Source organism: Micromonospora sp. CA-240977, from assembly GCF_050942285.1.
Classification (GTDB): Bacteria; Actinomycetota; Actinomycetes; order Mycobacteriales; family Micromonosporaceae; genus Micromonospora.
The window spans coordinates 6824294-6880416 of record NZ_CP192055.1 but is presented as its reverse complement, the minus strand read 5'-3'; the positions used below and the strand labels follow the sequence as shown (position 1 = coordinate 6880416).

Sequence of the window (56123 nt, the reverse complement as noted above, 5' to 3'; positions counted from 1 at the left end):
CAGCAGCAGCCCGGTACCCAGCAGGATCGGCACCAGGAACGCGAACGGCACCAGCCGCACGGGGTTGCGGAAGAACCGGCGCACCAGACAATCTTCCTTTTCCGCCCGGCTTCCGGAGGGGGAACGCGCATTCCGGAGATTCACCTCCCGGCCAGCCATCGACCAACTGCTGGTCAACCCGGGGCGGTCTGCTGAACCGGCTCTTCCCCGACGACAGGAGACGGCGATGCGACGCACCCTTCCGACCCTCGGCCTGGCCGGCGTGCTGCTCGCCGCCGCCGTGGCCGTGCCGACCATGGCCGAAGCCGGCCCGGCGACCGAGGCGGACCGCTCCCGGGCGACCGACCGGCCGATCGTGATCGGTCACCGGGGCGCCAGCGGCTACCGGCCGGAGCACACGTTGGAGGCGTACCGGCTGGCGGTCCGGATGGGTGCCGACTACATCGAGCCGGACCTGGTGTCCACCTCCGACGGCGTCCTTGTCGCCCGGCACGAGAACGAGATCTCCGGTACCACCGACGTGTCGACGCACCCGGAGTTCGCGGCCCGCAAGGCGACGAAGACCATCGACGGCGTCGCCGTGACCGGCTGGTTCACCGAGGACTTCACCCTCGCCGAGCTGAAGACGCTGCGGGCCAAGGAGCGACTGCCGCAGGTCCGGGTGGCGAACACCGCCTTCGACGGACGCTTCGAGGTGCCCACCCTCCAGGAGGTCATCGACCTGGCCCGAGCCGAAGGGCGGGCACGGGGCCGGACCATCGGCATCTACCCGGAGACCAAGCACCCGAGCTACTTCGCGTCGATCGGCAAGCCGTTGGAGGAGCCGCTGCTGCGGGTGCTGCGGCAGAACAAGCTGGACCGGAAGAACTCGCCGGTCTTCATCCAGTCGTTCGAGACGGCCAACCTGCGCCGGCTGAGCGGGCTGACCGAGGTCAAGCTGGTCCAACTGCTCGACGCCACCGGCCGCCCGTACGACTTCACCGCCGCCGGCGACACCCGCAGCTACCAGGACCTCGTCACGCCGGCCGGGTTGAGGTGGATCGCCGGGTACGCCGACGGCATCGGCGTGAACAAGAACCTGCTCGTGCCCCGGGACGCTGCCGGCGCGCTGCTCGCCCCCACCAACGTGGTGCGCGACGCGCACCGGGAGCGGCTGCTCGTGCACTCCTGGACGTTCCGCGCGGAGAACCAGTTCCTCCCCGTGGACTTCCGGATCGGCGCCGACCCGAACGCGCGTGGCGACATCACCGCCGAGTACGAACTCTTCCTCGGCCTGGGCCTGGACGGCGTCTTCAGCGACCACCCGGACACCGCCGTCGCCGCCCTCGCCGGCCTCTGACCCGGTCCCGCCGGGTTGATCTCGGCCCGGAGCCGACCCGCTCCGAGCTGACCGCCGGGCCGATCACGCCCGGCCCACCCGCTGGCCCGCCGTCCGCCACCCGGACGGCGGGCCACGGCACATCCGGAGCGAGCCGCGCCCACTCCACAGGGCCTGACTCGATGAAGATCGCGCTGGATCCAGGTTGTAGGCGCATCACCGCGAGTCCGAGGCCACTACATCCACGATCGAGCACGATCTTGAAGGACCAGACTCGGACGAGGCAGCAACATCAGGGATGTTGAGGCGATCTTCGCCTGGATGGCCCGCGGCGACACATGGGTCGACCCCTCCGTGGGGGTTTGGGCCATCGGGCGCGGAGGGCTCCCGGGTGGCGGTGCGGCCCGTTGTAACCCCCGGCCACCTCATTCCCGTTACTTGTGTGTTTCCGCCACATAGCTCGTGGGTGACGTCACTTCTAGCGTGAGCCGACAACACAGCATCCTGTCCTCACCCTGGAGTCGCGATGACGGTCCGGCACACGCGGCGGGCGTTCCTCTCCGCCGCCACGATGATGGCTGCGGCACTGGCCGCCACGGCCTGTGGTAGCCCGCAGGACACCGCCACCGGCGGCGGCGACAACGCCGCACCGGTCAAGGTCGGCCTGGTGTACTCCCAGTCGGGAGCCCTGGCCAGCTACGGAAAGCAGTACGTCGAGGGGTTCAAGGCGGGGTTGGACTTCGCCACCCAGGGCACCGGCAAGGTCGGTGACCGGAAGATCGAGCTGACCGAGGTCGACGACGCGGGTGACCCGGCCAAGGCGGTTTCCGCCGCGAAGGACCTGATCGGCAAGGGCACGAAGATCATTGCCGGTTCCACCGCCTCCGGGGTGGCGCTTCAGGTCGCGCCGATCGCGGCGCAGAACAAGGTCCTGTTCATCTCCGGACCGGCCGCCACCGACGCGGTGACCGGCGCGAACAAGTACACGTTCCGGTCCGGCCGGCAGTCCTACCAGGACGTGGTGACCGCCAAGTCGTTCATCGGCGACCCGGCCGGCAAGAAGGTAGTGGTCTTCGCCCAGGACGGTGCGTTCGGCGACGCCAACGAGGGGGCCGTCAAGGCCGTCATCGGTGGCGCGGGCGCGAGCGTGAGCAGCGTCCGGGCCCCGGCCAGCGCCACCGAGTTCACCCCGTTCGCCAGCCAGATCAAGGCGGCCAAGCCGGACCTGCTCTTCGTGGCCTGGGCCGGCACCACCGCCCCGGCCATGTGGCAGAGCCTCGACCAGCAGGGCGTGCTCTCGTCCACAACCGTCGTCACCGGCCTGGACATCCGCTCGTCCTGGCCCACGTTCGGCGCGGCCGGCACGAAGATCTCCTTCCTGTCGCACTACTTCGACGGCGCCAGCGACACCGAGGCCAGCAAGGCGCTGAAGGCCAAGGTCAGCACCATCGACCTGTTCCACCCGGACGGCTTCGCCGCCGCCCAGATGGTGGTCCGTGCGGTGCAGGAGGGTGGGGACGACGTCGACAAGATGGTCACCGCCCTGGAGGGCTGGAGCTTCGACGGGGTCAAGGGCAAGATGACCATCCGGGCCGCCGACCACGCGCTGCTCCAGCCGATGTTCCAGGCCAAGCTGACGGGCAGCGGCACCACGTTCACGGCCACCGCGCAGAAGAGCCTCACCGGTGACGAGACCGCGCCGCCGGCCGTGGCCATGAAGGGCTGAGCCATGCTCGCCACCCGCGGTCTGACCTGGCGGATCGGTGAGGTCGCCATCGTCGACAGCGTCTACCTCGACCTCGCGCCCGGGGAGTTCCTGGGCGTGATCGGGCCGAACGGCGCCGGCAAGACCTCACTGTTCAACCTGATCACCGGCCTGCGCCGGGCCACGGAGGGCCGGATCACCCTGGACGGGCAGGACATCGGGGCGCTTCCGCCGCACCGGCGTGCCCGCCTCGGGTTGGGCCGTACCTTCCAGGCGTCCTCGGTCTTCGGCTCGCTCAGCGTGCGGGAGAACGTCCGGCTCGCCGTGCAGGCGCACCGCGGGGGCTCGATGGCACTGTGGCGGCGGGCGGCGGCCGACCGGGAGGTCGCCGCCGCCGCCGACGCGGCGCTCGACCGGGTCGGCCTCGCCCACCGGGGTACGGCACTCGCCGGCACCCTGGCCCACGGCGAGAAGCGCAAGTTGGAGATCGCTCTGCTGCTCGCCGGTGAACCGCGGGTGATGCTGCTCGACGAGCCGATGGCCGGGGTCAGCGCCGAGGACGTCCCCGAGCTGGTGGCCGTCATCAAGTCGTTGACCGGCGACAGCGGCCGGGCGGTGCTGATGGTCGAGCACCACATGGACGTCATCCTGGAACTGGCCGACCGGATCGCCGTCATGCACCACGGCGCGCTGCTGGCCTGCGACACCCCGGAGACGGTGATGGCCAACCCCACGGTGCAAGAGGCCTACCTGGGGGAGTCGCTCTGATGGAACCAGTTCTCACCGTTGAGGACCTGTCGGTCCGGATCTCCGGGCTGCACATCCTCCAGGGGGTGTCCTTCACTGTCGCGCCGACCGGCGTGACCGTCCTGCTCGGGCGCAACGGCGTCGGCAAGACCACCACGCTGCGCGCGATCGTCGGCCTCACCCCGCCCGCCGGAGAGGTCCGCGGCAGCATCCGGATGGGCGCGCAGAGCCTGCTGGCCCGGCCCACCCACCGGCTGGTCCGCGGAGGGCTCGGCTACGTGCCCGAGGACCGCTGCGTCTTCGCCGGCCTCACCGTCGCCGAGAACCTGCGGCTCGCCGAACGGCGCGGCACCAGCCCGGCGTACGACAAGGTTTTCGCGCTCTTCCCGGAGCTGGACCGGCGCGGACGGCAACGGGCCGGCTCGCTCTCCGGCGGGCAGCAGCAGATGCTCGCGATCGGCCGGGTGCTGCTCAACGACAACCGGCTGCTGCTGGTCGACGAGCCGACCAAGGGGTTGGCGCCGAAGGTGGTGACCGAGGTGGCCGAGGTGCTGGAACGGGTCGCGGAGTCGGTGCCGGTGCTGCTCGTCGAGCAGAACCTGGCGGTGGTACGCCGGCTGGCCCGCGATGCGGTGGTGCTGGCCGCCGGCCAGGTGGCCTGGACCGGCGACGCCCGGGAGTTGCTGCTGGAGACGGCGCTGACCAAGTCGCTGCTGGGTGTCGGCTCGGCGGAGGTGAACCACTGATGGGCACTGTGATCCTGTTGACGTTGACCGGGCTCGGCCTGGCGGCGCTGTACTTCCTCGTCGCGTCCGGCCTGTCCCTGGTCTTCGGCCTGGCCGACGTGCTCAACTTCGCGCACGGGCTGTTCCTCGGCGTCGGCGCGTACGGCACCTGGTGGGCGGCGGGCAACCTGCCGGGCGCGGGCTCCGACGGGTTCGGCTTCGTGCTCGCTGTCGCCTTCGGGGTGGCCGCCGGCACGCTTGTGGCGATCCTGGTCGAGCTGGTGCTGATCCGTCCGCTCTACTCCCGCACCATCGAGCAGGTGCTTGTCACAGTCGGCCTGTCCCTGGCCGGGGTGGCGTTGTTGCAGGCCACCTGGGGTGCGGACGCCCGGCCGTTCCCGCGTCCGGACTGGACCCGGCAGGTGACCGGCATCCTGGGCGCGCAGGTGCCCAACGGAGGTCTGCTGCTGATCGTCGCGGCGGTGCTGGTGCTCGGCGCGATCCTGGCGTTCCTGCGCTGGACCCGGTACGGCCTGGTGATCCGGGCCGGGGTGGAGAACCGGGAGATGGTGACCGCGCTCGGCATCGACGTGCGCAAGGCGTTCACGCTGGTCTTCGCCATCGGTGGGGCGGCTGCCGCGCTCGCCGGTGCGCTCGGCGGGGTCTACTTCGGCACCGTCTCGCCCGGCCAGGGCAGCTCGCTGCTGATCTTCGCGTTCATCGTGGTGGTGATCGGTGGGATGGGCTCGGTGGTCGGCTCCGCGTACGCGGCGGTCGTCGTCGGGCTGGTGCAGCAGTTCGTCAACTACTACGGCACGTCCGGGCTGGGCGACATCTGCGTGGTCGGGCTGCTGGCCGTGGTGCTGCTGCTGCGCCCGCAGGGCATCGCCGGAAAGGTGGCAACGGCATGACGGTGATCGACGCGCCTCCCGCGCAGGTGCCCGACGAGTTGACCCCGCAGCGGGGGCGGTGGCACCGGGTGCGCCCGTTCCTGCCGCTTGTCGCGGTGGTCGTGCTGGCGATCCTGCCGTACTCGACGATCTCCCTGCCGGGGATCTTCGAGGGGCCGGTCAACTCGCCCGGTACCCTGCAACTGCTCGCCATCTGCCTGATCTTCGGCGGCCTGGCGGCCGGGTACGACCTGCTCTTCGGTCGGACCGGCATGCTCTCCTTCGGGCACGCGCTGTACTTCGCCGCCGGCGTGTACGGCACCGACATCCTCATCACCCGGGCCGGGCTGCCGCTGTGGCAGGCGGCGCTGCTGACGATCACCGGCGGTACGATCCTCGCCGCGCTGCTCGGCGCGGTGGCGCTGCGGACCGTGGGCATCGCGTTCGCCATGGTCACGCTGGCGTTCGCGCAGGTCGGGGCGATCCTTGTGGCGCGGGACTTCGGCGGGCTCACCGGTGGCGAGGAGGGTCTGCCGCTGGACGTGTCCGGGCTGCCCGCCGGCCTGGTCGGGGTGACGAACACCGTCAACCTGTACTGGCTGGCGCTCGCGTACCTGACGCTCGTGGTCTTCGTGGTGCACCGGGTGAGCGGTTCGCCGACCGGCCGGGTGCTCGCCGGGCTGCGCGACGACGAGCGGCGGATCGGCGTGCTCGGGCTTGACCCGTACCGCTACAAGCTGGTGGCGTTCACCCTGGCCGGCGGGCTGGCGGCGGCGGGCGGCGTGGTCTACGTCCTGATCGTCGGCGGCGCCTCACCGCACATCACCTCGTCCGAGTTGACCCTGTCGCTGCTGGTCATGGTGGTGCTCGGTGGGCCGGGCACCCGGTGGGGGCCGGTGCTCGGCGGCGTCCTCTACATGTACCTGGACCACCGGCTCACCGCGTTCGGCACGAGTGACGCGGTGGACGACCTGCCGGCGGTGCTGAGCCACCCGCTGAGCCAGCCCCTGTTCGTCCTGGGCACGGTCTTCATCCTGGCCGTCTACTTCTTCCCCGGTGGCCTGACCAGCCTCGCTCCCCGGCTCGTGCACCTGACGCGAACCCTCCGCCGCCCACGCTGACCCCCCGGGCCCCGTCGATCATGGAGTTGCCGCGTGGCGACAGCTCCCTGATCGACGGGGTTCCGCGGCCGGACGCGGAAGGGGTGGCAGCCCCCCGGATCGACTCGGTTTTCATGAGGACGCGGTGTCCGGGTCGGTTCGACGCACCGGTCTTCAGGAATCCGAGTGGATCAGCACCGTCGGTCAGCCGTTCAAGATCTCGTACGCCATCTTCGGCGCGTTCGTCACGGCGGCGCCGGTCGGCACGCTGATCTTCGGCGTGGTGCCGTAGTCGGCGTAGTTGACGACGTAGTCGTACGCCTTCGCCTTGCCGGCCGGCGGCATCTTCAGCGTCAGCGAGGACAGGTGCTTGTCCGCGCCGACGACCGCCGTGAACGGCACCGCCTTGCCCGCTTCGCCAAGCGCCGCCGCCTCCCCCTCCTCCAGCGCCTTGGCCGCGTTACCGGCGCTGACGTCGATGACCCCGGCGTACCGCCCGGGGCTCTGCTCCTGCACCGAGGTGGCCGCCTGGAGGAGCGGACCCGCGTTGCCCTGGTCCGCGCCGTCGTAGGTCGGGATGCCGGCGCTGTCGGAAAGCTTGGTGCGGTCCAGCTTCATCCACTTGTCCGGGAACTTCGGCAGACCCGCCTGGCCGGTCAACTTCGCCTTCATCCACAACTCGTCGCCGATGATCAGCATCGACATCCTGACGGTGATGCCGTCCGAGCCGGGCGCGATCGTGGTGTTCAGCTCGACGCCCTTGCCGTCGGGGTCGACCCGCCCGTTGAGCGTGCTGGACGAGTCCTTGCCGGTGAACCGGAACGGCCCCTCGGTGCCGTCCGGAACGGCGTCCAGGAGCACCTGCTTCGGGTCGGTGGTCGGGCTGGCGCTCGGGCTGCTCTGCGGTGCCGAGGTCGGTTCGCTCGTGGACCCGCACCCCCCGAGCAGGGTGGTGGTGGCCAGCATGGCGGCGAGCACGCCGACCGTGCGTCGGGTGGTGCTCGCGCTGCCCGTTGCCTGTGTCATCACATTTCTCTTTCTCGCTGCGTGGCTTGTGCCGATGACCATGTTGTCGGCGCGCGCGGCGGTTCGGCTGCCGATATGCTGCCGTCCGGCTGCCGGGCACTGCCGTCTGGCGCTGCCGCAGGTGTCAGGAGCGGGAATCCCCATGTCAGCAACGCTGCGTTTCGAGATCCTCGGGCCTCAGCGGGCCTGGTACGGCGACCGCGAGATCGACCTCGGTCCCGGCAAACAGCGTGCGGTGCTGACAGTGCTGCTGCTCTCGGCGGGCCGTCCGGTGTCCACCGGGCAGATCGTCGAGGCGGTCTGGCCGGAGGATCCGCCCGCGAACGGCCCCAACGTGGTGCAGAAGTACGTCGCCGGGCTGCGCCGGGTGCTGGAGCCGGACCGGTCACCGCGTACGCCGGGGCAGGTGTTGAGCCTCACCGATGCCGGATATCTGCTCCGCGTCGATCCGGACGCGCTCGACGCGGTCCGTTTTCAACGAGGCGTCCACCGCGCCCGGCAGCGACGGGCCGAGGGTCGGCCCGCCGAGGCGCTGACCGAGCTGGCCACCGCCCTGGCGCTCTGGCAGGGAGAACCGTTCACCGGCTTCACCGGGCCGTTCCTCGAGGCGGCCCGGCAACGGTTGGTCGAGCTGCGGGCCGTGGCGTTGGAGACCCGGGCCGATCTGATGCTGGACCTCGGCCGGCACCGGGAGATGGTCGGGGAGCTTGTGGAGTTGGTGGCCGAGTTCCCGGTCCGGGAACGACTGCGGCACCAGCTGATGCTGGCGCTCTATCGCAGCGGACGGCAGGCCGAGGCGCTCGCGGCCTACCGGGAGTTCGGCGACCTGCTCCGGGAGGAGTACGGCATCGGGCCGGGCGAGGCGCTTCAGGAACTGCACCGGCGCATCCTCTGCTCCGATCCGACGCTCGCGGCGGCGAAACCGTCGAGCGAGCCGGAACCGCCCGGCCCCACGCCGGCTCCCAGCCCCCGCGTACCGCCCAGCCCACCTGCGCCGCCACCGCCGGCCAGCCCACCACCGCAGCCTGTGCCGACCAGCTCGCCTGGGCCGTTCAGTCCGCCACCGCCGGCAGCGCCAGCCGGCCCGCCACCGCAGCCTGTGCCGACCGGGCCGATCGGCGTGCCGGGCACCCCCACGCCCGTCCCGTTCCCGGCCTGGGCGCCCCCGGACGGGCGTTCGTCCCGGGACGGCCAGACGCACTCGGCGCCGCGCTGGCTGAGTGTCAGCGCGACAGTCGTCGGCACGCTGACTGCCGTGTTCTCCTTCGGTCTCCTCACCTGGCTGGTGGTGCTGGTCTACGCCAGTTGGCGACGGAGTTGGCGCAACGGGCTCACCGGTGTGGGCTATCTGTCGCTGACCGCCACGATCATCGCGATATTCGGCAACAGCGACTCGGAGGAGATGAGCGACACCGAAGGTCTCCTGGTCGTGGTCTGGTTGCTCGTCTGGCTATTCGGGGTCGTGCACACGATCCTGCTCAACGGCGCGCTCTGGTCGGCCCTCACCAACCGGATCGGGGGGTCGCCTCCGCCGGTGGTGGACGACCGTCGGGTTCGCCGTGAGCAGGCCCGCTACCTGCTGTATCACTACCCGGCAGCACGGCAGGAGCTGCACATCGGCCGGCCCGACCTGCCGCGTACCTTCGACGACGGTGGCCTGGTGGACGTCAACGCGGTCCAGGAGCGGACGATCGCCGAGCTGCCCGGGATGACCGCCGGGCAGGCGCGGCAGGTGGTGATGGACCGGTGGCTCCGTGGCCCGTTCGGTTCGATGGAGGAGCTGGCCGGCCGGTGTCTCCTCCCGCCGGTGCTCACCGATTCCCTGCGTGAGCTGCTCCTCTTCCTTCCTCCGCCGGCCGTGCCCGCCCCACCCACCGCAGTACCCGGCCGGGTCGAGTGAGGTAAACGGCACCGGGCGCGACGGGGAGGGACGTCTCCCGTTGCTGGTAGAAATGCCGGATGGGCGACGAGCGGGCAGCGGTACGGGAGCGGGCCGAGGCGGTGCTGCGTCGGTTGGCCGGCGACCACGCCCGGCTACGTGAGGATCAGTGGCGGGCGATCGAAGCCCTTGTCGTCGATCGGCGGCGGGTGCTCTGTGTGCAACGCACCGGTTGGGGCAAGTCGGCTGTCTACTTCGTGGCCACGGCCCTGCTGCGGGAGAGCGGCGAGCACGGCCCGACAGTCATCGTGTCTCCGCTGCTGGCGTTGATGCGCAACCAGGTCGAGGCGGCGGCCCGCGCCGGCATCCGGGCTCGCACGATCAACTCGGCGAACCTCGACGAGTGGGACGAGATCACCGCCGAGATCCAGACCGGCGCTGTGGACGTGCTGCTGATCAGTCCGGAGCGGCTCAACAACCCCGACTTCCGGGACGGTGTGCTGCCGAAGCTGGCCGCGACGACCGGGCTGCTGGTGGTCGACGAGGCGCACTGCGTCTCCGACTGGGGGCACGACTTCCGGCCCGACTACCGGCGGCTGCGCACGTTCCTCGCCGAGCTGCCCGAGCGCACGCCCGTGCTGGCCACCACCGCCACCGCCAACACCCGGGTCACCCAGGACGTGGCGGAGCAGTTGGGTGACGCCCTCGTGCTGCGCGGCACCCTGGACCGCGAGTCGCTGCGCCTCGGCGTGCTCGACCTGCCCAGCCCGGCGCACCGGCTGGCCTGGCTCGCCGACCACCTGGACCAGCTGCCCGGCTCGGGCATCGTCTACACGCTGACCGTGGCGGCGGCGGGGGAGACCGCCGAGTTCCTGCGCTCCCGCGGCTACCCGGTGTCCTCGTACACGGGGCAGGTCGAGGACGCCGACCGGCGGGCCGCCGAACAGGACCTGCTCGACAACAAGATCAAGGCGCTGGTTGCCACCAGCGCGCTCGGCATGGGCTTCGACAAACCCGACCTGGGCTTCGTCGTCCACCTCGGCGCTCCGCCCTCGCCGATCGCGTACTACCAGCAGGTCGGCCGCGCCGGTCGTGCCGTGGAGCACGCGGAGGTGCTGCTGCTGCCCGGTGTCGAGGATGCCGCGATCTGGCGCTACTTCGCCTCGCTGGCGTTCCCGCCGGAGCAGCAGGTGCGTGCCGTGCTGGCCGCGCTGCACACCGACCGCCCGCTCAGCACCCAGGCCCTCGAACCCCTCGTCGACCTGCGCCGGGCCCGGTTGGAGCTGATGCTCAAGGTGCTCGACGTGGACGGCGCGGTCCGCCGGGTGCGCGGTGGTTGGCTCGCCACCGGCGAGCCCTGGGTCTACGACGAGGCCCGGTTGCGGCGCGTCGCCGAGGCCCGCACCGTCGAGCAACAGGCCATGCGGGAGTACGCGACAACGCCCGACTGCCGGATGCGGTATCTGCGGGAGTGCCTGGACGACACCGGGGCGGCCGACTGCGGGCGGTGCGACAGGTGCGCCGACCCGCTCTTCGCCGCCGACGTGTCGACGGCCGCGCTCGCCGCCGCGCAGACGTTCCTGGGCCGACCCGGCGTGGAGATCGCCCCCAAGAAGCTCTGGCCGACCGGCCTGGACGCGGTGGGCGTACCCCTGAAGGGCCGGATCGCCCCCGCGGAGCAGGCGCTGGCGGGCCGGGCCGTCGGTCGCCTCTCCGACCTGGGCTGGGGTGGTCGGCTGCGTGATCTCGTCGGCCCGGAGGCGCCGGACGCGCCGGTGCCCGACGACGTCGCGGGCGCGGTGGTGGAGGTGTTGAAGGCGTGGGCGCACGGCGACGACCCGTGGCCGCGCCGGCCGGCGGGGGTGGTCGCTGTCGGTTCCCGGCGACGGCCCCGGCTGGTCGGCTCGTTGGCCGAGCGGATCGCCGCCGTGGGCCGGCTGCCGCTGCTCGGCGAGGTCACCCCGACCGGTCCCGGCGGCCCGGCCGGGCCGCGCGGCAACAGCGCCCAACGGGTACGCGCGCTGCACGACGCGTTCACCGTGCCGGCCGACCTGGCCGACGCCGTGGCCGGCCTGGACGGCCCGGTGCTGCTCGTCGACGACCTTGTCGACTCGGGCTGGACGATGACGCTTGTGGCTCGGGCCCTGCGCCGGGCGGGCGCGCCCGACGTGCTCCCGCTCGCCCTCGCCGTGGCCGGCTGACCCGCTGGCACCCGGGTGGCCCGGTCCGCGCACGTCGGCGCGGGAAAGTTCCCGGGCGGCGGCGAATGCGACAGTCGCCACGCCGTCCGGGCGTCGGCCGGGGGTGGTCCGCCGCGGCGGTACGGTGGGCGACATGACCGACCAGCACCCCGCCGCCGTGCCGGTGGTGTCTGACCAGGTCCCCGACGCGGCGGTGCTGCCCGGCCCGGTCTCCGCCGCGCCGGACCGGAGCACCCTCCGGCTGGCGTTGGTGGTCGGCGGGCTGGTGCTGGCGGTGCTGCTCGGCTTCGGCCTCGGCCGGGTGAACGCCACCGGGGCCACCACCGGCAACCCCTCCCTCGCGGCCGAGCACACCGACCCCCCGGGCGTCGGGCCGCACAGCCACGGCACCACCACGAGCACCGAGCAGGGCGCGGCCACCGAGCCGGGCGGGCTGGCGGTCAGCTCGGCCGGGTTCACCCTGGCCCCCCTGGACGCCGAGTTCGCCGCCGGTCGCCCCGGTCAGCTCCGCTTCCAGGTGCGCGACGCGCAGCGCCGGCCGGTGACCCGCTTCGCGGTCGTCCACGACAAGCCGATGCACCTCATCGTCGTCCGCCGAGACCTGACCGGTTACCAGCACCTGCACCCGACGATGGCGGCGGACGGCACCTGGTCGGTGCCGTTGACCCTCGCGCAGGCCGGCGTCTGGCGCGCGTACGCCGATTTCACAGTTGTCGCCGACAACGGCGCGCAGACCGCAGTGACCCTCGGCGCGGACCTGGTCGCGCCCGGCGACTACCAGCCCCGGTCGCTGCCCGCTCCGGCCACCTCGACGACGGTGGACGGGTTCACCGTCGGCTACCAGGGCACTCCGCAGGCCGGGGCGACACTGCCGTTGACCTTCCGGATCGACGGCGTCGGCGGCGCCGCTTCGCTGGAGCGTTACCTCGGCGCGTACGGGCACCTTGTGGCGTTGCGCGAGGGCGACCTCGGCTACCTGCACGTGCATCCGGAGCCGGAGCTGGTGGACGGCCAGGTCAGGTTCTGGTTGACCACCCCCGGCCCCGGCCGTTACCGCCTCTACCTCGACTTCCAGGTGGGAGCCGACGTCCACACCGCCGAATTCACTGTCGCCGTCGGTTAGGCCGAGCGCCCGTCGGGGCTAGCCGGCGCGGCGAATGGGGCGGCGGGCCAGGTAGCGGAGCAGGTCGCGGATGTGGTGCTTCTCCTCGGCGGGGACCGTCGGGTCGGACAGCCGGTCGAGGATGGCCCGGACGTCGGCCTCGACGGGGCCGTCGTCGTGGCGTCGGCGGGGCGTGGGACCGGCGTCCGGCAGGCCGAGCGCGCGGAACGCGGCGGCGACCGGCAGATCCAGTGCGGCACAGAACCCGCGCACCTTTGCCAACTCGGGATAGTCCTGCCAGTCACCGGCCAGCCAACGGAACACGGTGGAGCGGCCCACACCGGTGTGCGCGGCGAGATCGGTCACGGTCCAACCACGTTCGTCGCGAGCGTCGTCGATGGCGCGCCGGACGAAGCGGGCGAAGGCCATCTGCGGTGTTGCGTCGGCTGATCCCATCCCTGCGTGTCTTTCCCCCTGCCGGTGCGACGGGACACTGCGACTTCCGAGGGTAGTACGCCCGGGGCGCGAAACAGTTGACTGAGCGCACAAACTGTCCCGTGGACGAGACTTTTCCCCGCCGGGGTACCGGCCGGCCGAAACCGGCTCCGAGCGATCATCATCGTTCTTCCACTACGCTCGGTGCCCGTCCCGGCATGGCCGCTGGAGGCCAGCCGTCTTCGACCGGACCACCGCCGAGGAGCACCATGGCCGATTCGAGCCGCCCCCAGCCGTACCAGCCCGGTGCGGTCAGCCTCTTCTTCGTCGCCAAGGCCGGCGTCTTCGCCGCCGCGTTCTGGATCTGGTTGCTGGTCCTGGTGCTCCGCACCGACTCCGCGACCGGCCAACACGTGCTGGCGGCCACCGGTGCGATCACCACCACGCTGGTCGGCGTGGTGCTGGGCGCCCGGATGGCGTTGCAACACAACGCCGCCATCCGGCACGCGGAGATGAAGAAACTGCTCGTCGACATCTCCTGGAACGCCTTCACGGCCGCCGGCAACGCCGAGAGCACGGGCAAGGTGGTGCCGTTCCCCACCGCCCCGGCCGACGGCGGATGGGCCAGCCAGCGGAGCGGTAGCGAACGGGTGACGGTCCTCGACCGTGGTCTCGGCGAGCGCAACAGTGGCCGGGATCGCGGCGAGAGTGGCGAACGGCGTCGTTAGTCGTCGCCGAGGTGCCGGCTAGGTGGCCGGCTGCCGGTCGGTCGGCTCCCCGTCGGCGGCCAGCAGGGTCGCCAGCCGGGGCGTGACCCGCCACTGGTCCACCAGCTCGCGGTACTCCTCGCGCTGCGGTCCGGTGGCTTCGGCGCCGGTGCGGCGGGCGCGGATCAGCAGGTTGCGGGGCGTGTGCTGGGAGTCCACGAACTCCACCACCTCGGTCCGGTACCCGTGCACCCGCAGCAACCCGGCGCGCAGCGCGTCGGTGAGCACGTCGGCGAAGCGCTCGCGCAGGATGCCCTGTCGGGTCAGCAGCTCGTACGGGGTCGGGGTGGGATGGGCGCGGAGTTGCTTGGCGAGGTCGTGGTGGCAGCACGGCGCGGCCAACACCCAGCGGGCCTCCCAGCGCACCGCGCGGGCCAGCGCCTCGTCGGTGGCGGTGTCGCAGGCGTGCAGCGCCAGCACCAGGTCGGGGGCGGGGTCGACGACGGCGTCGGCGATGGTGCCGGCCACGAAGCTGATGTGGTCCGCCCAGCCCAGTCGCTGCGCCAGTTCGGTGTTGCGCCGCCGCTGGTCCTCCCGGACGTCCACGCCGACCAGCTGGACGTCGAGCCCACGACCGGTCAGGTAGCGGTACGCGGCGAACGTCAGGTAGGCGTTGCCGCAGCCCAGGTCGACGACCCGGAGCGGACCGGTCAGCTCGTCGGGCAGGGTCGCGGCCAGCGCGCGTAGGAACGCGTCCACCTGGCGGCGTTTCGCCGCCGAGCCCCCGATCTCGGCGAAGATCGGGTCACCGGGGTCGAGCAGATACTCCTTCGCCCTGTCGTTTCCGCTGGGTGTCGCCGCCGCACGGGTGGTCACGGCCCGGTGCACCTGCGCCTCGCCGGACTTGGTCACCCGAAGTTGCAGCGTCGCGGCGGTCGTCTCGACGTGCCAGTTGCCGAACGGCTCGGCCAGCAACTCGTCGACCGCCGCGGCGGCGTCGGGACCGGAGGCGATGTTACGGGTGTACGGGCGGGCCCCGTCGGACGTGGTGATCTGCATTCGGGGCCCGGCCTTGAGCGTCACCGGCCGCAGTTCGGCCCGCGCGACGGTGGGGCGGCGTCCGCGGCGGCGTCCGGCGGCGACCGCCCGGGTCAGCGCGGGGTCGAGCAGCAACGCCCGGACCTCGGTCAGGGCGGCTTCCAGTGATTCCGGCATCGTTCCATCTTCGGCAGGCGGGGTGGGAGAAGGGAACATCCCCCGTACCGCGCGAGGCGGTGCGGGGGATGTCAGGTGTGGCTGGTGGTCAGTCGGCTGTCGCTTCGGCCGGCGTACCCGCATCGGAACCGCCACCACGGCGGCGCCGGCGGCGGCGCGGCTTCGACGGCTCGCCGTCGGACGCGGCGGCCGGCTCGGTGGGGCCGGAGTCGGCGGAGATCACCGCGGTCGGCTCGCCCACGACCGCCTCGCCGGCCCGGCGGCGACGCCGGCGGCGGGGGGTACGGGCGCCTTCCTCGGCGGCGTCCGCGGCGGGCGCCTCGGCAACGGCCGGGGTGCCGGAGTCGGACCGGTCCCGGCGACCGTCACCCCGCCCACGGCGCTCGCCCCGGCCCTCGCTGCGGCTCTCCCCGCGTCGGCCGCCCCGGCCACCGCTGTCGCCCCGACGGGAGCGGGTCGTGCCACCCAGATCCTCTTCGATCTCGGCGGACAGCCCGGCCCGGGTGCGCTCCGCGGTGGGCAGCGTGCCGCTGACCTCGGTGGAGATGTGCAGGTCGGTGTAGAGGTGCGGCGACGTGTGGTACGTCTCCGGCGGCTCCGGCATCTCCAGACCGAGGGTCTTGTCGATGATCCGCCAGCGCGGCATGTCGTCCCAGTCGACGAAGGTCACCGCGACGCCCGTCGCGCCGGCCCGGCCGGTACGACCGATCCGGTGGGTGTAGGTGTCCTGGTCTTCCGGGCAGTCGTAGTTGATGACGTGGGTGACGCCGGTGACGTCCAGCCCGCGGGCCGCCACGTCGGTGGCCACCAGAATGTCGATCTTGCCGGCCCGGAAGGCGCGCAGCGCCCGCTCACGGGCACCCTGGCCGAGGTCACCGTGCACCGCGGCTACCGCGAAGCCGCGGAAGTCGAGGTCCTCGGCGACCCGGTCGGCGGCCCGCTTGGTACGCGTGAAGATCATGGTCAACCCACGCCCCTCCGCCTGGAGGATGCGCGCCACCACCTCGACCTTGTTCATCGAGTGGGTGCGGTAGACCAGCTGCTGGGTCTGCGGCGACGGGCCGGTCTCGGCGGTGTGCCCGGCGTGGATCGTCATCGGCTGGCGCAGGAAACGCCGGGACAGGGTGACGATCGGGTCCGGCATGGTGGCCGAGAAGAGCATCGTCTGGCGGTCTTCCGGGAGCATCGCCAGGATCTTCTCGACGTCGTCGAGGAAGCCCAGGTCGAGCATCCGGTCGGCCTCGTCGAGGACGAGCGCGTGCACCCGGTCCAGCCGGAGGTGCTTCTGCTTCTGCAGGTCCATCAGGCGGCCGGGGGTGCCGACCAGGATCTCCACGCCCTTGCGCAGCGCGTCGATCTGCGGCTCGTACGCCACGCCGCCGTAGATCGGCAGCACCCGGACACCACGCGTCCGGCCGGCGGCGGCCAGATCCTTGGCGACCTGGATGCCCAACTCACGGGTGGGGACGACGACAAGCGCCTGCGGGACGCCGTCGCTGCCCTCGCCCGGCGCGAAGACCCGGTCCAGCAGTGGAACGCCGAAGCCGAGGGTCTTGCCGGTGCCGGTGGGCGCCTGACCGATCAGGTCGACGCCGCGCAGCGCGATCGGGATCGCGTACTCCTGGATGGCGAAGGCGCGGGTGATGCCCGCCGCGGCCAGGGCCTCGACGGTCTCGGCGCGGGCGCCGAGTGCGGCGAACGTGGGGGCCTCGGGTCGAACCGGGGCGGTGGGGGCCAGTTCCTGGCCGTCCATCAAATCTTGAGTCAGCTCGCTCATGTGGATGTGGGGGTGCCCTCTCGTGGGTGCGCCCGTCATGTCCTCAGGGCGCGATCGGTATGACGCGGGCCACACGGTCGGCGGCAGATTGCCGAGCCGGACCGGGCCGCACGCGCGCCGCGGGCTGAGCTTCGATCAGATCGGCGCCCACGGCAACTGCTCCATGCTACCTGAACAGGCATGGCCTCGTCCCGATTCCCGGTCGGTCAGGCGACACGCGGGGGCGATGATTGTGACTTGTGTCACAGATGTGGCGGTGGGACGTACCCCGCGCGAGTCACCGACGCGCGGTCCGGGTCCACGCCGGGTGGGTGGTGGCCGAGGCGTACGGCGTCATACCGGGCAAGGCGCGCTCGCCGCGTCGATCACGGCCGGGCGGCGCGCCGGCTGTCCGCGGGCGCGCCACGGTGTGCCGCGCGGAGGGCCTCCGCCGGTCGGAACCGCCGAGCACGCGGTGCCGGCCCGCGGCAGGTGGCCCGACGCCGACCTGCCGCGATGGCCGGACCGTCAGCGGACGGTGAAGCCGACCGCCCGGGGCGACGCCTCGGCGATCTCGACGTAGGCGACCTTCTCGACCGGAACGATGATCCGCCGGCCCTTCTCGTCGGTCAGGGAGAGCGTGCCGCCGTTACCGGCGAAGGCGTCGGTCACGATCTGCTCGATCTCGGCCGGCGTCTGCGCGCTGTCCAGTACCAGCTCACGCGGCGCGTACTGCACGCCGATCTTGACCTCCACTGTGCCTCCTCAACTGGGGCGAAAGAACCGCCCTGGGAAGGCTATCCGATCACGGGGTCAGCGGTCAGGCTGACTCACCTTGCAGCGGGAAGCTCGCGATGCCCCGCCAGGACAGCGCGGCCACCAGCGCCTCGGCCTCGGCCTTCGGCACCTGGCGGCCACCGGCCAGCCAGAACTGCGCGGCCGTCTCCGCCGCGCCGACCAGCCCGGAGGCGAGCAGCTCGGCGTGCGCCCGGCTCACCCCGGTGTCCGAGATGATGGTGTCGGTGATCGCCGCGATGCAGCCCTGCTCGACCCGCTCCACCCGCTGTCGCACCGCCGGGTCGTTGCGCAGATCCGACTCGAAGACGAGCCGGAACGCCTCGCTCTCGTGGTCGACGAAGTCGAAGTACGCCCGCACCGACGCGCTGACCCGCTCCTTGTTGTCGCTGGTGCCGCGCATCGCGTCTTGCACCTGAGCGACGATGGCGTCACAGTGCGTGTCGAGCAACGCCAGGTAGAGATCCATCTTTCCGGGAAAGTGTTGGTAGAGCACCGGCTTGGAGACCCCGGCCCGCTCGGCGATGTCGTCCATCGCGGCGGCGTGGTAGCCCTGCGCGACGAACACCTCCTGCGCCGCAGCAAGAAGCTGCTTACGGCGCGCGGAGCGGGGCAGGCGGGTGGGCCGGCCAGCGGTCTGTGCACCGTTCCCCGCAGCGGTCATGGGATCCTCCGAGTTCTCCGTACGAGCCGGCATTTTCCCCCCAGACCGGGCGACGCCCGTGACCCCCGTCGTGGAAATGGCCCGCCGCTGTAACTTATCGCCACTCTCGGCACACGGTAGCCTCAGCGGGGGCGACCAAGGAGCGCGCGGTGAGTGAAACAGGGCAACCCGGAGCCGCCAACCCGGGGGAGCACGGTGACGGAGCGGGTCAGCACGACGACCCGGGCCGTTCCGTCAGCGGGTGGGCGCCCCCGGAGGGTGGGTGGCCCCGAGCCGCCGATCGCGAGGATGCCCGGGACGAGGCGCCCCGCTGGCAACCCGACCCCGCGGCCGGCTGGCGCACCTCGTCCAGCCGACACGGCGACCTGCCGGCGTCCCTGGCCGGGCTGCCGGGTGACCTCGATCCGCCGACCCGCGCCAACGGCCACCGCACCAATGGCGTGCACCACCCGGACGACACAAACGGCGTCCGCCGTCCCGATCTCGAACCACCCGCGGGCCGCCCCACACCGGTGAGCGCACCGCCGGGGCTGCCCGCCGAGGGCCGACCCGACGCGACCGGTGACCGGCTGGTGGTGCCCGCCCAACGCCCCGCCCCTCCGCTGGAGCAGGGCGCCGGCGAGCCCGACAAGGGCACCGCCGCACGCTCCACCGTCGACCCGGCCGCCGCGCACCGCGCTCGGTGGGCCGAGCCCGGCCTGCCCACCTCCGCGCCGCCGGCCGTCCAGGTGCCGCCCGTCGGCACCGCCGCGTCGGGCTTCGAGGTGCCGCCGGGCTTCCGCGCGCCGACCAGCGAACGGCTGGCCGCCGACGAACCGGCCGCGCCACGCGACTGGCGGGACCCCCTCCCACCCGAGCAGCCGGCGGCACCGGGCCGCCCACCGGGGCCGGCCGGACACGCCGACGCGGCCGAGCCGGGTCGCGCCGCGGACAACTCCCGGCCGGGCGACGCACACCGTGCCGGCGAGTCGCCGGCCATCGAACCGGACTGGTCGGGGCCGAACTGGAACCGCCCGAGCTCCGGCGCCGGGTGGGCTCCGCCCTGGTCCCGCCCCGACGACGAGCCGGCCGCTCCCGAGGCCCGGGACGAGCCCGCGCCGGGCTGGGTCGCCGAGCCCCACCAGCCGTACGAGCCGGTGCGTGCCGAGTTGCCCCGCCCCTACGAGCCGGTGCGCGCCGATCCGCCCCGCGGGTACGACGTCACCCGGAGCGAGTCCGGGTCCGAGGCCGCGCCGGTACGCCCCGGCGAGCAGAACACCCCGCCGCCGTCCGACCGCCCGTCCTGGGCCGCACCGCCCGTCATTCCGTCCCGGACTGTCGACGCGGACGCGTCCCCCACCAGTGGACCCCCGGTGTCGTCGCCGGGCACGACACCACCGATCGCCGAGCGCCCCTCCTGGGCCGGTGGTGCCACGCCGACCAGCGGTCCGCCGGCTGATCGCCCTTCCTGGGCTGGTGGTGCCACGCCGACCAGCGGTCCGCCGGCTGATCGCCCCTCCTGGGCCGGGTCCGGCGTACCCCGAATGGATCGTCCGTCCTGGGCCGGCGGGTCCGACCCCGGGCCCACCAGCCCGGCGCCGGTGCGGCCGTCGTGGGCCGGAGAAGCCGATCCGATGCCGACAAGCGCACCGCCGCTGCGGCCGTCCTGGGCCGGCGGCTCCGAGGCGGCGACCAGCGTCCCGCCGGTACGACCGTCCTGGGCCGGCGGGTCCGCCCCCGAGCCCACCAGCCCGACAGCAGCGCGGCCGTCCTGGGCTGGCGGGGTCGATCCGGCACCGACCAGCGCCCCGCCGACGCGGCCCTCCTGGGTCACCGCGCCGGCCGACCCGCCACCTCCGGCGCCGGCCGGGTCACCTCCCGCGCTGGCCGACGCGCCCCCGGCCCCGGCGGGCCCGCCTTTGGTGGCGGAGCGCCCCTCGTGGGCCGGCGGTTCGCCGACGGCGAGCAGTTCCCCGGCCGAGCGGCCGGACTGGTCCGAGGGCCGGATCCCCGCCGCCCCTGCCGAACGCCCGTCCTGGCCGGCCAGCCAGTCGACAGGCGCGACCGGCGGCGATGCGGGCGAGACGTCCGGCCTGCCACGGCCCGAGATCCGGCCGGCCGCACCCTTCCGGCTCCGACCGGCGACACCCGAGCCGCCCGGGCCGTCTCCCGTCGAGTCACCCGGGGCGACCGCCCCGCCGGCCGCCGACCCCACGTTGTCCTCCACCGGAGCGGTTCCGCCCTCCGCCACGAGCGGGTCCGGGCGCCGTGACCGGTCCGCAGCCGCTGCCACCCCGCCCTACGCGGCTCGCCGATCCGCCCCCGACCCGACGTCGTCGACCGAGCCGGCCGACAACGGCCGGCAACCAGACCCGAGGGCGGTGGTGCTGCCGCAGCGCGTCCCCGCGGAGCCGGACGTGCCCGTCGTGCCGGAGCCGCCAGCCGTGGAGCCACCCGCCGAAACCCCGGAGCTCGCCCGCATCGCCACCCACCTTCGCCGTGACGACGAACCAGCCCCACTGCGGGAGCGCCCCGAGGGGTTTGACGTCAACGCCATCCTGGACGCCGTTCGGGAGGTCGCCGGTGTCCGGGACGCGGCGCTGCGCCGTACCCCGGCGGGGGCGCACAGCCTGCGCCTGGACCTGGCCGACGGCGCCGACCCGGCCGAGGTGAGCCGACAGGTGGCCCGGCTCTTGCAGGACCGGATGGGGCTGGCCGCCGCCCCGCAGAACGTGCCCGGCCTGCCCAGCACGCCACCTCCGCCGGTCCGCCGACGTCTGGCCGAACCCCGTCCCGCCGAGCGGCGTACCGCGGAGCCGCCCGGCGTGGCCCCGCGTGATGGCGGTCCGGACAGCCGCGCCGGTGAGGTTCGGGCAGCCGAGCCGACCGCGCTCGGACGCCCGTCGGGCGGCCCGGTGGAAACCACCCCGGCAGGCGCGGAGCAGTGGACCGGCACGGACACCACGCGCCGCCGCCGGCCGAACGCGCCGCACCGGGGTCGCGCCACTGTCGAGGAGCCCGGATCGGTCTCGGCCGCGCCGGCCGGTGCCGCGACCGGCAGCCCGGCCACGCTCGGCACCTCGTATTCCGGTGGTCAGGTGACAACCACGGAGTCGGCGCCGTCCCGACCGCTGGACACCGGGGGAGTGCCGGGTCCGCGGGTGGTGATCGACCACGTGCAGGTGAGCACGTTCGGCCTGGACGCGAACGTGGAGGTCCGGCTGCTGGCCGAGGGTGACGGCGCCTCCGGTTACGCCACCGGGCCGGCGGTGGACGGCTACGTGCTGCGGCTCTGCGCGGTGGCGGCCGCCGCCGCGGTGGACGAGTTGCTGCGGGGCACCGACAACGCCGAGCGGGGGCGCTGCTTCGTCGAGCACGCGGCGGTGGTGCCGTTCGGTAACTGTGAGGTGGCCACCGTTGTGGTGCTGCTCGTCTGTGCGGGCTGGGTCGAGCAGCTCGCCGGCTCGGCTCTGGTCGCCGGTGATCCACGGCAGGCGGTGGTCCGGGCGACGCTGGCGGCGGTGAACCGCCGGCTGGAGGCGCTGCTGTCCTGAGTGGAACGGGGCAGACTGGAACAATGAAGCGCGCCACCCTCTGGCCCGACCATCTGCTCCCCGACCACCAGGTCCCGCCGCCCTGGCCGGGCCGGGAGGTCCGCCTCGACGGCCTGGTCACGTACGTGCGGGACACCCCGGCCACCGCCGCCGGCGCGGAACCGGCGCTGTACGTGCACGGGTTGGGCGGGTCGTCACAGAACTGGACCGACCTGGCCGGGCTGCTCGCCGACCGGCTGGATGGTCAGGCCATCGACCTGCCCGGCTTCGGTCGCAGTGAGCCGGGTCCCCGGTACACCATCCCGGCGTTCGCGGATCTGGTCGTCCGTTGGATCGAGCACTCCGGTCGGGGTCCGGTGCACCTGTTCGGCAACTCGCTGGGCGGCGCGGTGGCGGTGCAGGTCGCCGGGCTCCGGCCGGACCTGGTCCGTACCCTCACCCTGATCTCCCCGGCCCTGCCGTTTCTCGACTTCCGCCGCTCGTTGCAGGGTCGGATGCTGCCGGTGCTCGCCCTTCCGCGGGGTGAACGGCTGGTCGCCCGGCACCTCACCCAGCTCGCGCCCGAGGTGATGGCCCAGCAGGTGCTGGAGGCGTGCGTCGCCGATTTGAGCCGGATCTGCGACCAGCGTCGGGCCGAGGCGTTGGAGGAGATCCGGGTGCGTTACGAGGCGGAGCACTACGCCGCCGCGTACGTCCGGACGTTCCGCGGACTGGTCACCAGCTTCCTGCGGGCGTACCTGCCGGGGCCGGGGTCGCTGTGGCGGCTCGCCGAGGCGGTACGCGCACCGACCCTGGTGGTGGGTGGCCGTCAGGATCGCCTTGTCGACGTGCGGGTCGCTCCGCAGACCGCCCGGGTCATCCGGGACAGCCGGTTGATGATGCTCGACGGCGTCGGTCATGTGGCGCAGTTGGAGGTGCCCCGTCTGGTCGCCCGGGCGGTGGTCGGCCTGCTTGCCGAAACGGAGGAGACCGCCGGGCGGACCGATCTGGCAGGCTGACCTGGATGCCCAGCTCAGCCCACCTCCCCGTTCGCCGTCAGCGACGTCTCGCGCTGCTCGCCCAACTGGTGGCGGTGGTGTTGGCGGTCGGCGCGGCGGTGACCGTGATCGCCGAGGGGCCCGGTGGGCGTCCCATCGCCGAACGGTTGGCCGCCGACGAGGTCGTCTCGGTGCCGCCGCTGGTCGCCGCGCCGCTGCCGCCGTCGGTCGGCCCGTCCCCCTCCGCCGCCGTCGCGTCCAGCCCGTCCCCGTTGCTGCGGGCGCCCGGCGCGGTCCCGAGCGCCGGCACCGGGCGGTTCGGCTACGACGCCCGTTCCGGCCCGGTGCTGGGTCGCGCGGGGGAGTTGCGGCGTTACCGGGTCGCTGTGGAGTCGGGCAGCAACGAGGCCGCCGCGGACTTCGCGCAGGCGGTCCAGGTGGCGCTCGCCGGGCCGGGCAGCTGGGTCGACAGCGGCAGGCTGCGGCTGCAACAGGTGCCGGGGGACGCGCCTCGCGACTTCACCGTCTACCTGGCCACCGCCCGCACGGCGGGGCGGATGTGTGCCGACGGCGGGGTGGACATCCGGATCGGGGGTCGGCCGTACACCTCCTGTCGCGCGCCCGGCCAGGTGATCATCAACCTGGATCGGTGGCGGCTGTCCGTGCCGCACTTCGTCTCGGCTCGCGTGCCGCTGGAGGTCTACCGGACGTACGTGGTCAACCACGAGGTCGGTCACCAGCTCGGGCACCGGCACGAGCGGTGCCCGGGTGCGGGTCGGCCAGCGCCGGTGATGATGCAGCAGACGCTCTTCCTCAACGGGTGCCGGGTCAACCCGTGGCCGTACCTCGACGGGCGCCGCTACGCCGGCCCTGCCCTCTGAACGACAGCCGACCCGCCGACGCGTAGCCCACCACCAGGCGTGATGCCTGAATAAGGGCAAAAACGGAGAAATGCCGGAATAATCTGGCAGGCTCGACGTCATGACGCCGTCGTCCCCTTACGGCCCGCCCTCGCCGCCCGACCGGCCCGGCCGGTCGGCGTACGACGGCGCGCGTCCCACACTCGCCCGGATGAACCGGCGACGCCGCCGCGCCCTGCTGCTCGGCGGGGTCGTGCTCGTCCTCGCCGCCGGCATCGGCGTGACGCTCAACCGGGGCGGCGAGCCGCCAGCCGGCACTCCCGCCACCACCCAGGGCGAGATGGGCCGGGGCGGTGGGGCGGCCGCGCACCCGGCGCCCACCAGCTACCCCTCGGTCGGCGCCGGACGCTTCACCGCGGCCGACGGCGCGACGGCCGTGCACGGAACGGACGGGCCGCTGCGCCGTTACCGGGTCGTCGTCGAACGCGGCACCGGCCAGGACGCCGCAGCGTTCGCCGCCAAGGTGGACGAGGTGCTTACCGACGAGCGCAGTTGGATCGCCTCCGACGAGCTGCGGGTGCAGCGGGTGGCCGACGCCGGAGCTGCGGACTTCACCATCTACCTGGCCACCCCCGTCACGTCCGAGCGGATGTGCGCCGAGGGCGGACTGACCACCGAGCGCTACACCTCCTGCCGGATGCCCGGCCAGGTCATCATCAACCTGGCGCGCTGGATGGAGGCGGTCCCCGACTACGGTGCTCCGCTGGACACCTACCGCACCTATGTGATCAACCACGAGGTGGGTCACGAGTTCGGCGAGGAGCACGAGGCCTGCCCCGGCCCGGGGGAGCCCGCCCCGGTGATGCAGCAGCAGACGTACGGCCTGCACGGCTGTGTCGCGAACGCCTGGCCCTACCTCGACGGCCGCCGCTACGCGGGTGACATCATCCCCTGAGCGGCCGGGTCGTCGGTTATTCCCGCTCCCGTATCGCGGACCAGTGTCGTCCCTCATGGCCGAGCGGGGCTCCCGCGAGCGACAATGGCGCGGTTCACACCGCCGATCCCGGGGAGTCCACCGTGTCGTTGCCCCCGCTCGTCGAGCCCGCCGCCGAGCTGACCGTTGACGAGATCCGCCGCTACTCACGCCATCTGATCATCCCGGACGTCGGGGTGACCGGGCAGAAGCGGCTGAAGAACGCCCGGGTGCTCTGTGTCGGCGCTGGCGGCCTCGGGTCGCCCGCCCTCCTGTACCTCGCCGCGGCCGGGGTCGGCACGCTGGGCATCATCGACTTCGACACCGTCGACGAGTCCAACCTCCAGCGCCAGATCATCCACGGCGTGTCCGACATCGGCCGGTCCAAGGCCGAGTCCGCCGCCGCGTCGATCCGCGAGATCAACCCCCTGGTCCAGGTGGAGATCCACAACACCGCGCTGGACCGGGAGAACGTCCGGGAGATCTTCGCCCAGTACGACCTGATCGTCGACGGCACCGACAACTTCGCCACCCGTTACATGGTCAACGACGCGGCGGTGCTGCTCGGCAAGCCGTACGTCTGGGGCTCGATCTACCGCTTCGACGGCCAGGCGTCGGTGTTCTGGGCCGAGCACGGCCCCTGCTACCGCTGCCTCTACCCGGAGCCGCCGCCGCCCGGCATGGTCCCCTCCTGCGCCGAGGGTGGCGTGCTCGGTGTGCTCTGCGCGTCGATCGGCTCCATCCAGGTGAACGAGGCGATCAAGCTGCTCACCGGCATCGGTGAGCCCCTGGTCGGCCGCCTGATGGTCTACGACGCCCTGGAGATGGAATACCGCAAGATCAAGGTCCGGAAGGACCCGAACTGCGCGCTCTGCGGCGACAACCCGACGGTCACCGACCTGCTGGAAGACTACGAGGACTTCTGCGGCGCGGTCTCCGAGGAGGCCCAGGAGGCGACTGTCGACTCGACAATCACCGCGCTGGAGCTCAAGGAGTGGCAGGACGCCGGCAAGGACATCTTCCTTGTCGACGTACGGGAGCCCGCCGAGTACGAGATCGTCAGCATCCCGGGCGCCACCCTGATCCCCAAGGGCGACATCATCTCCGGCGAGGCGCTGGCGAAGCTCCCGCAGGACCGGCAGATCGTGCTGCACTGCAAGTCCGGCGTCCGCTCGGCGGAGGCGCTCGCCGCGCTCAAGGCGGCCGGTTTCCGCGACGCCGTGCACGTGCAGGGCGGCGTGCTCTCCTGGATCAAGCAGATCGACCCGTCGCTGCCCGCGTACTGACCGACCGCTCCCGGGGTGCTCCCACGTCCGCCGTTCCGGCCCGCTGGCAAATCGACGCAGATGACGCCGAGTAGCCCGCGGGCCGGAGCGACGCAGTCACTGTGGGCTGGCCGATTCTCCGAGGCGGCAGGACGTCTGCGCAGGTAGCGTCTCGGTCGTGGTCGACTTGGAAGCCGCGATCGGGTTCGTCGTGGCGCATGGGGATGCGGTGGAGCGCGCCCGTCTCTCCTGGCTCCGCAACGGCACAGCGGTTCCCGCCGAACTGCTGGAGGTCGCCGAGGTCGGCCAGTCACCCGACGGCGGTTGGCCGGCCACCTGGGGCGGCGGGGTCGCCTCGATCGATGCCACCTGCTTCCGGCTCGCCGAGCTGGACGACCTGGGTGCGCTCAGCCGTCCTGCCGCGCGCCGCGCACTTGACTGGTTGGCGTCCCGGCAGCAGGCCGACGGTGGTTGGGACGAGGACGCGTCGCTTGCCGACTCGGCTCCGGAGTGGGCCCGGCCCGGCGATCCGGAGGCGCAGTTCCTGCTGTCGGCCAACGCCGGCTTCTGGCTCACCGTCGCCGGTCTGGACGCCCGCGCCTCGGGTCCGCTCGACCATCGGGTCGGTGGGGCGTACGCCGGGGTGGTGCAGGCGGCGGCCCACTCGCTCGTCGCGCGGCTGCGGCCGGACGGCAGTTGGCCGTCGTTCCTCGCCGCCGGCTGGTTGAGCGCGGCGGTGCTGCACCGGCAGGAGATGTTCCAGGAGTCGGCGCGGATCCAGGTGGCGCTCGCCGAACGGATGCCGAAGATGTCCCCGGGTGACGTGGCGTGGCTGGCGGCCACGCTGCGTCGGGCTGGCGTCGACCCACAGGACTGGGTCATGGTGCGGGCGCTGCGCCGGCTGACCGAGACCCAGCGCAGCGACGGCGGTTGGGAAAGCGACGACGGCCACCAGTTCGACGTGCACACCACGCTGTCCGCGATCCGCGCCGCCCGGCCCGCGCCGCCCGGCCCGGCGGGCCAGCGGGCTCCGCTCACGCCGGCCGCGCCGACCGGCTGAGCCGCTCCTACCGCAGGTGCCCGTCCCCGGTGACGACGTACTTGGTGCTTGTCAGCTCGGGCAGGCCCATCGGGCCACGGGCGTGCAGCTTCTGGGTGGAGATGCCGATCTCCGCGCCGAAGCCGAACTCGCCGCCGTCGGTGAAGCGGGTCGACGCGTTCACCATCACCGCGGCCGAGTCCACCCGCGCGACGAATTCGCGGGCCGCGCTCGCCGAGTCGGTGAGGATCGCCTCCGTGTGCCCGGTGCCGTAGCGCCGGATGTGCCCGACGGCCGCGTCCAGCGAGTCGACAACCGCGACCGAGATGTCGGCGGACAGGTACTCGGTGGCGAAGTCCTCCTCGGTGGCCGGGACCACGGCGGCGGAGTACGCGGCCACCTCGGGGGAGCCGTGCACCGTCACCCCGGCCTCGGCGAAGGCGGCAAGCATCGGCGGCAGGAACGCGTCGGCGACGCCGGCGTGCACAAGCAGCGACTCGGCGGTGTTGCAGGTGGACAGGCGCTGCGTCTTGGCGTTCAACGTCACAGCGACGGCCCGCGACACGTCGGCAGCGGCGTCCACGTACACGTGGCAGTTACCCACCCCGGTCTCGATCACCGGCACCGTCGACTCCTCGACCACGGTGCGGATCAGGGACGCGCCACCGCGGGGGATGAGCACGTCGACGAGCCCTCGGGCGCGCATCAGCTCCTTGACCGAGTCGCGGGAGCTGGCGTCGAGCAGCTGCACCGCGTCGGCGGGCAGCCCGGCCTCGGCGACCGCGTCGCGCAGCACCGCGACAAGCGCGGCGTTGGAGTGCGCGGCCGACGACGACCCGCGCAGCAGCGCCGCGTTGCCGGACTTCAGGCAGATCCCGGCGGCGTCCACAGTCACGTTCGGTCGCGCCTCGTAGATGATGCCGACCACCCCGAACGGCACCCGGATCTGGCGCAGCTCCAGCCCGTTGGGCAGGGTGGAGCCGCGGACCACCTCACCGACCGGGTCGGGCAGCGCGGCCATCTGGCGCAGCGCGTCGGCGATGCCGACCACCCGGCCCGCGTCGAGCGCGAGCCGGTCCAGCACTGCCGCGCTCAGCCCGGCCTCCCGGCCGGCAGCCAGGTCCGTCTCGTTCGCGGCCAGGATCTCCGGGGTACGCGCCACCAGCGCGTCGGCCATCGCCACCAGCGCGGCGTCCTTGACCGTACGGGTGGCCGTGGCCAGGTCAGCGGCGGCGTCCCGCGCTCGACGTGCCTGCTCGACGACGCTCATGCCAGCACTCCTCACAGCAACACGAGGTCGTCGCGGTGGACGACCTCTCGTTCGTACGCCGGGCCGAGCGCCGCGGCGAGTTCGGACGTGGAGCGGCCGAGCAGCCCCGGCAGTTCCACCGCGTCGTAGTTGACAAGCCCGCGGGCGACCGACGCGCCGGCGGTGTCCACCAGGTCCACCGGGTCGCCAGCGGTGAAGGTGCCGTCCACGGCGGTGATGCCGGCGGGCAGCAGCGACTTGCGCCGCCCGACGACGGCGGCCACCGCGCCCGGGTCGAGGTGCAGTCGCCCCCGGGGCGACGTGGCGTGGGCCAGCCAGAACAGCCGGGCTGTCGGGCGTTGCCGTTGCGGATGGAACAGGGTGCCGACCGGGTCGCCGGCCAGGGCCGGCGCGGCCAGGTCGGCGGCGGTGAGCACCACCGGAATGCCGAAGCCGGTGGCGATCCGGGCGGCCTCGACCTTTGTCACCATGCCGCCGGTGCCGACGCCGGAGCGGCCAGCCCCGCCGATGGTGATCCCGGCGAGGTCCGCGTCGTCACGGACCTCCGCGATCCGGGTCGAGCGCGGATTGGTGGGGTCGCCGGTCCAGAGCGCGTCCACGTCGGAGAGGAGCACCAGCAGGTCGGCGTGGACCAGCGCGGCGACCAGGGCGGCCAGCCGGTCGTTGTCACCGAAGCGGATCTCCTGGGTGGCGACCGTGTCGTTCTCGTTGACGATCGGCACTGCCCCCAGGTCGAGCAGCTTACGCAGCGTCCGGTACGCGTTGCGGTAGTGCGCCCGTCGGGTCACGTCGTCGACGGTGAGCAGCACCTGCCCGACGGTGCGGCCGTGCCGGGCGAAGCTCGTCGCGTACCGGCCGATCAGGAGGCCCTGCCCGACGCTGGCGGCGGCCTGCTGGGTGGCCAGGTCGCGCGGGCGTCGGGGCAGCCCGAGCGGGGCGAGGCCGGCGGCGATCGCGCCGGAGGAGACAAGCACCACCTCGCGTCCCTCGCTGGTCAGCCGGCCGAGGGTGTCGACGAGCGTGTCGACGCGCTCGTCGGCCAGCCCGCCGGTCGCGGTGGTCAACGAGGAAGATCCGATCTTGACGACGACTCGCCGGGCCGCCGTGACTGCGTCGCGCACCCGCCCATTCTGCGTGGTCACGGCCGCACCGCCCGGCGACGTTCCCATATGGTGGCGGATTGTGACTCCTGACGAGTACGTCGAGGCGGTGCTCGACCTGGTCGAGCGGATCCCGGCGGGCCGGGTGATGTCGTACGGCGGGATCGCCGATGCGCTCGCCGAGCGTTCGGGTCGTGCCTCGGCGCGGCTGGTGGGCAGCATCATGGCCCGACACGGCGGCTCGGTGCCGTGGCATCGGGTGGTCACGGCGGCTGGCCGGTTGCCGCCGGGGCATGAGCGGGAGGCGCGGTCCCGGCTGCGCGCCGAGGGGGCGCCGCTGCGCGGCGAGGGCGTTGACATGGCGGCGGCCGGTTGGTCTCCGGACGCGGAAGGCTGACCGGCGCGGCACGTGCGGACGATGCCGCCGGCCCGGCCGGCGGGGCGGTGCCCCGTCCCGGCGGGGGACGGGGCACCGCGAGGTGGTTCAGAAACGGATCGGAGAGTCCACCCCGTTGTCGTCCTTCTTCAGGTCGGGCCACCAGCGGTCCTGGGCGTCGCAGTGGACGACGAAGAACCGCTGAACCTGCGCGTCGGGTCTCGGCGTGCCCGGCACCAGCTGGACGAACGTGTACCGGCGCGACTCACCGGCCGGCACCCCGGGCAACAGGCACGTCGGGTTGTCCGCCTGGGGCGGGGGGTTCGGGTCGCACCGGGACCAGTCCCCGCCCGCCCGCTCGCCCACCTCGATGCCGTGGAACGCGACCTGGGGCGCGTCGACCGGGCCGGCGTTGGTGACAGTGAAGACCGTGGTGAGGGTGCGTCGGGTGTCCGCACCGGCGACGTCGGTCAGCTGGTGGGTCATGCTCAGCCTCAGGTCGGTGAGCCGGGGATCCCTGCCGAACGCCGTGGGACCGTCGGTCTGGCTGAACCGCTCGCCGTCCCACCGGTACGTCCGCACCTGCTCCCGCCGCAGGTAGCTCGGTGTCCCGCAGCAGGGTTGGATGTCCGCCACCCGCACCTCGACCGACCCGGACCGGTTGACCTCGGTCGCGCGGATGTCGTCGAACCCGTCACCGGTCCGGACCACCCGGCCCAGCGTCACGATCCGGCCCTCGCGGTCCCGGTCGAAGGCCACCACCTGCTTCGCCGACGCCTCGCCGTACCGGCAGGAGACGACGGCGACGGTCTCGACGGCGCCGTCGCCGTCGAGGTCGCCGTACCGAAACGCGTTCTCCGCCAGCTCCGACACGTAGGTGTTGTCCGTGTTGGTCCGGAGCCGAACCTTGGCGGTGGCGCAGCCGCCCTCCATCTCGCCCGGCTGCCAGTTCGGCAGGTCCACCCGTGTGGCGAGTAGTTGCGCCCTACTGATCCGCCCGTCCGGGGCGGTGGGGGCGGTGTTCGGCGACGCCGATCCGGTCGGTGGCGGCGTCGGCGGCGCCGACGGTGCCGGGGGCGTCGGTGTGACGGACTCCGCCGGCACCGGCGGGGTCCGGTCGTCGTTGTTGAGCGCGGCGTTGGCGACCACGGGGGCCACCACCAGCACGACGGCCGCCGCGGCCACGGCGACCGCGGCCATCCGCCGCCGTCGGCGCAGCAGCTGTCGGGCCTGGTCGGGACCGGGACCGGCGACGTGGCTGATCACGTCATTGCGGTACGCGCCGAGCCGCTGGCGCAGTCGCGGATCGAGGTCAGACATCGCACACCCCCTCGGTGTTCTCGTCGAGCAGCCCGGCCAGGGCTGTCCGGCCGCGGTGCAACCAGGACTTCACGGTGCCCTCGGCCACCCCTTCCTGGGCGGCGATCTGGCTGACCGACAGGTCGGCCAGGTAGTGCAGGATGACCGCGCGGCGGTGGTTGGCGGGCAGTTGGGCCAGCGCCGCGTCGATGGCGACCCGGTCGGGTGTCGGGCCGGGCACCTCGGCCTCGGTGCGCCGTTGCCGCAGCAGGTGGTTGCGGGCGGTACGCAGGCGTCGCCAGCGGCTGCGGGCCAGGTTCCAGGCGACCTGGCGGACCCAGGCCACCGGGTCGTCGTAGCGGACCAGGCGGTCCCAGCGGGCCAGCGCCCGGTAGAACGCCTCCTGGGCCAGGTCCTGGGCATGGCCCAGATCTCCGGTGTACGCACACAGTTGGGCTGTCACGCTGCCGAAGTGCGCGTGGTAGAAGTCGTCGAAGGTGATCGTCTCCTCGACCACCGCACCGGCCGTCCGTGCCGCCGGTGGCTCGTTGGCGCGGGCCCCCATCGTCGCTGTCACTGCCCCTCCCCCGTCACCGCCGGGCTGGTGTGCCGTCGGCGCAGGTAACACCCCGAGACTGGGGAGGTGGTTGCGGGCTCCGCTGCCGGTAACCCGACTGATCCGCCTGTCCGGGACGGGCCGCCAGGTTGATCACCGGATGAGGGGATGTGGCCTCCGACACAACGTGAGTAATATTCGGCCCCATGAAAACGCCGCCGGGCGCCGGCTCGCTGCCTCGACGGGTGCACGCAGGCTACGCGCTCGGCTCCCTGGCGACCGGTGCGTTCGGCACCGTGCCCGGTCTGCTGCTGCTGCCGTACCTGACCGACACGCTGGGCGTGGCGGCCGGACTTGCCGCCCTGCTGGTGCTGCTGCCGAAGGCCTGGGACGTGCTGGTCAACCCGGTCGCCGGGCGGATCTCCGACCGCACCCGGTCGCGCTGGGGCGCCCGCCGGCCGTACCTGCTCATCGGTGGCCTCGCGCTCGCCGTCCTGTTCGCGTCGATCTTCGCCGCGCCGTTCGGCAACGGGTCGGCCGCCGCCGCGTACGTGGCGTTCGCCTTCCTCGCCACCGCCACCGCGTTCGCCTTCTTCCAGGTGCCGTACGTGGCGATGCCGGCGGAGTTGACCGACGACTACGCCGAGCGCACCCGGTTGATGACCTGGCGGATCGCGGTGCTGGCGTTGGCCATCCTGGTCTCCGGCGCTGTCGCTCCACTCGTGGTGAGCGCCGGCGGCGACGGTGTGGCCGGGCACCGGTGGATGGGCCTGTTCGTGGCGGCGCTGATCGCCCTCGGCGCCCTCGGGGCATTCCTCGGCACCCGGTCCGCGCCGACCGGCACGGTGAGCGGGAGCGAGCCGACACTGCGGGCCCAACTCGCCGTGGCCGCCGCCAACCGCCCCTTCCGGGCGCTGCTCATCTGTTTCGTCGTGCAGTCCGCCGGGGTGGCGACGATCCTGGCCGGGGTCAACTACTTCGCGGCGCAGATCCTGCGCGACGACACGAGCGGGCCCACCCTGCTCTTCGTCTGCTTCGTCGGGCCGGCGCTGTTGGTGATGCCGATCTGGTCCCGGGTCGGTGCCCGCCTCGGCAAGCGGACCGCGCTTGTCGCCGCTTCGCTGATCCTCGCCGTCGGGGCGCTCGCCCTGGTCGCCGCGTCGGCGCTTCCGACGGTCGCCGTCTACCTGGTGGTCGCGGTGATCGGCGTCGGGTACGCCGGGCAGCAGGTCTTCGCGCTGGCGATGCTGCCGGACTGCATCGCGTACGACACCAGGCGCACCGGTCGGCGACAGGCGGGTGTCTTCACCGGCCTGTGGACGGCCGGGGAGACTCTCGGTCTGGCGCTGGGCCCGGGGATCTACGGCCTGGTGCTCCAGCTCTCCGGCTACGTGTCCTCGGACACCGGCTCGGCAGCCGTCCAGTCGGACTCGGCCCGGCTGGGCGTCCTCCTCGGCTTCACGCTGATCCCGGCCCTGTTGATCGCCCCGCCGATCCTCCTGCTTCGCCAGTACACCCTCACCCCCGGCGACTTGATCCCCGAGCCGCGGGACGCTCCGGGCGGTCCGGGAGTTGTGCTCGGGGACGAACGCCGTTGACAGTCACGAGAAGGGCACCAGCACTTGATGATCGACGAGAGCACTGTCGAGGGCCGGGTCGCGTTGCCTCTCGGGGTCGCGGCTGAGGTTGCGCTCGACGAGGTTCGGCAGTTGCGCGCCGGCGACCGGCCGACGCACGGCGGGCAGTTGTTCGCGTACGTCTACGACCCCGCGGTACCGGGCCTGGACGAGCTGACTGCCGCCGCGCACCGGGAGAGCGCGCACGTCAACGGGCTGGACCCGACCGCGTTCCCGTCCCTGCTGGCCATGGAGAACGCCCTGGTGGGCGCCGCCGGCCGGGTGCTCGGCGCCGGTCCGGGCACCACCGCCCCGGACGTGGTCGGCAGCGTCACCAGTGGCGGCACCGAGTCGCTGATCCTCGCCGTCAAGACGGCCCGGGACGCGCACCCGGAGATCGCCGCGCCCCGGATCGTGGTGCCGTCGACGGCGCACGCCGCGTTCGCCAAGGCGGCGCACTACCTGCGGGTGGCGCTGGACGTGGTGCCGGTGTCCCCGGACACCCTGCGTCCCGACCCGGCCGCGATGGCCGCCGCGATCCGCCCGGAGACGGTGCTCGTCGCCTGCTCCGCGCCGTCGTACGCGCACGGGGTGGTGGACCCGGTCGCGGAGATCGCGGCGGTGGCGGCCGACGCCGGGGTGCGCTGCCACGTGGACGCCTGCTTCGGCGGCTGGACCCTGCCCTACCTGCGCCGCCTCGGTGAGCCGGTGCCGGCGTTCGACTTCGCGGTACCCGGGGTCACCTCCATCTCGGTGGACCTGCACAAGTACGCGTACGCGCCGAAGGGGGTGTCGGTGCTGCTGCACCGGGACGCGGCGCTGCGCGCCCCGCAGTACTTCGCGTACGCGGACTGGCCCGGCTACACGATGATCAACCCGGTGATCGCGTCCACCCGCTCGGGCGGGCCGATCGCCGCCGCGTACGCCACTGTGCGGCACCTCGGCGACGACGGTTACCTGCGGCTCGCCGAGGTCACCCGGGACGCGGTCGCCGGTCTGACCGACGCGGTCCGCGCCGTCGACGGGTTGCGGCTGATGGTTGAGCCGGAGTCGACGGTGGTGTGCTTCACCGCCACCGAGGGCGGCCCCGACCTGTTCGTCCTTGTCGACGAGCTGACCGCGCGTGGCTGGCACACCCAGCCCCAACTGTCGTACGCGGGGCTGCCGGCGAGTGTGCACCTCACGGTGACCGCCTCGGTCGCGCCCCGGGTCGCCGAGTTCGGGCCGGACCTGGTCGATGCGGTGGCCGCCGCCCGGACAGCCGGTCCGGTCGCCCTCCCGCCCGAGCTGGTGGCGCTGGCGACGTCGTTGACCCCGGACGCCCTCACGCCCGAACTCGTCGCCGGACTCGCCGCCGGGCTCGGACTCGCCGCCGGTGGTACGCCGGACCGGCTGGCGGTGGTGAACACCCTGCTCGACGCCGCCCCGCCGGCGTTGCGCGAACGACTGCTCGTGGAGTTCGTCGGACTGCTGCAACGTCCCACCTGGTGACGCCGCCCGGTCCGGTCCGCCGTCCGGCGACGGCGGACCGGACCGACCGGTTCAGCGGTAGGTGATCGAGACTGTGTTGTCCACGTCGTAGACCTCCTCGACGAAGTCGAAGTTGGCGTCCATCGCCCGGACGTCCACGTCGGCCTTGCCGGTGCCGACTGTGCTGCCCGCCGGAACCCGAAAGCCCAATGTCAGTCGGGTCTCCGCGCCGGCTTCGAGCTGGTTCAGGTCGCACGTCACCGGCTCCCGGGTCGTCTCCGGGTCGTTTCGGCACACCGCCCAGCCGCTGCCGTCCGGGCGGACCTCCGCCGGCAGGCCCAGCCGCAGCGCCACGTAGGCGACCGGTCCGGCCCCGTTGCGAACGCGCACGGTGACCGTGCCGACCTTGGCGCCGTCCGCAGCGTCGGTGAGCACCAGATTCGTGGCGGTGACGACAAGGTTGACGTTGTGCCGGTTCGGACCGAAGCTCGTCGGCCCGGAGACCTGGGCGAAGGCGTCGCCCTTCCAGCGGTAGCCCCGCCACTGCTTCTGTGACCAGTCGGCGGACCAGCCGCCCCCGGGAGCGATGTCACCCACCTGCACGCGAACCGTGCCGTCGCCCACCACGTCGAGGGCGAACAGCCACTGCGGCTTGTCGATCGTCGTCGCCACCACACGGCCGAGCGTGACCACCTTCCCCCGCTCGTCCCTGTCGAAGGCGACCACCTGCATGGGACCGCGGGTGCCGAGCACGCACTGCACCAGCGCCACCGTCTCCACCGCCCCGTCCCCGTCGACGTCGCCGTGGTCGAGCGCCACGAGCCAGTTGACCCCCTCGCGGTCGTCGCCGCTGATCCGCACGGCCGACGTCGGGCAGCCGGGCCCGGCCCGCCACGCCGGCAGGGTCACCGATGCGCCGAGCAACTGGGCCCGGCTGATCCGGCCGTCAGGCACTGCGGAGCCGGGGCCGCCACCTGTCACGGAGGGGCTGGGAGCCGGGCTCGTCGATCCGTCCGGCGCGGGCGACACCGACAAGCTCGGCGTCGGGTCGACCGGACGTGGCCCGTGGTCCGGGCCGTTCATCGTCGCGTACCCGATGGCGGACCCGCCGAACAGCGCGAGCACCGTCGTGGCGGTGGCCCCCCACCGGCGTCGGTTGCGGACCCGCACCGTCCGCCGGACGGCGGCGGGGCCGGGCACCTCGACCTTCTCCAGCACGGTACGGCGGTAGTTGGCAAATTCGTCGGCGAGGCCGAGGGTCTCCTGCTCAGACATCCCGCACCTCCTCGTTGGTGTCCCGCAGATGGGTCGCGAGGGCCGTCCGGCCCCGGTGCAGCCAGGACTTGACGGTGCCCTCGGCAACCCGCTCCTCGGCGGCGATCTCGGCGACCGACAGATCGGCGAGGTAGTGCAGAACGACCGCCCGGCGCTGCTTCGGCGGCAACTTCGCCAACGCGACGTCGAGGGCGACCCGGTCGGGGCTCGGCCCGGCGACGTGGGCCTCCCGCTGCCGCAGCAGCCACGACTGGGCGGTCCGCAGCCGCCGCCAGCGGTTGTGTCCGAGGTTCCAGGCGACCTTGCGGACCCAGGCCAACGGATCCTCGTACCCGGCGAGCCGGTCCCAGCGGGCGTACGCCCGGCAGAACGCCTCCTGGACCAGGTCCTGCGCCTGCCCACGGTCACCCGTGTACGCGGTCAACTGCACCACCAGCCCGCGGTAGTGGGCGTGGTAGAAGTCGTCGAAGACCAGTTCGCTGGCCGCCCGGGTGGAGTTGCCCGGGGGGTCCGGCGGTCGCCCACCCACCCGCACGTCTCTCGTCACAACCACTCGCCCTCCCCCTGGTGGCCGCTGGCGGCACGTTCGCCAGCATCAGTCACACCGGCGGAACCACCGGAAGGTTGCGCGTCGTTCATCGTCGATTCATTGTCGGGTCCGGGACAGTCGGCGGGGCGCCCGGGCCGCTCACCGCCGGACCGCGTCGACGCTGCCTGTGATTCACTGTCGGTGAGGAGAGGGGGCGCTCGTGCAGCTACCGGCAGTGCTCGGCGAGCCGATCCGGTTCGTGCTGAACTGGGGCCGCCGCTACTCGCTCTGGGTGTTCAACTTCGGCCTGGCCTGCTGCGCCATCGAGTTCATCGCCACCAGCATGGGTCGGCACGACTTCATCCGGCTCGGCGTGATCCCGTTCGCCCACGGTCCCCGACAGGCCGACCTGATGGTGGTGTCCGGCACGGTGACCGACAAGATGGCGCCGGCGATCAAGCGGCTCTACGACCAGATGCCCGAACCGAAGTACGTCATCTCGTTCGGCGCCTGCTCCAACTGCGGCGGCCCCTACTGGGACTCGTACTCGGTGACCAAGGGAGTCGACCAGCTCATCCCGGTCGACGTCTACGTGCCCGGCTGCCCACCCCGGCCGGAGGCGCTGCTGCACGGCATCCTGCGCCTCCAGGAGAAGATCGCCGCCGAGCAGTCCGGCGTCGGCGGCGTGCCGCAACGGGACCTGCTGGCCGCCCCGCTGGACGCCCCACCCCGCGAAGCCGCCGCCCCGCGCTCCGTCGACTCGCTCACCGCCGCGCCGGTACGCCCACCCGCCACGAACTGACGTACGGGTGGCCAGGCAGGGCTAGCCTGCGCATCATGACCAGCTCCACAGACCAGCGGTCCACCCACATCGTCGACGTGCTCACCGAGGAGTTCGGCGCGTCGATGGCGATCGACCCGGCCGCCTTCCGCCGCAAGTTCCGCAAGATGGCCGCGTCTCCGTTCGCCTTCTACCGGGGCAGCGCCGCGCTGTTCTACGCCGACCAGCGCGGCGACTTCGCCGACGACCGGTTCCTCGACGAGCGGACCAGCCGGGTGTGGATCCACGGTGACCTGCACGCCGAGAACTTCGGCACCTACATGAACGCGTCCGGGCAACTCGTGTTCAACGTCAACGACTTCGACGAGGCGTACGTCGGTCCGTTCACCTGGGATCTGCGCCGGCTCGCGGCCAGCGTGGCGCTGCTCGGCTACGGCAAGGCGCTCTCCGACACGTCGATCGGCGATCTGGTCGCCGGCTTCGCCCGGTCGTATCTGACGGAGCTGCGGGCCATCGCCGCCGGCGGCGACGACGCGATCGGCTCGATCACCCTGGAGAACGCCGACGGGGTGCTGCGACGGGTGCTCCAGCAGGCCCGACTCAACACCCGCGTGGACCTGCTCGCCACGCAGACCACCATCGACAACTACGAGCGGCGGTTCTCCATCGGTGACGGGGTCTTCGAGGTCGACGGCACCACCCGGGACCGGGTACGCGCCGCCTTCCAGGACTACCTGGGCACCCTGCCGACCGCCTCGGCGCAGCTCCGGCCGGTGGCGGCGCGGATCAAGGACGTGGTGCTGCGCAAGGGCGTGGGCATCGGGTCCGCCGGGCTGCCGTCGTACAACCTGCTGCTGGAGGGTCACACCCAGGCCCTGGAGAACGACGTCGTCATCTACATGAAGCAGGCGCAGGTGCCGGCCGTGGCGCGGTACGTCACCGACGAGTCGGTCCGCGGCTACTTCCAGCACCAGGGGCACCGGACCGCCGAGTCACAGCGGGCGTTGCAGGCGCACGCCGACCCGTGGCTGGGCTTCACCGAGCTGGACGGGGCCGGTCAGCTCGTCGCCGAGGTCTCCCCGTACGCCGCGGACCTGGACTGGTCGGACGTGAACGAGCCGGAGGAGTTGACCGGGGTGCTCGTCGACCTGGGCCGGGCGGTGGCCCGGATGCACTCGGTCGCCGACGACGAGTCCAGTCACGACCTGGTGGACTACTCCACCGAGGAGGCGATCGTGGCAGCGGTGGACGCCGACGAGGCGGGCTTCGTCGCCCACCTTGTGGATTTCGCGCACGCGTACGGGGTGCGCGCCCGGCAGGACCACCAGCTCTTCGTCGACCTGTTCCGCAACGGCCGGCTGCCGGGCATCTGAGCGGGCGGGGCCGCGCTCAGGAGGCGAACTCCAGCACCACCTTGATGTCGTCCGGCCCGGGGGTGTACGCGTCGGCGTACCTGTTCGCCGGCACCCGACGGGTGACAAGCGACTCCAACCAGACCTGGTCCGCGCGGGCCAACGCCTGCGCGGCCATGTTCCAGTGCCGCCGGTTGGCGTTCACCGAGCCGAAGACGACGTTGTTCTCCAGCACCAACGCCCGGTTGAGGGCGCCGGCGTCGAAGTCGATGCTCCGACCACCGCTGGACACCCCGGCCAGGCAGACGATCCCGGTCGGGCCCGCCTTGCACATGACGTCGAGGACCACAGTGGGCGCGCCGGTGCACTCGATCACCACGTCCGGTTCGAAGGGCAGGTCGTTGACCGGCACCGCGTGGTAGGTGGCGCCGAGCCCACGGACCAGTTCCGGCTTCGGCCCGTCGGTGGCCCGGTCCAGCACGTGGACGGAGAGCCCGCGCTGGGTGCCGAGCAGAGCGGCAAGCAGCCCGATCGGCCCGGCCCCGGTGACGAGGACGGTCTGCGGCTGCCACTCGGCCCGGTGCCCGATCCGCTCGATGTGGTCCCAGGCCTTCGCCACCACGCTCGTCGGTTCCAACAGCACACCGACCTGGGCCAGCGCCGGATCGAGCCGGACCGCGAACCGGGGCTCGATCCGCCAGCGGTCGCGGGCGAACCCGGGTAGCGCCTTGATGCCGTGTTCGGTGTACAGACCGTTGCGGCACATGTCCCACTCGCCGACCGCGCAGTTGGGGCAGGGCACGGGGTCGGGATGCCGGACGATCCCGGCCACCAGGTCACCGGGTTGCATGGTGCCGCTGGCGTCCTCGATCACCCGGCCCAGCGACTCGTGCCCGATGACCAGGCGGTCCGCACCCGGCGGCGCCTCGCCGTACTCCCCGGCGATGATCTCGTGATCCGTGCCGCAGATCCCGACCGCCAGCGCCTCGACAAGCACCGAGCCTTCCTCGGCAGCCGGCTCCGGCTGATCCTCGACGAGGCTCAGTGAGTTGGCTACTCCGGGTTTCACAGTCACAGCGCGCACGTCCTCATCTTTCCCCGCCGAGGGCCGCACCGCTCCCAAAGCCGGCAGATCACCGGGCCTCGGCGGCGGCCAGGCGCGGACCCGACCGGCACTAGGATCAGCGGCATGACTCCCGAAGAGGTCGGCGCTCGGCTGGTCGCGCTGCTCGCGCCGGTTGCGGCGACCCCGTCGGTCTCCGGTGGGCAACGGTTCGCCCGGGCCACCGTGGACGTCCCAGCGGACAGCTGGCTGACCGCTGTCCGGGCCGCCCGCGACGACGACACGTTGGCCTGCGACTTCTTCGACTGGCTCTCCGCCGTCGACGAGTTGACCGACGGCTTCGACGTGGTGGCGCACCTCTGGTCGACGCGGCTGCGACACGGTGTGCTGCTGCGTACCCGGCTGCCGCGCGACGCGGCCACGGTCGCCTCGGTGGTCGAGGTCTACCCGGGCGCCGCCTGGCACGAGCGGGAGACGCACGAGATGTTCGGCATCGACTTCGCCGGCCACGGTGACCTGTTGCCGCTGCTGCTGCCGCCGGAGTTCGAGGGCCACCCGCTCCGTAAGGAGTTCGTGCTCGCGTCCCGGGTGGCGAAGCCCTGGCCGGGCGCGAAGGAGCCGGGCGAGTCCGAGGCGGGTGGTGGACGGCGGCCGATCCGCCCGCCGGGCGTTCCCGCTCCGGGCGAGTGGGGGACCACGCCCACCCCGGCCGGCGCCGGTGGGGTGGGGGAGGGTCCGCGAGGCGGTACCCCGGCCCGCCCGTCCGGTGAGCGTCCGGCGCGGCCCGCGCCGGGGACCCGTCCGGCGCGTACTCCCCGGTCTGCCGCGGGTGACGCCGGCCCGGCCGCGCCCGCGCGACCCACGCCCGCCGCCGATCCGGCCGCGCCCGCGCGAACCGCGCCCACTGACGGCCCGGCCGCGCCCGCCGGCGGGCCGGGCTCAGCCGACCAGCCGGGGTCGGGCCCGGTCGCGGACCCGCCGGCCCGCGACGGCCGCACCGACGACGACGGGGGTACGACCTGATGCCGCTCTGGGTGGAGCTGGTGCTGCGGGTGGGTGGCGTGCTTGTCGCGTTCCTCACCCTGCCGCTGCTGGTCGGCCAGGCCGAGCACAAGGTGATGGCGCACATGCAGGGCCGGCTCGGTCCGATGTACGCGGGCGGCTTCCACGGCTGGGCCCAGTTGGTCGCGGACGGGGTCAAGTTCGTGCAGAAGGAGGACGTGACCCCCCGCGAGGCGGACCGGGCGGTGTTCCGGCTGGCCCCGGCGGTGGCCCTGGTGCCCTACCTGCTGGTGCTGCTCGTCATTCCGCTCGGCCCGAACGACCTGGTCGGGCAACCGTTGGACATCGGCTTGTTCTTCGTGCTGGCCGTGGTCGGTGTCGGGGTCGTGGCGGTACTCATGTCGGCGTGGGCGTCGGCCAACAAGTACAGCCTGCTCGGTGGGCTGCGGGGGGCCGCCCAGTTGCTCGGTTACGAGCTACCGCTGGTGCTGGCCGCCGCCTCGGTGGCGATGGCGGCGGGCACGCTCAGCCTCTCCGGCATCGTCGAGGCGTGGCAGCCGTGGTGGCTGCTCTGGCAGGCACCCGCGATGATCGTCTTCTTCGTCGCCGGGCTGGCCGAGATCCGCCGGCCACCGTTCGACATGCCGGTGGCGGACTCCGAGCTGGTCTTCGGCTACATGACCGAATACACCGGTCTGCGTTTCGCGTTCTTCCTGCTCGCCGAGTACGTCGGCATCGTGGTGATCGCCGCGCTGACCACTGTGCTGTTCCTCGGTGGGTGGCAGGGCCCGTTCGCCGACGATCAACTGGGCTGGCTCTGGACGCTGCTCAAGATCTTCGCGGTGTCCTTCGTGATCATCTGGCTCCGGGTGTCCTACCCCCGGCTACGTGAGGACCAGCTCCAACGTCTCTGCTGGCTGGTGCTGGTGCCGGCATCCCTCGCGCAACTGGTCCTCACGGCAGCCGTCCGCGTCGCCCTGTAGGGCGAGCACGACCGCGCATCGCGCGGCGAGCGCGCCCATGATCGCGCTCGATCCTGGTTGTAGTGGCCTCGGCGATCCGGGAGGCCCCGGAAACCAGGATCGAGCACGATCTTGCGACGACTGGGCCCCGCTCAGCTCAGCGGGGTGTGCGTCAGGTCGACGGGCTCGGCCGGCGGCGGGGGCGGGGTGCCGTCGCCGAAGGGGCGGCCACCCAGGGCCTCCCGACCGTGCGGGGTGACCCAGTTGGACAGGTCGGGGCCGAGTGGCACGATCCCGGTCGGGTTGATGTCGCGGTGCACCTCGTAGTAGTGCCGCTTGATGTGGTCGAAATCGATTGTGTCGCCGAAGCCGGGGGTCTGGAACAGGTCCCGGGCGTACCCCCACAGCACCGGCATCTCGCTCAGCTTCTGCCGGTTGCACTTGAAGTGGCCGTGGTAGACCGGGTCGAAGCGGACCAGCGTGGTGAACAGCCGCACGTCGGCCTCGGTGATGGTGTCGCCGACCAGGAAGCGCTGGTCGGTCAGCCGCTCGGTCAACCAGTCCAGCCGGTCGAAGAGCCGGTGGTACGCCTTGTCGTACGCCTCCTGGCTGCCGGCGAACCCGCACCGGTAGACGCCGTTGTTGACGTCCCGGAAGACCACGTCGTTCACCTCGTCGATCTGCGCCCGCAGATGCTCGGGATAGAGCTGCGGGGCGCCGGGGCGGTGGTACGCGCGCCACTGGGTGGACAGGTCGAGGCTCATCTGCGCGTAGTCGTTCGTCACCACCTGCCCGGTCGGCACGTCGACGATCGCCGGGACGGTGATGCCGCGCTCGTAGCCGGGGAAGCGCTTGAAGTACGCCTCCTGGATGCGCTCGATGCCGAGCACCGGGTCCCGCCCGCCCGGGTCGAGGTCGAAGGTCCAGCTCCGGGCGTCGTGGGTCGGCCCGGCCACCGCCATCGAGATGGCGTCCTCCAGGCCGAGGAGTCGCCGCACGATGATCAGTCGGTTGGCCCACGGGCAGGCCCGACTGACCGCCAGCCGGTACCGGCCGGGCTCCACCGGGTACCCGTCGCGCCCGTCCTCGGTGATCCGGGTGGCGATGTACCGCTGGTCGCGGGTGAACTCGCCACCCGGCTCGACGTACTTCCCGCCTGTTTCCTCGCCCACGTCATCCTCCGGTCTGTTGCCACCTGCTCCCCATCCTTACCGATCTCCGAGCTGTCGACGCGGTGAGCCCGGATACCCTCGCCCGCATGACGGATGTGGAGGCGGCGGCCCGGCGGTTCATCGCCGAGGTGTGGAACGCGCGTCGGGAGGAGTCGGCGTACGAGTTGATCGCCGAGGAGTGCCCGGGGCTGGGCGGCACCGGGCCGGAGGCGACGCTTGCCTGGCACCGGGAGCGGCGGGCGGCCTTCCCGGACCTGCGCTACAAGATCGTGGACGTGGTGGCGGCCGGCGAGCGGGTGGCCGTGCACTGGCGGGCCGCCGGCACGCACGCCGGGCAGTTCGGGCCGGTGCCGCCGACCGGGCAGGTGGTCAGCTACTCGGGGGCGACGTTCCTGCGCTTCGACGCCGCGGGCCGGATCGTCGAGGTGTGGAGCTGCAACGAGCTGTTCCAGTTGCTGCAACAACTCGGCGTCGAGATGCTCCCACCGACCGCTGTCAGCGGGCCCGGGGGGTGAACCGCTCCGACCGGATGTCCATCTCCCACGGCTCCGGCACGAGGATGCCGTCGGTCGTCCACCCGCCCGGCGGCGGAACGTCGCCGTGCAGCGCGGCGGTCATCGACGGGTCCTTTCCAGCGTGTTCGTTCTCCCCGCGACCACGGTACCGCCGTGGACCTGTGGGTGGTGGTCGCGCGCGCCGGGGCCACAGGGCAGGATGGTCGACATGACCCACCCCAGCGAGCACGGCGACCCGGCCGGCGCCACCGGCGCGCGCGGCCTGCCCGGCGCGGGCCTGGTGAAGGGGCTGGCGGTCACCCTCAAGACGATGACCAGCCGCTCGACCACCCAGCAGTACCCGGACGTGGCCCCCGACCTGCCGCCCCGCTCGCGTGGCGTGATCGCGCTGTCGGAGGAGAACTGCACTGTCTGCATGCTCTGCGCGCGGGAGTGTCCGGACTGGTGCATCTACATCGACTCGCACAAGGAGGAGGTGGCGGTGCCCGGCGCCGCCCGCCCCCGCCAGCGCAACGTGCTCGACAAGTTCGACATCGACTTCTCGCTCTGCATGTACTGCGGCATCTGCATCGAGGTCTGCCCGTTCGACGCGCTCTACTGGTCACCCGAGTTCGAGTACGCCGAGTACGACATCAAGGACCTGCTGCACGACAAGGACCACCTCGGCCAGTGGATGGCCACCGTCCCCGCGCCGCCCGCGCACGACCCGAACGGGGAGCCGGCCAAGGAGGAGACCGCCGCGGCCCGCAAGGCCGCCGCCCGTCCGGCCGCCCCATCGGTACGCCCCGACGCCGATCAGAACCCCGCGTCGTGACCGCGCGAGCCGGAGAGGCGGCCCGGTGACCGGCGCGGACGTGCTGTTGCTCGCCCTCGGCGCGGTGGCGGTCGGCGCCGGTGTGCTGGTGGTGACCACGAAACACCTGGTCCGGGCGGGGCTCTACCTGGTGGTGTGCCTGGGCGCGCTGGCCGGTGACTTCCTGGTGCTCAGCGCCGAGCTGGTGGCCTGGGTGCAGGTGCTGATCTACGTGGGCGCGGTGGTGGTCCTGCTGCTGTTCGCGGTGATGCTGACCCGGGCGCCGATCGGCGCATCCGACGACCTGGACCGGCCCGGCTGGCCGGCCGCCCTGATCGGTGGCGGCGCCGGGCTGGGGCTGACCGTGCTGCTCGTCGACGCGTACCGCTGGAGCACCGTCGCGCTGCCCGCCGCGGGCACCGCCGAGCGGCTGGGTGAGCAGATCTTCCAGTCCTGGGTGCTGCCGTTCGAGGTGCTCTCGGTGCTGCTGCTGTCCGCCCTGGTGGGTGCGATAGTGCTGTCCCGGCCGGACATCGGCCGGGCCGCCCCCGGCGCGGCGGCCACCGCCGACCGGCCCGAGGTCGACGTCCGGACCGGGGGGCGCCGGTGAGGCCGGTCATCCCGTACGTCACCGCCGCGCTGCTGTTCGGCCTCGGCGTGTACGGCGTGCTGCGGCGGCGCAACGCGGTGCTGGTGCTGATGTCTGTCGAGTTGATGCTCAACGCGGTCAACCTGATCCTGGTCACTGCGGACACCACCGCCCGCGCCGTGCTGCCGCACTCCGGGCAGGTCTTCGCGCTGTTCGTGATCGTCCTCGCCGCCGCCGAGATCGGGGTGGGGCTGGCGATCGTCCTCCAGCTCTACCGGCTGCGGGCCACCGTCGCGGTGGACGACGTGCCGTTGACCGAGCCGGCGCGGACCGTCGGCGGGCGAGAGCCGGCCGTCCCGGACACGGAGGCGGGCCGGTGACCGGACTGCTCGGGGCGTTGCTGCCCGCCGTACCGCTGGTCGCCGGCCTGACCGGCCTGCTGTTGCCGCCGGCCCCGCGCCACAACGACACCACCCGCAGCGGCCGGGCCCGACAGGCGGCCGTCGCGCTTGGCGTGACCGGCGCGGCCGTCGCGTTGGCGCTGGCCGTCGCGCTGCTGCTCACCGTCGACGGGCCGATGGAGACGTCGACCATCTGGGTCGACGTCGGCGGGCTGGCGGTGACGCTCGGCGTCCGGCTGGACGGCGCCGCCGCGCTGGTCGCGGTGGCGGTCACCGCTGTCGCGCTGGCCGTGCAGGTCTACTCGATCGGCTACCTGCGGCGCGGTCCGCACGACGACGTCGACGTCGACCACCGCTACCCGCCGTACGCCGCGCAGATCAGCATCTTCACCGGCGCCATGCTGCTGGTGGTGGTCGCCGGTGACCTGATCATGCTGTTGGTCGGCTGGGAGGTGATGGGCCTCTGCTCGTACCTGCTCATCGCCCACGACCGCCGACTGCCCGGCGCGCCGGCCGCCGCGATGAAGGCGTTCCTGGTGACCCGGGTCGGTGACGTCGGGTTCCTGCTGGGCATCGCGTTGTTGGGCGTGTCGACGGGCAGCTTCCGGGTCGCCGACGTGCTCGCCCACGACCACTCCACCGCGACGTTGACCGCCGCGGGTCTGCTGCTGCTCGCCGGGGTGGCCGGCAAGAGCGCGCAGTTCCCGCTGCACACCTGGCTGCCGGACGCGATGGCCGGCCCGACGCCGATCTCCGCGCTGATCCACGCCGCGACGATGGTCGCCGCCGGGGTGTACGCGGTGGCCCGGCTCTACCCGCTCTTCACTGCCGCGCCGGTGACGCTGACGGTGCTGGGGGTGCTCGGCGCGATCACCCTGCTGCTCGGCGCGCTCGCCGCCACCGCCCAGGACGACATCAAGCGCGTGCTGGCCTGGTCGACAGTCTCCCAGTTGGGCTACATGACCGGCGCGCTGGCGGTCGGTTCACCGTCGGCGGCGCTGTTCCACCTGCTCACCCACGCCGCGTTCAAGGCGTTGCTGTTCCTCGCCGCCGGCGCGGTGATCCACGCCGTGGGCACCACCCTGATGTCGGAGATGGGCGGGCTGCGGCGCAGCATGCCTGTGACGTTCTGGTGCACAGTGGTGGGCCTGGGCGCGCTGGCGGGGGTGCCGCCGTTGGCGGGCTTCTGGAGCAAGGACGGCGTCCTCACGGTGGCCGAGTCCGCCGCGCTGGAGGGCACCGGTCCGGCACCGTCCTGGGTGGGGTGGATCGTCTGGATCGCGGGCCTGCTCGGCGTGGCGATCACCGCCTGGTATGCCGGCCGGCTGCTGCTGCGCGCGTTCTTCGGTGCTCCACGCCTGCCGCTGGTCCGGCCGCACGACCCGCCCGCGGTGCTGCGCTGGCCGGTGCTGCTGCTGACCGTGCCGGCCGCGCTGCTCGGTCTGGCCGGGTTCGTCGGGGCGTTCGCCGACCGTCTGCGGTTTCCGACAGTGCCGGTGGCGGGCTCCGAGGACGGCCTGGTCCACGTGGGGCCGGGGGTGCTGCTTCCGCTCGCGTTTCTGCTGGTCGGGGCGGTGCTGGTCACGCTCGGGTGGCGGCGGAACCCGGCCGCCGACCCGGCGGACGCGCTGGGCCCGCTGCGGCCGGTCTTCGCTCGCGCGTTCCGCCTCGACGACGTCCAGCACGCCCTTGTCGTACGCCCCGTCCGCGCGCTGGCCCGCGTCGTTCGCGCCGGTGACGAGGTGGTGGTGGACGGCGCGGTCGAGGGCAGCGGGCGGGCCGCCACCGGTCTGGGCGCGGGGCTGGCCGCGCTGCACCGGGCGGCGCTGCCCCGGGCCGCCGCCGGCGTGCTGGCCGGCGCCCTGCTGATCGGGTTGGCCGCCGCCCTGATCGGAGTGACCCTATGACGTTCGGGCAGGTGTTGCTGGTCGCCGTGCTGGCGGTGCCGGCGCTCGGCGCGGTCGCGGTGGCGGCGACACCCCGGGACCGGGCGGCCCGACTGGTCGGCACCGTCGCGGCGGCGCTGACCCTGCTGGCCGCGGTGCCGCTGGTGTTCGATCGGCAGGGCTGGTTCGCCTGGTCGGCCGACGCGCCAGCGGTGCGTCCGTGGCACCAGGTGGATCTGCAGTGGGTGCCCGGCCTGGAGTTGCGCTTCCACCTCGGCGTCGACGGCATCTCCTGGCCGCTTGTCGTGTTGACCGCGCTGCTCACGCTGCTCTGCTGCGCGTACACGATGTGGCGGGTGCCGGACGGCGGCAGCGGCCGGGCGTTGGTGGCGTTGCTGTTGGTGGTCGAGGTGGGCATCCTGGGCACCTTCCTCGCCCTGGACCTGGTGCTGTTCTTCCTCTTCTTCGAGGTCGTCCTGCTGCCGATGTACGCGATCATCGCCGGCTGGGGCGGCGCGGACCGGCGTCGGGCGGCCCGCAAGTTCGCGCTCTACACGCTCTTCGGCTCGGTGCTGCTGCTGGTCGGCGTGTACGTGGTGGTCGCGGCCACCGGCACCGCCGATCTGGTGGCGCTGACCGGCGGCGCGGGGATGTCCAGGGGCACCCAACTGGCCGCGTTCACACTGCTCGCTGTGGCGTTCGCGGTGAAGAGCCCGCTGTGGCCGCTGCACTCCTGGCTGCCCGACGCGCACACCCAGGCCCCCACGGTGGGCAGTGTCGTGTTGGCCGGGGTGCTGCTGAAGATGGGCACCTACGGTCTGATCCGGGTGGCGGTGGGGGTGGCGCCGGAGGGCGCCCGGTGGGCGGCGCCGGTGCTCGGCGTGCTGGCCGTCGCCGCGATCCTGATCGGCTCGCTCGTCTGTCTGGCGCAGGCCGACGTGAAGCGGCTGATCGCGTACTCCAGCGTGGGGCACATGGGCTTCGTGCTGCTCGGCGTCGCCACGCTGACCACTGTCGGCATCCAGGCGGCGTTGATCGGCAACATCGCGCACGGGGTGCTCACCGCTCTGCTGTTCTTCCTGGCCGGGGCGGTGAAGGACCGGACCGGGACGGGCACGCTCGCCGAGTTGTCCGGGCTGCGGGAGACCGCGCCCCGGTTGGCGGGCCTGCTCGCGTTCGCGGCGATCGGCTCGCTCGGCCTGCCCGGGTTGGCCGGCTTCTGGGGCGAGGCGTTCGCGGTGATCGCCGCCATCCAGGTGGGCGGCCCGCTCTGGACCACCCTCGGGGTGCTGGCGGCTGTCGGTGCGGCGCTCACCGCCGCGTACTTCCTGCGCCTGCTGCGCCAGGTGACCCACAATCGGCCGAGTGCCGCTGTCGGCCGGGTCGGCCCCGGCCTGGCCGGTGCGGAGCTGACCGCCTGGGTGCCGCTGGTGCTGCTCGCGTTGGCCATCGGGCTGGCCCCGGCGCTGGTCCTCGGCGTCGCGGAGGCTCCCGTCGACGCCCTGATCGGGGTGGTCTTCCCATGACCGGCGTGCAGAGTGTGGACAACGTCGCGCTGCTGCCGGCCTACCTGGCCGCCGGCACCGCCGTGCTCGTGCTCCTCACCGACCTGCTCCTGGCGCGGCCCCGGGCCACGATCGCGGTGGCGGCGCTCGGCGCGCTCGGCACCGCCGTCGGTGCCGCGCTGGTCGGCGCGGCCGGGGAGCGGCGGACGTTCTGTGTCGGCGCCGACTGCTCCTGGATCTTCAACGGCCGGGCCGCCCTGGTCGGCGCGGTGGTGGCGCTGCTCACCCTGGGCGTGCTCGGGCTGTCCGTGCCGGCGCTGCGGGGTGGGCGGTCGCCGGTGGGGGAGTACTGCTTCCTGCTGGCCTGCTCGATGACCGGTGGCGTGGTGCTCGGCGCGGCGGGCGACCTGATCACGTTGATCGTCGCCCTGGAGACGCTGACCCTGCCGCTGTACGTGCTTGTCGGCCTGCGTCGGGGCAACCTCGCCAGCGCCGAGGCGGCACTTACCTTCTTCGTGGTCAGCGTGGTGGCGACCACCATCACGCTGCTCGGCGCGGCGCTGCTGTACGCGGTGACCGGCGGGCTGCACCTGGACCGGCTCGGCACGCTGCTCGCCGAGCGGCCGGACCTGCGGGACCTGCCGCTGACCACCGCCGCGGTGGCGTTGCTGCTGGCCGGGTTGGCGTTCAAGGTGGCGGCGGTGCCGTTCCACGCCTGGGCGCCGGCCACCTACGACGGGGCGCCGCTGCCGGTGGCCGCGTACCTGTCCACGGCGTCGAAGCTGGGTGGCCTCGTCGCGCTGCTCGCCGTGGTGCAGCGGGCGCTGCCGGCGGAGCAGACCGGGCCGGTGCTCGCCGTGCTCGCGGTGCTCACCATGACCGTCGGCAACCTCGTCGCGCTGCGCCAGCGGCGTACCGTCCGGCTGCTCGCCTGGTCGTCCGTCGCGCAGGCCGGCTACATCCTCGCCCCGCTGGGGGCGTTGGCGCTGGCCGCCGGTCGCACGGACGAGGCCCGCTCCGCCGCGTACGCCGCCGCGCTGGCGTACGCCGTCTTCTTCGTGGTGTTGGAGCTGGCCGCGTTCGCCGGGGTGACCGCGTTGCGCCCGGCCGGTGCGGACGGCGGCACGCTCGACGACCTGCGCGGGGCGGCCCGCCGGCACCCGTGGCGGGCCGCGGCGCTCGGTCTCGCGCTTGTGGGTCTGGCCGGCCTGCCACCCGGTCTTGCCGGCCTGTTCGCCAAGGTGACAGTGGTACGGGCGTTGCTCGACGGCGGGGCGGCCTGGTTGGCGCTGGTGGTGGCGCTGAACGCGGTGATCGGGCTGGCCTACTACCTGCGGGTGACCGCCGCGCTCTGGGTACCGGCGACAACGACACCGGGCCCGGCCGCGGCGCCAGCCGGTGACGGCGCGGCCGGCGTACCCCTGGTGGGTGTGGTGGCTGTGGTGCTGGCGGTGACGACGGTGGCCGCCGTGGTGCTCGGCCTCGCCCCCCAGGTGGTGCTCGACCTCGCCAACCGCTGACCTGCGAATTCCAGTCTCAGTGAACTCTCAGCGTTGAGACGGATGGTTGGCGGGTACCGGGTTGTTGCACCGGTCAGCGGATCCCGGCGATCCGTGCACCGAAGGAGAGATTGTGCACCACAACCGTCTCAAGACCGCCGCCCTGCTCGGCCTGCTCTCCGCGCTGATTCTCGCGGTGGGCTACGGGTTCGGTGGCAGCAGCGGTCTGGTCATCGCCGTCCTCATCTCGCTGGTCATGAACGGCGTCACCTACTTCTACTCCGACAAGCTCGCGCTGCGCTCGATGGGTGCGCAACCGGTCACCGAGGCACAGTTCCCCGAGCTGTACCGGATGGTGCGGGAGTTGGCGACCGACGCCCGGCAGCCGATGCCGCGCCTGTACGTCAGCCCGACCGCGCAGCCGAACGCGTTCGCCACGGGTCGTAACCCGCAGCACGCGGCGGTCTGCGTGACCCAGGGGATCACCGAGATCCTCGACTACCGCGAGCTGCGCGGCGTGATCGGGCACGAGCTGTCCCACGTCTACAACCGGGACATCCTGATCTCCAGCGTGGCGGCCGGTCTGGCCAGCATCATCACCCTGCTTGCCAACCTCGCCTTCTTCATCCCGCTGGGCGGTGGGGACGACGAGGACCGGCCGAACCCGGCAGTGCTGCTGCTCACCCTGATCCTCGGCCCGATCGCGGCGACCGTGATCCAGTTGGCGATCAGCCGGAGCCGCGAGTTCCAGGCGGACGCCTCGGGCGCCGAGTTGAGCCGCGACCCGCTGGCCCTGGCGAGCGCCCTCCGCAAGATCGACGCGGTTGCCCGACGTCGGCCTCTGCCGGCTCAGGGCCAGCTCACCAGCACGGCGCACCTGATGATCGCCAACCCGTTCCGGGGCGGCGGCATGGCCGCGCTCTTCTCCACCCACCCGAAGATGGAGGACCGCGTCGCACGGCTGGAGCAGATGGCCGCCAACGCGGGGCCGGTCCAGTTCCAACGCTGACCCACTGAGCACCTCCTCCGCCCGTACCCGGTTGCCCCGGGTACGGGCGGAGTGCGTATTTCGGTTGTCTGCCGGCCCGACGGTGGCGTTAGGGTCGTAACGGCTAACGCTCATTACATCCCCGGGAGGTTCACGGTGGCCGCGCTGCGTCAGTATCTGGGTGTCTGGCGGATTCCCGGCGCCCCGATGCTGCTGATCCTCGGCATCGTCGGACGGCTCGGCATCGGCATGACCCCGCTGGCGCTGCTGCTGGTGGTCGAACAGGTGACCGGGCGGTACGCGCTGGCCGCCATCGCGGGCGGGATCTACGCCGTCGCCGGTGCCGCCCTCAGCCCGGTGGCCGGCCGGATCGCCGACCGGGTCGGCCCCAGCCCCGTCCTGCTCGTCACCGCCGTGGCTCACCCGCTGGCGCTCATCGGACTGCTCCTGGCCAGTCGCTCGGGCGACGACGCACTCCCCGCCATCTACCTCGCCGCGGGAGTGGCCGGCGCCACCTACCCGCCGCTCACCGCCGCCATCCGTGGCGCCTGGAACGACCTGACCGGCCCCACCTCCGGCCGGTACCCCCTGCGCAACACGGCGCTCGCCGCCGAGACCTCGCTGTTCGAGATCGTCTTCGTGCTCGGCCCGCTGCTCGTCGCCGCCTTCGTGCTCATCGCCGACGCGGCGGCCGCGCTCATCGGCGCGGCAGTGGTCACCCTGGTCGGCACCGCCGCCGTGGCCCTCGGTCGGGTGATGCGCGCCTGGCGTCCGCACCCGCGCGAGCACCACGCCCGAGGGCTCGGCCCGCTGCGGGTCGCCGGCTTCCCGGCCCTGCTGGTCTGCGTGGCTGGCCTGGGCATCGCCTTCGGCGCCGCCGGGGTGATCGTCCCGGCGTTCGCGAGCGGCCACACCACCGGCGACCCGGAGAGTCTGGCCGGCCTTCTCCTGGCCGTCTGGGGGATCGGCAGCGCCATCGGCGGGTTCTGGTTCGGCGTCCGCAAGCCGGCGGCGAACATGACCCGGCAGTTCGCCCTGCTGCTCGCCGCGCTGGCCGGCACCTTCGCCGTGTTCGCGGTGATGCCCACCCCGCTGGCGCTGGGCGTCGCCCTGGTCGTCGGCGGAGCCACCATCGCGCCCGCGCTCACCCTGGAGAACACCCTGGTCGGCCGGATCGCCCCGACCGGCATGCTGAACGAGGCGTACACCTGGGTGGTCACCGTCGCGGTGGCGGCGAGCGCGGCCGGCGGCTCGGTGGCCGGTGTGATCGTCGATCACGCCGGCGGCGTCCGCTGGGCGTTCCTCTTCGCCGGGGCGGCCGTCGCCGTCGGGGCCGCGGTCGCGGCCCTGCCCGCCGGGCCCATCGCCCGCGCCGAAACCACAGCGGTACGCGCCGAAGACCCCGTCCCGGTCTGACCCCCGCTGTCTCCCGTGCGGCCCGTCCCCCCGTGCGGGCCTGATCCACTCCGGTTCCTTGAAGTCGGGCTATCCCTGCGCGCCGGATGCCCCGACTTCAAGAAACCCGCGTTCGCCGGCCTGCCCGGATCGCGCGTCAGGTGAGGTGCCGGCGAGGGCAACGGCGACAGCAACCAGGCGGGCCCCGGGCATGCCGGGAGTAGGTCCGGGTACCTCCCGGGAGTGACCTTCTCGATCGCCGCGTGGTGTCGGCGTACCGGCCAGCTGGGGGTGGGAGCCCTGACGGCCAGGCCCGCGGTCGGCAAGCTCGTCGCCCACGTCCAGTCGGGCGGTGGTGCGGTGGCGACCCAGGCCACCCCCAACCCGTTCCTGGCCTATCACGGTCTGCCGCTGCTCGACGAGGGCCGCTCGCCGCAGGACGTCCTGACCGAGCTGCTGGCCCACGACCCGGGTCGGGACGTGCGGCAGGTCGGCATGGTCGACAGCCACGGCCGCTCGCACGCCTTCACCGGCTCCCGCACAGTGGGCTGGGCAGGGCACCGCACCGGGCCGGGTTACGCGGTGCAGGGCAACCGCCTGGTCGGCCCGCAGATCCTCGCGGAGATCCTCCGGGTGTTCGAGGAAAGTGCGGAACTCGACCTGGCGGAGCGGCTCGTTCTGGCCATCGGGGCCGGCGAAGAGGCCGGCGGTGACCTGCACGGCGCACGGTCGGCGACCGTCACCGTGATCGGCGATCAGCCGTACCCGCTCTGGGACGTGCGGGTCGACGATGCCGAGCATCCGGCGCGGGAACTGCACCGGCTGCACGGCGTCTTTCGGGACGAGGTGCTGCCGACAATCCGGGGAATGCCGACCCGCGACGACCCCATAGGCGAAGCCGCCCGGCAGGCGCTCGGGGCAGCGATGGAGCGCAAGACACCGTCGAACGCCGTCGACCAGCAGACATCAACAGCGGCAACCGGCGAAGCCCTGTGAGTAGGCGTCGGATGCCTTGTCGGTTGGTGCCCGGCTCGCTCCAACTCGGCCAGGCCCCGCCTTTGCCTCAGTGCCTGACGGCCATATCGGAAAGCCGCGCTGGTCGGCGGCGGCCTGAGCGGCGGTCGCCGCCTTACCGGTAGTTGTCGAACTGGAGGGCGACGCCGAAGTCCTCACCCTTGAGCAGCGCGATGACGGCCTGGAGGTCATCCCTCTTCTTGCCGGTGACGCGCAGCTGGTCGCCCTGGATCTGTGCCTGCACGCCCTTGGGGCCCTCCTCGCGGATCTTCTTGCTGATGGCCTTGGCCTTGTCCGCCTCGATGCCCTGGACGACCTTGCAGTCGATCTTGAAAATCTTGCCGGACGGGCGCGGCTCGCCGGCGTCCAACGCCTTCAGCGAGATGTTCCGCTTGACGAGCTTCTCCTTGAACACGTCAAGTGCGGCACGAACACGCTCCTCGGTCTCCGCCTGAAGGCCGATCGCCTCCTCGCCCGACCAGGAGATCTCCGCCCCGGTGCCGCGGAAGTCGAACCGAGTCGCGAGCTCCTTCACCGCCTGCCGGAGGGCGTTGTCGACCTCCTGGCGGTCAACCTTGCTCACAATGTCAAACGACGGGTTCGCTGCCATGTTTCTGCTCCTGCTGTCCGGCGGTCTGGGCCTGCCGTCGGCCGCCGACCAGCGGCACGACCCCCTGACCGTACCCGGTTGCGTCGGCACCGGGGGGAGCCGCTATCCTTGCTTCCGCCGCCGCGTTACGACGCGGTGGGGTGCCCTGGCGGGTTGCCCGAGCGGCCAATGGGAGCGGACTGTAAATCCGTCGCGAAAGCTTCAGAGGTTCGAATCCTCTACCCGCCACCAGGTGCAGACACGGCCCTTGACCAGCAGAGATGCTGATCAGGGGCCGTTGTCGTTGATCTAGCCGAATCTGGCTAAGTCCAGCCCGTGACGACTGGTTGTGGGCAGATGGTGGGCAGGTCGATCTTGCTCCTGCCGCGCCGACGTCGAGCGGCCGAGCGCGGGTTCCTGGACTCGGGCAGATCGGTCCGGACGGTCGGTTCTTCCGGGGCCTGCACGGTGGGCCGCTCTCCGAGTCGGTCTACGACCGGTGGTGGAAACTCGCCCGCGAGAAGGCGCTGACCGACTCGCAGGTCGCATCGCCGCTGGTCCGGCGGCCCTACGACTTGCGGCACGCGGCAGCCTCGCTCTGGCTGCATGCCGGCGTCCCACCGACCGAGGTCGCCCGGCGCCTGGGCCACGGCGTCGCCGTCCTGCTCCGTGTCTACGCCAACTGCATCGACGGCGGCGACGACACCATGAACGACAAAATCGGGGACGTGCTCGGACGAGGCCCTACGCGCTGGCCGCAGACACCGTGCTGAGCGCCGAGTGGACGGCGTGCGCTAGAAGGGGAGGTTGTGGAGTTGCCTAAATCGCCGCACGTAACCCAGCCCGAGGTCCATGTCACGGTGGGTCCGTTCCGCGCCACAGCCAGCCCAGTGCCGAAGCTGCAGCTCGGGGACATTGGCCGGTCAATCGCTCTGGCAGTTGCGGCGGCGTTGCTGCTCGTCGGAGGGTTGATTGCTGCGGCGTTCTGGTACGCCGATTGGCCGGCTTTCGAACGTGACGAGACCGTCACGGCGGCCACGCTATTCGATCTCCTGAAGCTTGCATTCGCAGTTGTGGCGGGTGTCGGCGGCGTCGCCGCTTTGGTGGTCGCCTACAGGCGGCAGCGAGTGGCGGAGCACACGAACGAACTGTCTGAATTCGCCCACCAGCTGGCCCACGCTGCTGATCTGCGCGCCGAGGAGGCCAAGGCTTTCGCTGGAGCGGCCGACGAGCGGGCAAAGATCGAGACTGAACGCAATGGTGTCCGGCTACTCAACGAACGCTTCGCCAAGGCATCCGAGCAACTCGGCTCGGAGAAGGCAGCCGTACGGCTAGCCGGCGTTTATGCCATGGCCGGCCTTGCTGATGACTGGCGACAAGGGCGGCAGACGTGCATCGATGTTCTCTGCGCCTACGTCCGTATGCCGTACATGCCGCCGCCGGACGCTTCAGACGAGACGCCGACGCAGGATGTGGACCAAGCGGCGCTCGGGGCTGCTGACAATGCCCGAGCCGCTCGCGAGGAGCGGGAGGTACGTCATACCGTTATCCGCCTCGTGGGCAGGCACTTGCGTATTGCCGAAGACGACGTGGCCTCCTGGTGCGGATACGACTTCGACTTCACCGGCGCCGTCTTTGACGGCGGGGACCTCTCGGGAGCGAGGTTCAGTGGCGGGGACGTCTCCTTCGAGGGAGCAACTTTCAACGGTGGAGAAGTGTCCTTCGGCGGGGCGGCGTTCAGCGGCGGGAAAGTCTCCTTCGGCGGGGCAACGTTTAGTGGTGGGAAAGTGTCCTTCGAGGATGCGGGGTTCGGCGGCGGGCGGGTGTCCTTCGGCGGGGCGACCTTCAGTGGCGGAGAGGTGACCTTCGGCGGGGCAACGTTCAGTGGTGGGGAAGTGTCCTTCGAGGATGCGACTTTCAGTGGAGGGGAGGTGTTCTTCGGCGGGGCGAAGTTCAGTGGTGGGCAGGTGTTCTTCGACAGAGCGAGATTCAGTGGCGCGAAGGTCCTCTACATAGCTAGGTTCAGCGGTGGGTGGGTGTCGTTCGAAAACACGGCGTTCAGCGATGGGGAGGTGTTCTTCGGTGACGCGACATTCAGCGGCGGGGAGGTTTCCTTTGACGGAGCGTCGTTCAGGGGTGGAAGGGTCTCCTTTTACCGGGCGACGTTCAGCGGGGCGAAGGTGTTCTTCAACTACGTGATTTTCAATGGTGGCC

The 56123-nt window shown here is 72.5% G+C and carries 50 protein-coding genes, 1 tRNA gene and 2 pseudogenes (2 of these 53 running past the window's edge); 36 read left to right on the top strand and 17 right to left on the bottom strand.

Annotated features, from left to right (window positions below):
* A protein-coding gene (locus ACQPWW_RS31290; RefSeq protein ID WP_433127422.1) for a TrkH family potassium uptake protein crosses the window boundary here: on the bottom strand, positions 1-84 show its beginning. Its footprint begins 1251 nt before the window's first position; the window shows 84 of its 1335 coding nt (coding positions 1-84); it begins with the start codon at positions 82-84; its stop codon lies off the left edge, out of view.
* Positions 85-226: 142 nt separating this feature from the next.
* On the opposite strand from ACQPWW_RS31290, the gene ACQPWW_RS31285 reads away from it, so the two are divergent.
* From ACQPWW_RS31285 to ACQPWW_RS31260, 6 genes are all read left to right on the top strand, one after another.
* On the top strand, positions 227-1339 hold the full coding sequence (locus ACQPWW_RS31285) for a glycerophosphodiester phosphodiesterase (RefSeq protein WP_433127421.1): 1113 nt from the start codon (positions 227-229) through the stop codon (positions 1337-1339).
* A 505-nt stretch (positions 1340-1844) separates the two neighbouring features.
* Positions 1845-3044, top strand: coding sequence for a substrate-binding domain-containing protein (locus ACQPWW_RS31280; protein WP_433127420.1), 1200 nt, complete (start codon positions 1845-1847; stop codon positions 3042-3044).
* Between the two features lie 3 nt (positions 3045-3047).
* Positions 3048-3791 (top strand): ABC transporter ATP-binding protein, encoded by a 744-nt coding sequence (locus ACQPWW_RS31275; RefSeq protein WP_355027708.1) that lies wholly within the window; start codon positions 3048-3050, stop codon positions 3789-3791.
* Positions 3791-4516 (top strand): ABC transporter ATP-binding protein, encoded by a 726-nt coding sequence (locus tag ACQPWW_RS31270; protein ID WP_433127419.1) that lies wholly within the window; start codon positions 3791-3793, stop codon positions 4514-4516. Before ACQPWW_RS31275 ends, ACQPWW_RS31270 begins: the two co-directional genes overlap by 1 nt.
* On the top strand, positions 4516-5406 hold the full coding sequence (locus ACQPWW_RS31265) for a branched-chain amino acid ABC transporter permease (RefSeq protein ID WP_433127418.1): 891 nt from the start codon (positions 4516-4518) through the stop codon (positions 5404-5406). The genes ACQPWW_RS31270 and ACQPWW_RS31265 overlap by 1 nt, the downstream gene beginning before the upstream one ends.
* Positions 5403-6506: a branched-chain amino acid ABC transporter permease gene (locus ACQPWW_RS31260; RefSeq protein WP_433127417.1), complete on the top strand. Its 1104-nt coding sequence runs from the start codon at positions 5403-5405 to the stop codon at positions 6504-6506. The genes ACQPWW_RS31265 and ACQPWW_RS31260 overlap by 4 nt, the downstream gene beginning before the upstream one ends.
* A gap of 183 nt (positions 6507-6689) precedes the next feature.
* On the opposite strand, the gene ACQPWW_RS31255 is transcribed toward ACQPWW_RS31260, so the two are convergent.
* A complete protein-coding gene (locus ACQPWW_RS31255) occupies positions 6690-7511 on the bottom strand; it encodes a hypothetical protein (RefSeq protein ID WP_433127416.1) in 822 nt (273 codons plus the stop codon).
* A 142-nt stretch (positions 7512-7653) separates the two neighbouring features.
* Between ACQPWW_RS31255 and ACQPWW_RS31250 the strand changes: the two genes are divergently transcribed.
* The 3 genes from ACQPWW_RS31250 to ACQPWW_RS31240 all read left to right on the top strand — a co-directional run bounded on the left by ACQPWW_RS31250 (position 7654) and on the right by ACQPWW_RS31240 (position 12714).
* Positions 7654-9411, top strand: coding sequence for a BTAD domain-containing putative transcriptional regulator (locus ACQPWW_RS31250; protein WP_433127415.1), 1758 nt, complete (start codon positions 7654-7656; stop codon positions 9409-9411).
* A 59-nt stretch (positions 9412-9470) separates the two neighbouring features.
* Positions 9471-11591, top strand: coding sequence for a RecQ family ATP-dependent DNA helicase (locus ACQPWW_RS31245; RefSeq protein WP_433127414.1), 2121 nt, complete (start codon positions 9471-9473; stop codon positions 11589-11591).
* A 133-nt stretch (positions 11592-11724) separates the two neighbouring features.
* A complete protein-coding gene (locus tag ACQPWW_RS31240) occupies positions 11725-12714 on the top strand; it encodes a hypothetical protein (protein WP_433127413.1) in 990 nt (329 codons plus the stop codon).
* An 18-nt stretch (positions 12715-12732) separates the two neighbouring features.
* On the opposite strand, the gene ACQPWW_RS31235 is transcribed toward ACQPWW_RS31240, so the two are convergent.
* Positions 12733-13149 carry a helix-turn-helix domain-containing protein gene (locus ACQPWW_RS31235; RefSeq protein ID WP_433127412.1) on the bottom strand — a complete coding sequence of 139 codons (417 nt, stop codon included), beginning with the start codon at positions 13147-13149 and terminating at the stop codon, positions 12733-12735.
* A gap of 248 nt (positions 13150-13397) precedes the next feature.
* Between ACQPWW_RS31235 and ACQPWW_RS31230 the strand changes: the two genes are divergently transcribed.
* Positions 13398-13856, top strand: a complete 459-nt coding sequence (locus ACQPWW_RS31230; RefSeq protein WP_433127411.1) for a hypothetical protein — start codon at positions 13398-13400, stop codon at positions 13854-13856.
* An 18-nt stretch (positions 13857-13874) separates the two neighbouring features.
* On the opposite strand, the gene ACQPWW_RS31225 is transcribed toward ACQPWW_RS31230, so the two are convergent.
* The 4 genes from ACQPWW_RS31225 to ACQPWW_RS31210 all read right to left on the bottom strand — a co-directional run bounded on the left by ACQPWW_RS31225 (position 13875) and on the right by ACQPWW_RS31210 (position 18265).
* On the bottom strand, positions 13875-15050 hold the full coding sequence (locus ACQPWW_RS31225; RefSeq protein WP_433127410.1) for a class I SAM-dependent methyltransferase: 1176 nt from the start codon (positions 15048-15050) through the stop codon (positions 13875-13877).
* 88 nt (positions 15051-15138) lie between these two features.
* Positions 15139-16827 (bottom strand): DEAD/DEAH box helicase, encoded by a 1689-nt coding sequence (locus tag ACQPWW_RS31220; protein WP_433127409.1) that lies wholly within the window; start codon positions 16825-16827, stop codon positions 15139-15141.
* Positions 16828-17334: 507 nt separating this feature from the next.
* Positions 17335-17562: a DUF3107 domain-containing protein gene (locus ACQPWW_RS31215; protein ID WP_433127408.1), complete on the bottom strand. Its 228-nt coding sequence runs from the start codon at positions 17560-17562 to the stop codon at positions 17335-17337.
* Between the two features lie 64 nt (positions 17563-17626).
* Positions 17627-18265 carry a TetR/AcrR family transcriptional regulator gene (locus tag ACQPWW_RS31210; protein WP_030489514.1) on the bottom strand — a complete coding sequence of 213 codons (639 nt, stop codon included), beginning with the start codon at positions 18263-18265 and terminating at the stop codon, positions 17627-17629.
* A 1877-nt stretch (positions 18266-20142) separates the two neighbouring features.
* Between ACQPWW_RS31210 and ACQPWW_RS31205 the strand changes: the two are divergent.
* From ACQPWW_RS31205 to ACQPWW_RS31180, 6 genes and pseudogenes are all read left to right on the top strand, one after another.
* Positions 20143-21798 (top strand): annotated as a pseudogene (locus tag ACQPWW_RS31205) (hypothetical protein); the annotation flags it as partial.
* Positions 21799-21821: 23 nt separating this feature from the next.
* Positions 21822-22796: an alpha/beta fold hydrolase gene (locus tag ACQPWW_RS31200; protein WP_433127407.1), complete on the top strand. Its 975-nt coding sequence runs from the start codon at positions 21822-21824 to the stop codon at positions 22794-22796.
* Positions 22797-22801: 5 nt separating this feature from the next.
* On the top strand, positions 22802-23656 hold the full coding sequence (locus tag ACQPWW_RS31195; protein WP_433127406.1) for a DUF3152 domain-containing protein: 855 nt from the start codon (positions 22802-22804) through the stop codon (positions 23654-23656).
* Positions 23657-23846: 190 nt separating this feature from the next.
* Positions 23847-24590 carry a DUF3152 domain-containing protein gene (locus ACQPWW_RS31190; protein WP_433127405.1) on the top strand — a complete coding sequence of 248 codons (744 nt, stop codon included), beginning with the start codon at positions 23847-23849 and terminating at the stop codon, positions 24588-24590.
* Positions 24591-24712: 122 nt separating this feature from the next.
* On the top strand, positions 24713-25894 hold the full coding sequence (moeZ, locus tag ACQPWW_RS31185) for an adenylyltransferase/sulfurtransferase MoeZ (RefSeq protein WP_433127404.1): 1182 nt from the start codon (positions 24713-24715) through the stop codon (positions 25892-25894).
* Between the two features lie 157 nt (positions 25895-26051).
* Positions 26052-26933, top strand: a complete 882-nt coding sequence (locus ACQPWW_RS31180; RefSeq protein WP_433127403.1) for a prenyltransferase/squalene oxidase repeat-containing protein — start codon at positions 26052-26054, stop codon at positions 26931-26933.
* A 7-nt stretch (positions 26934-26940) separates the two neighbouring features.
* On the opposite strand, the gene ACQPWW_RS31175 is transcribed toward ACQPWW_RS31180, so the two are convergent.
* Positions 26941-28182 carry a glutamate-5-semialdehyde dehydrogenase gene (locus tag ACQPWW_RS31175; protein ID WP_433127402.1) on the bottom strand — a complete coding sequence of 414 codons (1242 nt, stop codon included), beginning with the start codon at positions 28180-28182 and terminating at the stop codon, positions 26941-26943.
* Positions 28183-28193: 11 nt separating this feature from the next.
* Positions 28194-29351 (bottom strand): glutamate 5-kinase, encoded by a 1158-nt coding sequence (proB, locus tag ACQPWW_RS31170; RefSeq protein ID WP_433127401.1) that lies wholly within the window; start codon positions 29349-29351, stop codon positions 28194-28196.
* Positions 29352-29364: 13 nt separating this feature from the next.
* Between proB and ACQPWW_RS31165 the strand changes: the two genes are divergently transcribed.
* On the top strand, positions 29365-29679 hold the full coding sequence (locus tag ACQPWW_RS31165) for an MGMT family protein (RefSeq protein ID WP_433127400.1): 315 nt from the start codon (positions 29365-29367) through the stop codon (positions 29677-29679).
* Between the two features lie 87 nt (positions 29680-29766).
* Here ACQPWW_RS31165 and ACQPWW_RS31160 read toward each other — a convergent pair whose 3' ends face one another.
* Both ACQPWW_RS31160 and ACQPWW_RS31155 read right to left on the bottom strand, forming a co-directional pair.
* Positions 29767-30978, bottom strand: coding sequence for a hypothetical protein (locus tag ACQPWW_RS31160; protein ID WP_433127399.1), 1212 nt, complete (start codon positions 30976-30978; stop codon positions 29767-29769).
* Positions 30971-31534 (bottom strand): SigE family RNA polymerase sigma factor, encoded by a 564-nt coding sequence (locus ACQPWW_RS31155; RefSeq protein WP_433127398.1) that lies wholly within the window; start codon positions 31532-31534, stop codon positions 30971-30973. Before ACQPWW_RS31155 ends, ACQPWW_RS31160 begins: the two co-directional genes overlap by 8 nt.
* 185 nt (positions 31535-31719) lie before the next feature.
* Between ACQPWW_RS31155 and ACQPWW_RS31150 the strand changes: the two genes are divergently transcribed.
* Together ACQPWW_RS31150 and ACQPWW_RS31145 are read left to right on the top strand one after the other, a co-directional pair.
* Entirely contained in the window at positions 31720-33111 is a 1392-nt protein-coding gene (locus ACQPWW_RS31150) for an MFS transporter (protein WP_433127397.1), read from the top strand.
* Positions 33112-33138: 27 nt separating this feature from the next.
* On the top strand, positions 33139-34620 hold the full coding sequence (locus ACQPWW_RS31145; RefSeq protein ID WP_433127396.1) for a pyridoxal phosphate-dependent decarboxylase family protein: 1482 nt from the start codon (positions 33139-33141) through the stop codon (positions 34618-34620).
* Between the two features lie 51 nt (positions 34621-34671).
* Here ACQPWW_RS31145 and ACQPWW_RS31140 read toward each other — a convergent pair whose 3' ends face one another.
* Positions 34672-35874, bottom strand: a complete 1203-nt coding sequence (locus ACQPWW_RS31140; protein WP_433127395.1) for a hypothetical protein — start codon at positions 35872-35874, stop codon at positions 34672-34674.
* Entirely contained in the window at positions 35867-36427 is a 561-nt protein-coding gene (locus ACQPWW_RS31135) for an RNA polymerase sigma factor (RefSeq protein WP_433127394.1), read from the bottom strand. The genes ACQPWW_RS31140 and ACQPWW_RS31135 overlap by 8 nt, the downstream gene beginning before the upstream one ends.
* A 196-nt stretch (positions 36428-36623) precedes the next feature.
* Here ACQPWW_RS31135 and ACQPWW_RS31130 point away from each other — a divergent pair, with 196 nt between their 5' ends.
* Together ACQPWW_RS31130 and ACQPWW_RS31125 are read left to right on the top strand one after the other, a co-directional pair.
* Positions 36624-37205 (top strand): NADH-quinone oxidoreductase subunit B, encoded by a 582-nt coding sequence (locus ACQPWW_RS31130; RefSeq protein ID WP_433127393.1) that lies wholly within the window; start codon positions 36624-36626, stop codon positions 37203-37205.
* A gap of 35 nt (positions 37206-37240) precedes the next feature.
* A complete protein-coding gene (locus ACQPWW_RS31125) occupies positions 37241-38557 on the top strand; it encodes a DUF2252 domain-containing protein (protein WP_433127392.1) in 1317 nt (438 codons plus the stop codon).
* A gap of 16 nt (positions 38558-38573) precedes the next feature.
* On the opposite strand, the gene ACQPWW_RS31120 is transcribed toward ACQPWW_RS31125, so the two are convergent.
* Entirely contained in the window at positions 38574-39620 is a 1047-nt protein-coding gene (locus ACQPWW_RS31120) for a glucose 1-dehydrogenase (RefSeq protein ID WP_433127391.1), read from the bottom strand.
* A gap of 105 nt (positions 39621-39725) precedes the next feature.
* Between ACQPWW_RS31120 and ACQPWW_RS31115 the strand changes: the two are divergent.
* Positions 39726-40322: pseudogene (locus ACQPWW_RS31115) on the top strand (NADH-quinone oxidoreductase subunit C); the annotation flags it as partial.
* A gap of 299 nt (positions 40323-40621) precedes the next feature.
* Positions 40622-41584, top strand: coding sequence for a complex I subunit 1/NuoH family protein (locus ACQPWW_RS31110; RefSeq protein WP_357807644.1), 963 nt, complete (start codon positions 40622-40624; stop codon positions 41582-41584).
* Between the two features lie 131 nt (positions 41585-41715).
* On the opposite strand, the gene ACQPWW_RS31105 is transcribed toward ACQPWW_RS31110, so the two are convergent.
* Entirely contained in the window at positions 41716-42735 is a 1020-nt protein-coding gene (locus tag ACQPWW_RS31105) for a glutathione S-transferase family protein (RefSeq protein WP_433127390.1), read from the bottom strand.
* 86 nt (positions 42736-42821) lie between these two features.
* Between ACQPWW_RS31105 and ACQPWW_RS31100 the strand changes: the two genes are divergently transcribed.
* The gene (locus tag ACQPWW_RS31100) at positions 42822-43250 is read left to right on the top strand and encodes an ester cyclase (RefSeq protein ID WP_433127389.1); all 429 of its coding nucleotides are present in this window, start codon (positions 42822-42824) and stop codon (positions 43248-43250) included.
* Here ACQPWW_RS31100 and ACQPWW_RS31095 read toward each other — a convergent pair.
* Complete coding sequence (locus tag ACQPWW_RS31095; protein ID WP_433127388.1) at positions 43231-43353, bottom strand: hypothetical protein; 123 nt, start codon at positions 43351-43353, stop codon at positions 43231-43233. The genes ACQPWW_RS31100 and ACQPWW_RS31095 overlap by 20 nt on opposite strands.
* 96 nt (positions 43354-43449) lie before the next feature.
* On the opposite strand from ACQPWW_RS31095, the gene ACQPWW_RS31090 reads away from it, so the two are divergent.
* From ACQPWW_RS31090 to ACQPWW_RS31050, 9 genes are all read left to right on the top strand, one after another.
* A complete protein-coding gene (locus tag ACQPWW_RS31090; RefSeq protein ID WP_433127387.1) occupies positions 43450-44064 on the top strand; it encodes a NuoI/complex I 23 kDa subunit family protein in 615 nt (204 codons plus the stop codon).
* 25 nt (positions 44065-44089) lie between these two features.
* Entirely contained in the window at positions 44090-44653 is a 564-nt protein-coding gene (locus ACQPWW_RS31085; protein WP_433127386.1) for an NADH-quinone oxidoreductase subunit J family protein, read from the top strand.
* Complete coding sequence (gene nuoK / locus ACQPWW_RS31080) at positions 44650-45012, top strand: NADH-quinone oxidoreductase subunit NuoK (RefSeq protein WP_433127385.1); 363 nt, start codon at positions 44650-44652, stop codon at positions 45010-45012. The genes ACQPWW_RS31085 and nuoK overlap by 4 nt, the downstream gene beginning before the upstream one ends.
* Complete coding sequence (locus ACQPWW_RS31075) at positions 45009-46940, top strand: NADH-quinone oxidoreductase subunit 5 family protein (protein ID WP_433127384.1); 1932 nt, start codon at positions 45009-45011, stop codon at positions 46938-46940. The genes nuoK and ACQPWW_RS31075 overlap by 4 nt, the downstream gene beginning before the upstream one ends.
* Positions 46937-48445 (top strand): complex I subunit 4 family protein, encoded by a 1509-nt coding sequence (locus tag ACQPWW_RS31070; protein ID WP_433127383.1) that lies wholly within the window; start codon positions 46937-46939, stop codon positions 48443-48445. The genes ACQPWW_RS31075 and ACQPWW_RS31070 overlap by 4 nt, the downstream gene beginning before the upstream one ends.
* Entirely contained in the window at positions 48442-49944 is a 1503-nt protein-coding gene (locus ACQPWW_RS31065) for an NADH-quinone oxidoreductase subunit N (RefSeq protein WP_433127382.1), read from the top strand. The genes ACQPWW_RS31070 and ACQPWW_RS31065 overlap by 4 nt, the downstream gene beginning before the upstream one ends.
* Positions 49945-50056: 112 nt before the next feature.
* Positions 50057-50932: a zinc metalloprotease HtpX gene (gene htpX / locus ACQPWW_RS31060; protein ID WP_433127381.1), complete on the top strand. Its 876-nt coding sequence runs from the start codon at positions 50057-50059 to the stop codon at positions 50930-50932.
* A 135-nt stretch (positions 50933-51067) separates the two neighbouring features.
* Positions 51068-52327 (top strand): MFS transporter, encoded by a 1260-nt coding sequence (locus ACQPWW_RS31055; RefSeq protein ID WP_433127380.1) that lies wholly within the window; start codon positions 51068-51070, stop codon positions 52325-52327.
* A 222-nt stretch (positions 52328-52549) separates the two neighbouring features.
* Positions 52550-53302 (top strand): DUF1028 domain-containing protein, encoded by a 753-nt coding sequence (locus ACQPWW_RS31050; RefSeq protein WP_433127379.1) that lies wholly within the window; start codon positions 52550-52552, stop codon positions 53300-53302.
* A gap of 133 nt (positions 53303-53435) precedes the next feature.
* Here the strand turns inward: ACQPWW_RS31050 and ACQPWW_RS31045 are convergent, their stop codons facing one another.
* On the bottom strand, positions 53436-53930 hold the full coding sequence (locus ACQPWW_RS31045) for a YajQ family cyclic di-GMP-binding protein (protein ID WP_357817923.1): 495 nt from the start codon (positions 53928-53930) through the stop codon (positions 53436-53438).
* A 147-nt stretch (positions 53931-54077) separates the two neighbouring features.
* Between ACQPWW_RS31045 and ACQPWW_RS31040 the strand changes: the two genes are divergently transcribed.
* The 3 genes from ACQPWW_RS31040 to ACQPWW_RS31030 form a co-directional block, all read left to right on the top strand.
* Positions 54078-54161: transfer RNA gene (locus ACQPWW_RS31040), tRNA-Tyr, on the top strand.
* 95 nt (positions 54162-54256) lie between these two features.
* Positions 54257-54682, top strand: coding sequence for a hypothetical protein (locus ACQPWW_RS31035; RefSeq protein ID WP_433127378.1), 426 nt, complete (start codon positions 54257-54259; stop codon positions 54680-54682).
* Positions 54683-54799: 117 nt separating this feature from the next.
* Positions 54800-56123, top strand: partial view of a pentapeptide repeat-containing protein gene (locus ACQPWW_RS31030; protein ID WP_433127377.1) — the 5' portion only. 98 nt of this gene lie beyond the right edge of the window; the window shows 1324 of its 1422 coding nt (coding positions 1-1324); the start codon lies at positions 54800-54802; its stop codon lies beyond the right edge, outside the window.

Excerpts from the sequence above, each read along its gene's own strand:
- ACQPWW_RS31285 (WP_433127421.1), top strand. The coding sequence starts at position 227 with ATGCGACGCACCCTTCCGACCCTCGGCCTGGCCGGCGTGCTGCTCGCC.
- ACQPWW_RS31280 (WP_433127420.1), top strand. The coding sequence starts at position 1,845 with ATGACGGTCCGGCACACGCGGCGGGCGTTCCTCTCCGCCGCCACGATG.
- ACQPWW_RS31275 (WP_355027708.1), top strand. The coding sequence starts at position 3,048 with ATGCTCGCCACCCGCGGTCTGACCTGGCGGATCGGTGAGGTCGCCATC.
- ACQPWW_RS31270 (WP_433127419.1), top strand. The coding sequence starts at position 3,791 with ATGGAACCAGTTCTCACCGTTGAGGACCTGTCGGTCCGGATCTCCGGG.
- ACQPWW_RS31265 (WP_433127418.1), top strand. The coding sequence starts at position 4,516 with ATGGGCACTGTGATCCTGTTGACGTTGACCGGGCTCGGCCTGGCGGCG.
- ACQPWW_RS31260 (WP_433127417.1), top strand. The coding sequence starts at position 5,403 with ATGACGGTGATCGACGCGCCTCCCGCGCAGGTGCCCGACGAGTTGACC.
- ACQPWW_RS31255 (WP_433127416.1), bottom strand. The coding sequence starts at position 7,511 with ATGACACAGGCAACGGGCAGCGCGAGCACCACCCGACGCACGGTCGGC.
- ACQPWW_RS31250 (WP_433127415.1), top strand. The coding sequence starts at position 7,654 with ATGTCAGCAACGCTGCGTTTCGAGATCCTCGGGCCTCAGCGGGCCTGG.
- ACQPWW_RS31245 (WP_433127414.1), top strand. The coding sequence starts at position 9,471 with ATGGGCGACGAGCGGGCAGCGGTACGGGAGCGGGCCGAGGCGGTGCTG.
- ACQPWW_RS31240 (WP_433127413.1), top strand. The coding sequence starts at position 11,725 with ATGACCGACCAGCACCCCGCCGCCGTGCCGGTGGTGTCTGACCAGGTC.
- ACQPWW_RS31235 (WP_433127412.1), bottom strand. The coding sequence starts at position 13,149 with ATGGGATCAGCCGACGCAACACCGCAGATGGCCTTCGCCCGCTTCGTC.
- ACQPWW_RS31230 (WP_433127411.1), top strand. The coding sequence starts at position 13,398 with ATGGCCGATTCGAGCCGCCCCCAGCCGTACCAGCCCGGTGCGGTCAGC.
- ACQPWW_RS31225 (WP_433127410.1), bottom strand. The coding sequence starts at position 15,050 with ATGCCGGAATCACTGGAAGCCGCCCTGACCGAGGTCCGGGCGTTGCTG.
- ACQPWW_RS31220 (WP_433127409.1), bottom strand. The coding sequence starts at position 16,827 with ATGAGCGAGCTGACTCAAGATTTGATGGACGGCCAGGAACTGGCCCCC.
- ACQPWW_RS31210 (WP_030489514.1), bottom strand. The coding sequence starts at position 18,265 with ATGACCGCTGCGGGGAACGGTGCACAGACCGCTGGCCGGCCCACCCGC.
- ACQPWW_RS31200 (WP_433127407.1), top strand. The coding sequence starts at position 21,822 with ATGAAGCGCGCCACCCTCTGGCCCGACCATCTGCTCCCCGACCACCAG.
- ACQPWW_RS31195 (WP_433127406.1), top strand. The coding sequence starts at position 22,802 with ATGCCCAGCTCAGCCCACCTCCCCGTTCGCCGTCAGCGACGTCTCGCG.
- ACQPWW_RS31190 (WP_433127405.1), top strand. The coding sequence starts at position 23,847 with ATGAACCGGCGACGCCGCCGCGCCCTGCTGCTCGGCGGGGTCGTGCTC.
- ACQPWW_RS31175 (WP_433127402.1), bottom strand. The coding sequence starts at position 28,182 with ATGAGCGTCGTCGAGCAGGCACGTCGAGCGCGGGACGCCGCCGCTGAC.
- proB (WP_433127401.1), bottom strand. The coding sequence starts at position 29,351 with ATGGGAACGTCGCCGGGCGGTGCGGCCGTGACCACGCAGAATGGGCGG.
- ACQPWW_RS31160 (WP_433127399.1), bottom strand. The coding sequence starts at position 30,978 with ATGTCTGACCTCGATCCGCGACTGCGCCAGCGGCTCGGCGCGTACCGC.
- ACQPWW_RS31150 (WP_433127397.1), top strand. The coding sequence starts at position 31,720 with ATGAAAACGCCGCCGGGCGCCGGCTCGCTGCCTCGACGGGTGCACGCA.
- ACQPWW_RS31145 (WP_433127396.1), top strand. The coding sequence starts at position 33,139 with ATGATCGACGAGAGCACTGTCGAGGGCCGGGTCGCGTTGCCTCTCGGG.
- ACQPWW_RS31140 (WP_433127395.1), bottom strand. The coding sequence starts at position 35,874 with ATGTCTGAGCAGGAGACCCTCGGCCTCGCCGACGAATTTGCCAACTAC.
- ACQPWW_RS31125 (WP_433127392.1), top strand. The coding sequence starts at position 37,241 with ATGACCAGCTCCACAGACCAGCGGTCCACCCACATCGTCGACGTGCTC.
- ACQPWW_RS31110 (WP_357807644.1), top strand. The coding sequence starts at position 40,622 with ATGCCGCTCTGGGTGGAGCTGGTGCTGCGGGTGGGTGGCGTGCTTGTC.
- ACQPWW_RS31100 (WP_433127389.1), top strand. The coding sequence starts at position 42,822 with ATGACGGATGTGGAGGCGGCGGCCCGGCGGTTCATCGCCGAGGTGTGG.
- ACQPWW_RS31095 (WP_433127388.1), bottom strand. The coding sequence starts at position 43,353 with ATGACCGCCGCGCTGCACGGCGACGTTCCGCCGCCGGGCGGGTGGACG.
- ACQPWW_RS31090 (WP_433127387.1), top strand. The coding sequence starts at position 43,450 with ATGGTCGACATGACCCACCCCAGCGAGCACGGCGACCCGGCCGGCGCC.
- ACQPWW_RS31070 (WP_433127383.1), top strand. The coding sequence starts at position 46,937 with ATGACGTTCGGGCAGGTGTTGCTGGTCGCCGTGCTGGCGGTGCCGGCG.
- ACQPWW_RS31065 (WP_433127382.1), top strand. The coding sequence starts at position 48,442 with ATGACCGGCGTGCAGAGTGTGGACAACGTCGCGCTGCTGCCGGCCTAC.
- ACQPWW_RS31045 (WP_357817923.1), bottom strand. The coding sequence starts at position 53,930 with ATGGCAGCGAACCCGTCGTTTGACATTGTGAGCAAGGTTGACCGCCAG.